Source organism: Streptomyces sp. OR43, assembly GCF_008042275.1.
Classification (GTDB): Bacteria; Actinomycetota; Actinomycetes; order Streptomycetales; family Streptomycetaceae; genus Streptomyces.
Map to the genome: position 1 here is coordinate 4562751 of NZ_RDBK01000043.1, position 56939 is coordinate 4619689.

General features: G+C 71.5%; 51 protein-coding genes and 1 pseudogene (1 of these 52 only partly in view). 26 read left to right on the forward strand and 26 right to left on the reverse strand.

The genetic code is table 11. From position 1 onward, the window contains the following. Together EAO72_RS39585 and EAO72_RS39590 are read left to right on the forward strand one after the other, a co-directional pair. A partial coding sequence (locus EAO72_RS39585; protein WP_187285360.1) for a gamma-glutamyltransferase occupies window positions 1-413 on the forward strand: 413 nt, incomplete at its 5' end. 110 nt (window positions 414-523) lie between these two features. Beyond that, window positions 524-1351: an inositol monophosphatase family protein gene (locus EAO72_RS39590; protein WP_148021813.1), complete on the forward strand. Its 828-nt coding sequence runs from the start codon at window positions 524-526 to the stop codon at window positions 1349-1351. Window positions 1352-1430: 79 nt separating this feature from the next. Here EAO72_RS39590 and EAO72_RS39595 read toward each other — a convergent pair whose 3' ends face one another. Next, entirely contained in the window at window positions 1431-2222 is a 792-nt protein-coding gene (locus EAO72_RS39595) for a nucleotidyltransferase domain-containing protein (protein ID WP_148021814.1), read from the reverse strand. A gap of 186 nt (window positions 2223-2408) precedes the next feature. Here EAO72_RS39595 and EAO72_RS39600 point away from each other — a divergent pair, with 186 nt between their 5' ends. After that, window positions 2409-3842 carry a phytoene desaturase family protein gene (locus tag EAO72_RS39600; RefSeq protein ID WP_148021815.1) on the forward strand — a complete coding sequence of 478 codons (1434 nt, stop codon included), beginning with the start codon at window positions 2409-2411 and terminating at the stop codon, window positions 3840-3842. A 56-nt stretch (window positions 3843-3898) separates the two neighbouring features. Further along, window positions 3899-4438 carry an O-acetyl-ADP-ribose deacetylase gene (locus EAO72_RS39605; RefSeq protein ID WP_148021816.1) on the forward strand — a complete coding sequence of 180 codons (540 nt, stop codon included), beginning with the start codon at window positions 3899-3901 and terminating at the stop codon, window positions 4436-4438. Between the two features lie 110 nt (window positions 4439-4548). Here the strand turns inward: EAO72_RS39605 and EAO72_RS39610 are convergent, their stop codons facing one another. Beyond that, entirely contained in the window at window positions 4549-4857 is a 309-nt protein-coding gene (locus tag EAO72_RS39610; RefSeq protein ID WP_148021817.1) for a UBP-type zinc finger domain-containing protein, read from the reverse strand. Between the two features lie 227 nt (window positions 4858-5084). Between EAO72_RS39610 and EAO72_RS39615 the strand changes: the two genes are divergently transcribed. Together EAO72_RS39615 and EAO72_RS39620 are read left to right on the forward strand one after the other, a co-directional pair. Beyond that, window positions 5085-6572 (forward strand): AlkA N-terminal domain-containing protein, encoded by a 1488-nt coding sequence (locus EAO72_RS39615; RefSeq protein ID WP_148021818.1) that lies wholly within the window; start codon window positions 5085-5087, stop codon window positions 6570-6572. A gap of 101 nt (window positions 6573-6673) precedes the next feature. After that, the gene (locus EAO72_RS39620; protein WP_261991848.1) at window positions 6674-7159 is read left to right on the forward strand and encodes a methylated-DNA--[protein]-cysteine S-methyltransferase; all 486 of its coding nucleotides are present in this window, start codon (window positions 6674-6676) and stop codon (window positions 7157-7159) included. Between the two features lie 63 nt (window positions 7160-7222). Here EAO72_RS39620 and EAO72_RS39625 read toward each other — a convergent pair whose 3' ends face one another. Further along, window positions 7223-7807, reverse strand: coding sequence for a TMEM165/GDT1 family protein (locus EAO72_RS39625; protein WP_148021820.1), 585 nt, complete (start codon window positions 7805-7807; stop codon window positions 7223-7225). Between the two features lie 236 nt (window positions 7808-8043). Further along, the gene (locus EAO72_RS39630) at window positions 8044-8964 is read right to left on the reverse strand and encodes an alpha/beta fold hydrolase (protein WP_148021821.1); all 921 of its coding nucleotides are present in this window, start codon (window positions 8962-8964) and stop codon (window positions 8044-8046) included. Window positions 8965-9050: 86 nt separating this feature from the next. Here EAO72_RS39630 and EAO72_RS39635 point away from each other — a divergent pair, with 86 nt between their 5' ends. Further along, the gene (locus EAO72_RS39635; RefSeq protein ID WP_187285361.1) at window positions 9051-9650 is read left to right on the forward strand and encodes an ABATE domain-containing protein; all 600 of its coding nucleotides are present in this window, start codon (window positions 9051-9053) and stop codon (window positions 9648-9650) included. A gap of 93 nt (window positions 9651-9743) precedes the next feature. Here the strand turns inward: EAO72_RS39635 and EAO72_RS39645 are convergent, their stop codons facing one another. Further along, window positions 9744-10478 (reverse strand): SIR2 family NAD-dependent protein deacylase, encoded by a 735-nt coding sequence (locus tag EAO72_RS39645; protein WP_148021822.1) that lies wholly within the window; start codon window positions 10476-10478, stop codon window positions 9744-9746. Between the two features lie 74 nt (window positions 10479-10552). Continuing rightward, window positions 10553-11044, reverse strand: coding sequence for an NUDIX domain-containing protein (locus EAO72_RS39650; RefSeq protein ID WP_148021823.1), 492 nt, complete (start codon window positions 11042-11044; stop codon window positions 10553-10555). A 130-nt stretch (window positions 11045-11174) separates the two neighbouring features. Between EAO72_RS39650 and EAO72_RS39655 the strand changes: the two genes are divergently transcribed. Continuing rightward, window positions 11175-12290, forward strand: a complete 1116-nt coding sequence (locus EAO72_RS39655; RefSeq protein ID WP_148021824.1) for a glycerate kinase — start codon at window positions 11175-11177, stop codon at window positions 12288-12290. 224 nt (window positions 12291-12514) lie between these two features. On the opposite strand, the pseudogene EAO72_RS39660 reads toward EAO72_RS39655, so the two are convergent. Continuing rightward, window positions 12515-14404 (reverse strand): annotated as a pseudogene (locus EAO72_RS39660) (glycosyl hydrolase family 28-related protein); the annotation flags it as partial. Window positions 14405-14874: 470 nt separating this feature from the next. Here EAO72_RS39660 and EAO72_RS39665 point away from each other — a divergent pair. After that, window positions 14875-16182, forward strand: a complete 1308-nt coding sequence (locus tag EAO72_RS39665) for a glycoside hydrolase family 5 protein (protein ID WP_261991779.1) — start codon at window positions 14875-14877, stop codon at window positions 16180-16182. A gap of 98 nt (window positions 16183-16280) precedes the next feature. Here EAO72_RS39665 and pssA read toward each other — a convergent pair whose 3' ends face one another. The 10 genes from pssA to EAO72_RS39715 form a co-directional block, all read right to left on the reverse strand. Continuing rightward, a complete protein-coding gene (gene pssA / locus EAO72_RS39670; RefSeq protein WP_187285435.1) occupies window positions 16281-17099 on the reverse strand; it encodes a CDP-diacylglycerol--serine O-phosphatidyltransferase in 819 nt (272 codons plus the stop codon). Window positions 17100-17121: 22 nt separating this feature from the next. Beyond that, on the reverse strand, window positions 17122-17769 hold the full coding sequence (locus EAO72_RS39675) for a phosphatidylserine decarboxylase (RefSeq protein WP_148021826.1): 648 nt from the start codon (window positions 17767-17769) through the stop codon (window positions 17122-17124). A 181-nt stretch (window positions 17770-17950) separates the two neighbouring features. Next, complete coding sequence (locus EAO72_RS39680; RefSeq protein ID WP_148021827.1) at window positions 17951-19156, reverse strand: acyl-CoA dehydrogenase family protein; 1206 nt, start codon at window positions 19154-19156, stop codon at window positions 17951-17953. Window positions 19157-19158: 2 nt separating this feature from the next. Then, window positions 19159-19686 carry a MaoC family dehydratase gene (locus tag EAO72_RS39685; protein WP_148021828.1) on the reverse strand — a complete coding sequence of 176 codons (528 nt, stop codon included), beginning with the start codon at window positions 19684-19686 and terminating at the stop codon, window positions 19159-19161. Window positions 19687-19688: 2 nt separating this feature from the next. Beyond that, a complete protein-coding gene (locus EAO72_RS39690) occupies window positions 19689-20714 on the reverse strand; it encodes an HpcH/HpaI aldolase/citrate lyase family protein (protein ID WP_261991780.1) in 1026 nt (341 codons plus the stop codon). Continuing rightward, the gene (locus tag EAO72_RS39695) at window positions 20711-22723 is read right to left on the reverse strand and encodes a protein meaA (protein WP_148021829.1); all 2013 of its coding nucleotides are present in this window, start codon (window positions 22721-22723) and stop codon (window positions 20711-20713) included. Before EAO72_RS39695 ends, EAO72_RS39690 begins: the two co-directional genes overlap by 4 nt. Before the next feature lies 1 nt (window position 22724). After that, window positions 22725-24062, reverse strand: coding sequence for a crotonyl-CoA carboxylase/reductase (gene ccrA, locus EAO72_RS39700; protein ID WP_148021830.1), 1338 nt, complete (start codon window positions 24060-24062; stop codon window positions 22725-22727). A 368-nt stretch (window positions 24063-24430) separates the two neighbouring features. Beyond that, entirely contained in the window at window positions 24431-25240 is an 810-nt protein-coding gene (locus EAO72_RS39705; RefSeq protein ID WP_148021831.1) for a GNAT family N-acetyltransferase, read from the reverse strand. 56 nt (window positions 25241-25296) lie between these two features. Next, a complete protein-coding gene (locus tag EAO72_RS39710; RefSeq protein ID WP_148021832.1) occupies window positions 25297-26112 on the reverse strand; it encodes a TetR family transcriptional regulator in 816 nt (271 codons plus the stop codon). A gap of 100 nt (window positions 26113-26212) precedes the next feature. Beyond that, complete coding sequence (locus EAO72_RS39715; RefSeq protein WP_148021833.1) at window positions 26213-27994, reverse strand: 3-hydroxyacyl-CoA dehydrogenase family protein; 1782 nt, start codon at window positions 27992-27994, stop codon at window positions 26213-26215. A 372-nt stretch (window positions 27995-28366) separates the two neighbouring features. On the opposite strand from EAO72_RS39715, the gene EAO72_RS39720 reads away from it, so the two are divergent. Continuing rightward, a complete protein-coding gene (locus EAO72_RS39720; RefSeq protein ID WP_148021834.1) occupies window positions 28367-28939 on the forward strand; it encodes an adenylosuccinate lyase in 573 nt (190 codons plus the stop codon). Here the strand turns inward: EAO72_RS39720 and EAO72_RS39725 are convergent. From EAO72_RS39725 to EAO72_RS39735, 3 genes are all read right to left on the reverse strand, one after another. After that, entirely contained in the window at window positions 28917-29480 is a 564-nt protein-coding gene (locus EAO72_RS39725) for a GNAT family N-acetyltransferase (RefSeq protein ID WP_261991781.1), read from the reverse strand. The genes EAO72_RS39720 and EAO72_RS39725 overlap by 23 nt on opposite strands. Window positions 29481-29526: 46 nt before the next feature. Further along, window positions 29527-31113 (reverse strand): alpha/beta hydrolase, encoded by a 1587-nt coding sequence (locus EAO72_RS39730; RefSeq protein ID WP_148021835.1) that lies wholly within the window; start codon window positions 31111-31113, stop codon window positions 29527-29529. A 129-nt stretch (window positions 31114-31242) separates the two neighbouring features. After that, window positions 31243-32292: an Rv2578c family radical SAM protein gene (locus EAO72_RS39735; RefSeq protein ID WP_148021836.1), complete on the reverse strand. Its 1050-nt coding sequence runs from the start codon at window positions 32290-32292 to the stop codon at window positions 31243-31245. Between the two features lie 148 nt (window positions 32293-32440). On the opposite strand from EAO72_RS39735, the gene EAO72_RS39740 reads away from it, so the two are divergent. The 4 genes from EAO72_RS39740 to EAO72_RS39755 all read left to right on the forward strand — a co-directional run bounded on the left by EAO72_RS39740 (window position 32441) and on the right by EAO72_RS39755 (window position 38954). After that, the gene (locus tag EAO72_RS39740; protein WP_148021837.1) at window positions 32441-32884 is read left to right on the forward strand and encodes an SRPBCC family protein; all 444 of its coding nucleotides are present in this window, start codon (window positions 32441-32443) and stop codon (window positions 32882-32884) included. A 188-nt stretch (window positions 32885-33072) separates the two neighbouring features. Further along, on the forward strand, window positions 33073-35517 hold the full coding sequence (locus tag EAO72_RS39745) for an MFS transporter (RefSeq protein WP_148021838.1): 2445 nt from the start codon (window positions 33073-33075) through the stop codon (window positions 35515-35517). Window positions 35518-35674: 157 nt separating this feature from the next. Continuing rightward, on the forward strand, window positions 35675-38122 hold the full coding sequence (locus tag EAO72_RS39750; RefSeq protein ID WP_148021839.1) for an ATP-binding SpoIIE family protein phosphatase: 2448 nt from the start codon (window positions 35675-35677) through the stop codon (window positions 38120-38122). Between the two features lie 112 nt (window positions 38123-38234). Further along, window positions 38235-38954 (forward strand): class I SAM-dependent methyltransferase, encoded by a 720-nt coding sequence (locus EAO72_RS39755; RefSeq protein WP_148021840.1) that lies wholly within the window; start codon window positions 38235-38237, stop codon window positions 38952-38954. A gap of 117 nt (window positions 38955-39071) precedes the next feature. On the opposite strand, the gene EAO72_RS39760 is transcribed toward EAO72_RS39755, so the two are convergent. Continuing rightward, complete coding sequence (locus EAO72_RS39760) at window positions 39072-39962, reverse strand: LysR family transcriptional regulator (protein ID WP_148021841.1); 891 nt, start codon at window positions 39960-39962, stop codon at window positions 39072-39074. 129 nt (window positions 39963-40091) lie between these two features. On the opposite strand from EAO72_RS39760, the gene EAO72_RS39765 reads away from it, so the two are divergent. Continuing rightward, window positions 40092-41093: an aldo/keto reductase gene (locus tag EAO72_RS39765; RefSeq protein ID WP_148021842.1), complete on the forward strand. Its 1002-nt coding sequence runs from the start codon at window positions 40092-40094 to the stop codon at window positions 41091-41093. An 80-nt stretch (window positions 41094-41173) separates the two neighbouring features. Here EAO72_RS39765 and EAO72_RS39770 read toward each other — a convergent pair whose 3' ends face one another. Further along, on the reverse strand, window positions 41174-41515 hold the full coding sequence (locus tag EAO72_RS39770; RefSeq protein ID WP_148021843.1) for an ArsR/SmtB family transcription factor: 342 nt from the start codon (window positions 41513-41515) through the stop codon (window positions 41174-41176). 104 nt (window positions 41516-41619) lie between these two features. Here EAO72_RS39770 and EAO72_RS39775 point away from each other — a divergent pair, with 104 nt between their 5' ends. The 9 genes from EAO72_RS39775 to EAO72_RS39815 all read left to right on the forward strand — a co-directional run bounded on the left by EAO72_RS39775 (window position 41620) and on the right by EAO72_RS39815 (window position 51835). Beyond that, the gene (locus EAO72_RS39775) at window positions 41620-42597 is read left to right on the forward strand and encodes a quinone oxidoreductase family protein (protein WP_148021844.1); all 978 of its coding nucleotides are present in this window, start codon (window positions 41620-41622) and stop codon (window positions 42595-42597) included. 49 nt (window positions 42598-42646) lie between these two features. Continuing rightward, window positions 42647-43573 carry a ketopantoate reductase family protein gene (locus EAO72_RS39780; protein WP_148021845.1) on the forward strand — a complete coding sequence of 309 codons (927 nt, stop codon included), beginning with the start codon at window positions 42647-42649 and terminating at the stop codon, window positions 43571-43573. Window positions 43574-43679: 106 nt separating this feature from the next. Further along, the gene (locus EAO72_RS39785; RefSeq protein ID WP_148021846.1) at window positions 43680-44513 is read left to right on the forward strand and encodes a M55 family metallopeptidase; all 834 of its coding nucleotides are present in this window, start codon (window positions 43680-43682) and stop codon (window positions 44511-44513) included. After that, window positions 44506-45849 carry a M20/M25/M40 family metallo-hydrolase gene (locus EAO72_RS39790; RefSeq protein WP_148021847.1) on the forward strand — a complete coding sequence of 448 codons (1344 nt, stop codon included), beginning with the start codon at window positions 44506-44508 and terminating at the stop codon, window positions 45847-45849. The genes EAO72_RS39785 and EAO72_RS39790 overlap by 8 nt, the downstream gene beginning before the upstream one ends. A gap of 20 nt (window positions 45850-45869) precedes the next feature. Next, window positions 45870-47858 (forward strand): prolyl oligopeptidase family serine peptidase, encoded by a 1989-nt coding sequence (locus tag EAO72_RS39795; protein WP_148021848.1) that lies wholly within the window; start codon window positions 45870-45872, stop codon window positions 47856-47858. A gap of 11 nt (window positions 47859-47869) precedes the next feature. After that, a complete protein-coding gene (locus EAO72_RS39800) occupies window positions 47870-48814 on the forward strand; it encodes a S66 peptidase family protein (protein WP_148022299.1) in 945 nt (314 codons plus the stop codon). A gap of 275 nt (window positions 48815-49089) precedes the next feature. Continuing rightward, window positions 49090-50865 carry a CocE/NonD family hydrolase gene (locus EAO72_RS39805; protein WP_148022300.1) on the forward strand — a complete coding sequence of 592 codons (1776 nt, stop codon included), beginning with the start codon at window positions 49090-49092 and terminating at the stop codon, window positions 50863-50865. A gap of 124 nt (window positions 50866-50989) precedes the next feature. Further along, window positions 50990-51229 (forward strand): LapA family protein, encoded by a 240-nt coding sequence (locus EAO72_RS39810; RefSeq protein ID WP_148021849.1) that lies wholly within the window; start codon window positions 50990-50992, stop codon window positions 51227-51229. Between the two features lie 48 nt (window positions 51230-51277). Next, entirely contained in the window at window positions 51278-51835 is a 558-nt protein-coding gene (locus EAO72_RS39815; RefSeq protein WP_148021850.1) for a GNAT family N-acetyltransferase, read from the forward strand. Between the two features lie 26 nt (window positions 51836-51861). Here the strand turns inward: EAO72_RS39815 and EAO72_RS39820 are convergent, their stop codons facing one another. Beyond that, the gene (locus EAO72_RS39820; protein WP_148021851.1) at window positions 51862-52809 is read right to left on the reverse strand and encodes a helix-turn-helix domain-containing protein; all 948 of its coding nucleotides are present in this window, start codon (window positions 52807-52809) and stop codon (window positions 51862-51864) included. A 95-nt stretch (window positions 52810-52904) separates the two neighbouring features. Between EAO72_RS39820 and EAO72_RS39825 the strand changes: the two genes are divergently transcribed. Together EAO72_RS39825 and EAO72_RS39830 are read left to right on the forward strand one after the other, a co-directional pair. Beyond that, the gene (locus tag EAO72_RS39825) at window positions 52905-54431 is read left to right on the forward strand and encodes an alpha/beta fold hydrolase (RefSeq protein ID WP_148021852.1); all 1527 of its coding nucleotides are present in this window, start codon (window positions 52905-52907) and stop codon (window positions 54429-54431) included. 124 nt (window positions 54432-54555) lie between these two features. Next, complete coding sequence (locus EAO72_RS39830) at window positions 54556-55104, forward strand: LURP-one-related/scramblase family protein (protein ID WP_148021853.1); 549 nt, start codon at window positions 54556-54558, stop codon at window positions 55102-55104. A gap of 57 nt (window positions 55105-55161) precedes the next feature. Here the strand turns inward: EAO72_RS39830 and EAO72_RS39835 are convergent, their stop codons facing one another. The 3 genes in view from EAO72_RS39835 to EAO72_RS39845 are tightly spaced (at most 31 nt apart) and all read right to left on the reverse strand, a layout consistent with a single transcriptional unit that may run on beyond the window. Next, entirely contained in the window at window positions 55162-55566 is a 405-nt protein-coding gene (locus EAO72_RS39835; RefSeq protein ID WP_148021854.1) for a RidA family protein, read from the reverse strand. Beyond that, entirely contained in the window at window positions 55563-56690 is a 1128-nt protein-coding gene (locus EAO72_RS39840) for a mandelate racemase/muconate lactonizing enzyme family protein (RefSeq protein WP_148021855.1), read from the reverse strand. The genes EAO72_RS39835 and EAO72_RS39840 overlap by 4 nt, the downstream gene beginning before the upstream one ends. A 31-nt stretch (window positions 56691-56721) precedes the next feature. Next, window positions 56722-56939, reverse strand: the final stretch of a protein-coding gene (locus EAO72_RS39845; protein WP_187285362.1) for a creatininase family protein. It continues 595 nt past the right edge of the window; the window shows 218 of its 813 coding nt (coding positions 596-813); its start codon lies off the right edge, out of view — the gene reads right to left on this strand; the stop codon is at window positions 56722-56724.

Genomic DNA, 56939 nt, shown 5'->3' on the forward strand with positions numbered 1-56939 from the left:
CCACCCTCACCCCGTCCCTCGCCCTGCGCGACGGCGTCCCGGTGATGGCCTTCGGCACCCCGGGCGGCGACCAGCAGGACCAGTGGCAGCTGCACTTCTTCCTCGCCGTCGCCCTGCGCGCCGAGGTCCGCGGCGGCCTCGACCTCCAGGGCGCCATCGACGCCCCGAACTGGCACAACGACAGCTTCCCCGGCTCCTTCTTCCCGCGCGGGATGCGCCCGGGCAGCGTCACCGTCGAGGAGGGCATGGACCCGGACGTCGTCGAGGAGCTGCGCCGGCGCGGCCATGACGTCACGGTCGGCGACCCGTGGTCCGAGGGCCGGATGTGCGCGGTCGCCCGCGATCCGGAGACCGGGGTGCTGTCCGCGGCGGCCAACCCGCGGGGCATGCAGGGGTACGCGGTCGGGCGCTGACCGGGCACCGGCGCGGTCATGACCGGGGGCCGCCCGGCCGGCACCGGCCGGCCACGTTCCCGTCATGACCGGGTCGTCGGCGTCCGGACAGCCCGTGCTTAGCTGGGGGCATGATCGATGACTTTCTCGCCGGGGACCTGACCGAGGTCGAGGCGGCGGTCCGCGCAGCGGCCGCCGCCGAGATCATGCCGCGCTACCGGCAGCTCGCCGCGCACGAGATCGTCGAGAAGAACGGTCCGCACGACCTCGTGACCACCGCGGACCGGCTCGCCGAGGAACACCTCACCGCCGCCCTGAGCCGGCTCCTGCCCGGTTCCGTCGTCGTCGGCGAGGAGGCGGTCCACGCCGACCCGGAGGTGTACGAGGCGCTGAGCGGCGAGGCCCCCGTGTGGATCGTCGACCCGGTCGACGGCACGCGCCAGTTCGTCCGCGGCGAGCCCGGGTTCTGCACCCTGGTCGCCCTGGCCCACCGCGGCGAGCTGCTGGCCTCCTGGACGTATGCGGCCGCCCTGGACGAGATGGCCGTCGCCGTCCGCGGCCGGGGTGCCACGCTCAACGGCACGGCGATACGCTCCGGCTCGCCCACGCCCGACGCCGTACTGCGGGTGGCCATGTCGCACCCCGACTACACCACCGACGCGCAGAAGAAGGCCCTGCTCGGCCTGCGCACCGAAGGCATCGACGCCCGCCCCTGCGGCTCGGCCGGCCTCGAATACCTGGCCGTCGCCCGCGGCGAGCTCGATAGCGTCGCATTCAACTGGGAGTACGCCTGGGACCACGCGGCGGGCCTCCTGCTCGTCACCGAGGCGGGCGGCACCCAGGCCACGCTGTCCGGTGTGCCGTTCCGTATCGCCGGCGGCAACGACCTGCCCTTCACGGCAGCCCGGGACCGCGCGACGGCCGACCGCGTCCTGGCCGCGCTGCGCACCGGGGCCTGAGAGAGGCGGTCCGGGGCCTGAGCGAGGCGGTCCGGGCACGGTGACCGGGCGCGTCCTTCAGCGCGACCGGTCCGCCCGGTCACCGTCGGTGGTTTCCGTCCCGCAGGACCTCGCGCACGTCCCGTACGACCGTCGCGGCCGTCTCCAGGGCCGCCGGGTCCAGCCCCGTGAGCGCCTCGCCGACCCGTGCCGCGAAGTCCGCGGGCGTGTCCGGCAGGGCCGCGGCGGCGGCCAGCGCGCCCTTCTCGTTCAGGCACCAGGTGCGGTGGTGGGCGTGCAATGACTGGGCGAGGATGCCGAACGCCCGGGACAGACAGAGCGAGACATGGAGCCGGTCACCGCCCGGTGCCGACTTGGCGGCCGCCCCGACCGAGAACTCCGCCTCCCAGGACGCCTCGGCGAGCGCCTCGCGCAGCGGCTCCGGATAGTCCGACGTCTGCTGCTGAAGCGCCGTCAACTCGCCGTGCGGATCGGCGAGTACACGGCCGAGGGCGACCTCGCCCGGATAGGCGGGGGACCAGAAGCCCAGCGGATGCCCGGGCTGGACCCCCACCTCGAAACGGCCCCGGCGGCAATCCGACCAGACCGCCTCGACCCGGTCCAGATCGCGCAGGATCCAGTCGACCGGAACACCGTCCACCCGCAGCCACGCCCCGCCGTTCACCCACGGCCCCCAGCCGCCCGGCCCGGCCACCTCGACCGGAGAGCCCTGGAACCCGGACGCCAGCGCGGTCAGCGCGGCGAGGTCCGGCGTGCCCCGGTAGTAGAGGCCCAGGTCCCAGTCCGAGTCGGGCCGATGGGTGCCGCGGGCCCGGCTGCCGCCGAGGACGACGGCGCGGACGCCCGGCACCGCGGTCAGCCGCTCCGCCATCTCTTCGATGCTCCGCCGCGGGGCGGATTCCTCCGCTTCCGGGGAGGCGACGGGAGGAGGGTTCGGGTGCGCCGGACGGGCGGGGTTCGGGGTATTCATCGGACGGGCACGGTACCCGCTCCCGGACTGTCGGTGCCTGCGAATATCCTGGGCTCTCAGACCGTCGGCTGACAAAGGAGTCCGAAGGTGCCATCGATGCTCGATGCGGTCGTCGTGGGGGCGGGCCCCAACGGACTGACCGCCGCAGCCGAACTGGCCCGCCGTGGCTTCGCCGTGGAGGTCTTCGAGGCCGGGGAGACCGTCGGCGGCGGAGCCCGTACCGAAGAACTCACGCTGCCGGGCTTCCGGCACGACCCCTGTTCGGCGGTCCACCCGCTGGCCATCGGCTCACCGGCCTTCGGCGCGATGCCCCTGGCGAAGCACGGCCTGGAGTGGCTGCAGCCGCCGCTGGCCCTGGCCCATCCGTTCCCGGACGGCTCCGCGGCCGTGCTGGCCAGTTCGGTGGGGGAGACGGCCATGGCGCTCGGACCGCGGGACGCGGGGGCCTACCGCAGACTCCTCGCGCCCTTCCTCGGCCACTGGGACACGATCGCCCAGGACTTCCTGCGCACCCCGTGGGACGGACTGCCCCGGGACCCGTACCGCTGGGCGCGCTTCGGGCTCGACGCGATCCAGCCCGCCACGCTCCTGTCCCGCCGCTTCCGCGACGACAAGGCCCGTGGCCTCTTCGCCGGACTCGCCGCCCACGCCATAGCCCCCACCAGCGGACTCGCGACCGGCGGCATCGCCCTGCTCTTCGCGCTCGCCGCGCACGAGAACGGCTGGCCTGTGCCGCGCGGCGGCTCGCAGGCCATCTCCGACGCCCTCGCCTCGTACCTGCGGGAGCAGGGCGGCACCATCCGTACAGGCACGGAGGTCAAGCGGCTGGACGAGCTGCCGCCGGCCCGCGCCTACATCTTCGACACCTCACCGACCGCGCTGGCCCGGATCGCCGGACTGGGCAACGCCTACCGGGGATATCGCTACGGAGCCTCCTGCTTCAAGATCGACTACGCACTGTCGGGCCCCGTCCCCTGGACCGCCGAGGAGGCCCGCCGGGCGGGCACGGTCCACGTCGGCCCCACGGCCGGCGAGATCGACACCGCGCTGCGTGCCGCCGTGACCGGCCGGGACCCGAGCGTGCCCTTCCTCATCAGCGCGCAGCCCAGCCTCACCGACCCGTCCCGGGCCCCCGAGGGCAAGCAGGTCTTCTGGGTGTACGGACACGTTCCGGCGGGCTGGGAGGGCGATGCCACCGATGTCATCGAACGCCAACTGGAGCGGTTCGCCCCCGGCTTCCGCGACATCGTCCTCGCCCGCGCGGTCACGGGCCCGCCCCAACTCGCGGTGCGCAACGCGAACTACGTCGACGGGGACATCGCCTGCGGCGCCTTCTCCGGGCTGCAGACCGTGATCCGCCCCCGGCTCGCCCGGGTTCCGTACGCGACCGCGCATCCGTCCGTCTACATCTGCTCGTCGGCGACCCCGCCCGGTCCGGGCGTGCACGGGATGTCCGGTCACCACGCGGCGAAGGCGGTGTGGCGGCGGTTGCGCCGATCGGGGCCGTCCGGCGGTCGTTGACGTCCGCCGCGCGCGGTCGGCCGCCACGGACCCGCGTACCACGGCATGATGGCCGGATGCGCACACCTTCCGCCGTCACCGTCACCCTCGTACGGGGCGACATCACCCGGCAGTCCGTCGACGCCGTCGTCAACGCCGCGAACTCCTCCCTGCTCGGCGGCGGCGGGGTGGACGGCGCGATCCACCGCCGGGGAGGCCCCGAAATCCTGGCAGCCTGCCGGGAGTTGCGCGCCTCGAAGTACGGCAAGGGGCTGCGCACGGGCCGTGCCGTCGCCACCACCGCCGGGAAGCTGGACGCCCGCTGGGTCGTGCACACGGTCGGCCCGGTCTGGAGCAGCGCCGAGGACCGCTCGGGCCTGCTGGAGTCCTGCTACCGCGAAGCGCTGCGCGTCGCCGCGGAGTTGGGGGCGCGCACCGTCGCCTTCCCCGCGATCTCCACGGGCATCTACGGCTGGCCGATGGACGACGGCGCCCGCATCGCCGTCCGCACCGTACTGGCGGAGGCCGCGGCACCCGTCGAGGAGGTGCGGTTCGTACTCTTCGACGCGCACGCGTACGTGGAGTTCGAGGAGGCGCTGGCGGCGGCGCGGGGCTGACAGCGGGTGGGCGAACTTCCGCCACGCCGACGGGCCGGTCCCGGACCGCCCGGTCGGCCGATCCGGGACCGGCCGGGCGGGCCCTGCTCGGACCGCCCGGCCGGCCGAGCTCAGACCGCCGCTCTGGCGGGCCCGATGCCGTCGACGTCGAAGGTCACCTGGTCCTCGTAGCACCACCACCACGTCTCGCCCGGCTCGTAGGAGCGGATCAGGGGATGGCCGGTGGCCTCCCGGTGGGCGGTGGCGTGCTTGTTGCGGGAGGAGTCGCAGCAGCCGACCTGCCCGCAGCTCTGGCATTCGCGCAGATGCACCCAGGTGTCACCCTGGGCGACGCACTGCGGGCACGAGTCGGGGCTGTCCGGAGTGACACGCCTGACCTGGTCCAGATGCGAACAGATCGGCGCGGGCGTGTCCGTCATGGCGGGCCCTCTCTCGTGTTCCGCGCTACGGGACCGGTGAGCAGGTCCCCGCAGGCCGGCGGGCAGGAGACCCGCCCATAGGTGTCAGGACTCTTTCCAGGCTCTCACCGGGACATCGGCTGTCAACTTCAGAGCCTTCTGACCGGCGGCCGGAGAAGTCCTGGCAGCTGAAGGCTGATGTCGGATTCTCGCCAGCCCGCGCCGTGCCCGTGGCCCATGCTTGAACCATGCACACCGACACCGAGCGCTGCGTGAGGGCCGTCCAGTCCAAGGACGCCCGCTTCGACGGCTGGTTCTTCACCGCGGTCCTGACCACCCGGATCTACTGCCGCCCGAGCTGCCCCGTCGTGCCGCCCAAGGTCGAGAACATGAGCTTCTACCCGAGCGCCGCCGCCTGCCAGCAGGCCGGGTTCCGGGCCTGCAAGCGCTGCCGGCCCGACACGAGCCCCGGATCGCCCGAGTGGAACGCCCGCGCCGACTCCGTGGCCCGCGCCATGCGGCTGATCCGCGACGGGGTCGTCGACCGGGAAGGCGTCCCCGGCCTGGCCACCCGGCTCGGGTACTCGGCCCGGCAGATCGAACGGCAACTGCTCGCCGAGCTGGGCGCCGGACCCCTCGCGCTGGCCCGGGCGCAGCGGGCACAGACCGCGCGGGTGCTCATCGAGACGACCGGGCTGCCCATGGCAGAGGTCGCCTTCGCAGCCGGGTTCGCCTCGATCCGCACCTTCAACGACACCGTCCGCGAGGTCTTCGCCCTCGCCCCGGGGGAGCTGCGCGGCCGCGCCTCCCGGTCGGCGCGGCCGCCGGCCACGCCCGGGGTGATAGCGCTGCGGCTTCCGTACCGCGCCCCGCTCAACCCCAGCAACCTCTTCGGGCACCTCGCCGCGACGGCCGTCCCCGGCGTCGAGGAGTGGCGCGACGGGGCCTACCGCCGCACGCTCGACCTGCCGCACGGGCACGGCATCGTCGCGCTCACCCCGCACCCCGACCACATCGCCTGCCGGCTCGCGCTCACCGACCCGCGCGATCTCACCCTGGCCATCAGCCGGTGCCGCTGGCTGCTGGACCTGGACGCCGACCCCGTGGCCGTCGACGAGCAGCTGCGCGCCGACCCCCTGCTGGCCCCGCTGGTCGACAGGGCGCCGGGCCGCCGGGTGCCGAGGACCGTCGACGGCGCGGAGTTCGCCGTCCGGGCCGTGCTGGGCCAGCAGGTGTCCACGGCTGCCGCCCGTACCCACGCGGCCCGGCTGGTCACGGCGCACGGCACGCCCGTCGACGATCCGGAGGGCGGTCTCACGCACCTTTTCCCGGCGCCCGGGGCGCTGGCCGGACTCGATCCCGAACAGCTCGCCCTGCCCCGCAGCCGCCGCCGTACCCTCACCACGCTCGTCGGCGCCCTGGCGGACGGTTCGCTGCGGCTGGGCACCGACACCGACTGGGAGAAGGCGCGGGCCGAACTGATCGCGCTGCCCGGATTCGGCCCCTGGACCGTCGAGGTCATCGCCATGCGGGCGCTCGGCGACCCGGACGCCTTCCTGCCGACGGACCTCGGCATCCGGCGGGCCGCCGAGCAGCTCGGCCTGCCCTCGACACCCGCCGCGCTCACCGCACGCGCGGCGGGCTGGCGGCCCTGGCGGGCCTACGCCGTCCAGTATCTGTGGACCGTCGACGACCACCCCATCAACCACCTTCCCGCACAAGGAAGTTCCTCGTGACCACGCCTCGCACCACCACAGCGTCCCGACAGACCCGGCAGGCCCCGCAGACCCGACAGGCCCCGCAGGACCCGCAGACCCGACAGACCCGGCAGCACACGGTGATCGACAGTCCGTACGGCCCCCTGACCCTTGTCGCCACGGACCGGGTCCTCGCCGGCCTCTACATGACCGGTCAGCGCCACCGGCCGCCCGAGGAGACCTTCGGCGAACCCGACGCGGGCCCCTTCGGCGAGGCCGTCGAGCAGCTGAACGCCTACTTCGCCGGAGAGCTGCGGGAGTTCGCGCTCCGGATGGACCTCGCCGGCACCCCGTTCCAGCGTTCCGTCTGGGCCGAGCTCCAGCGGATTCCGTACGGCGAGACCCGTACGTACGGCGAACTGGCCGAGAACCTCGGCAAGCCCGGCGCCTCGCGCGCGGTGGGGCTCGCCAACGGCAAGAACCCGGTCGGCATCATCGTGCCGTGCCACCGGGTGATCGGAGCCTCGGGGAGCCTCACCGGATACGGCGGCGGGCTCGACCGCAAGCAGCGGCTGCTGGCCTTCGAGAACGGTACGGAGGCCGGCTCGCCGACCCTTTTCCAGTGACCGTACGGCGAAGGGCCCCGCGCGGCCGGCACGCGGAGCCCTTCGCCCGTCCTTCAGGACCGGTCAGCCGGTGAAGATCTCGACGACCGTCCAGATCGCCAGCCCCAGCATGCAGATTCCACCGATGCGCTGGACGGTCTTCAGCGGTACGCGCTTGGCGATGAACCGTCCCGCGAGCAGCGCGAGCGCCGACACGGACATCAGCGCGGCGGCGGAACCGATCGCGGTGGACCAGGCGCCGTTGCTCGCGGCCAGGTTGGCCGTCGTGATCTGGGTGAGATCGCCCCACTCGCTGATGAACACCGCCATGAACGCGGTGGAGTACACCGGCCAGAAGCCGGTGACCGTCTTGGGGCCGCCGTCCTCGTCGTCGTCGCCCGCGTCGGCCCGCAGCAGCATGAACGCGCCGAAGGCGAAGAGGGAGGCGGAGACGAGCTTGACGATCCAGTCGGGCAGCAGGCCGAGCAGACCGCCCGCGCCGACCGCGATGGCGACATGGACGATGAACGCGGACGACGTGCCGAACCAGACGTAGAGCGGGCGCATGCGCGTGCCCATGGCCAGCGACGCGAACATCGTCTTGTCGGGAAGTTCCGCGAGGAAGATCAGCCCGAAAGCGGTGATGATCGCCAGGGGGTCGAGATGCATTCCGGGTGGCTTTCTGTTGGAGCCGGGCCCCGGATCTTCCGCGAAGTGCCGCTGGGCCTTTTCGGAGGACCACTCGGCCCGGCATGACGGCACCGCCCACGGGGCGTGGGCGTGTCATACCTGACCGAAGGTCTCGCCCGCCCGCAATGATCCACGAGCCCGGCCACCGGGAACCCGGAGGTTCCAGTGTGTCGACGACCGGTTTGCAGGGCTACTCCCCTTCGCAGCCGTCAACGTTACCGCACCTGGTCCTCGGCCTTCCACGTGCGGTCCAGGAAGTCCGCGACCAGCGGTGCGATCTGCGGGAGGTGGTCCTCCAGGGCGAAGTGCCCGGTCGCGAAGAGATGCAGTTCCGCGTCCGGGAGATCGCGCAGATAGGCGCGGGCGCCGGGCTCGGTGAAGAACATGTCGCCCGTGCCCCAGACGATGAGCGCCGGCGGGGTGTGGGTGCGCAGCCAGTCCTGCCACCGCGGGTAGAGCGTCACATTGGAGTGGTAGTCGAAGGCCAGGTCCAGTTGCGGCCGGGTGCGGCCCGGCAGGTCCAGGAAGTGCTGGTCCAGCGTCCAGCCGTCCGGCGCCACGAGCTCGGGGTCCGCCGTGCCGCCCTCGTACTGCCCACGGGTCGCGGGCAGGGTCAGCAGTGACCGCACGGTGTCGGCGGCGCCGGGGGTCTCCGGGCGCAGGGCGATGAAGTCGCGGGCCTGCTGCGACAGCCCTTCCTCGTACGCGTTGCCGTTCTGCACGACCAGACCGGCTATCCACTCCGGGTGGCGGGCGGCGAGCCGGAAGCCGACGGGGGCGCCGAAGTCGAACACGTACATCACGAAGCGGGACAGTCCGAGCTGCCGCACGAAGCCCTCGGTGATGTCGGCGAGCCGGTCGAAGGTGTACGTGAACGGGCCGCCGGTGGTCGAGGACGCCGGGGCGTCGCTGTGGCCGAAGCCCGGGTAGTCCGGGGCGATGAGCCGGTAGTGGGCGCCGAGCGCGTCCATCAGCCGGCGGAACTGGTGCGAGGCCGACGGGAAGCCGTGCAGCAGCAGCATCACGGGCGCGTCGTCGGCCGCATCGCCGACGGGGAGTGACTCGCGGTAGAAGACACGGACGCCGTCGACCTCGATGTGCCGGTGACGGATGTGCGGAACAGCTTGAATCGCCATGTTCACATGCCTCCTGAGTGGCCCGATGCATTAGTTTTACGCCCGAGGGTTCTAATGCGTCAAGCGGGTGAGTTAGCGTTAGTGCCATGAATGGTGATGAGCCTCTGACCGGCGAGCTGCTCGCCCTGGACCTGCTCAACACGCTGCCGCACACGGCCGAGGGCCCTCCCACCGATCACCTGGCCGACGCCGCCGGTCTGCTGGCCTGGCTGGCGTTGGAGGGCGAGCGGCTGCCCGGGGCCGCCGGGGCGACGGAGGTGACCCCGGACGATCTGGCGGCGGTGCGCGCGGTCCGGGCGCACGCGGCCGCGGCCGTCGCGGCTGCTCGTCGCGGCGAGCGCCCGCCGGAAGGGGCCCTGCGCGGACTCAACGAGGCCCAGCTCGCCGCCCCCGCCGTCCGGTACCTGGAGTGGAACGGTGAGAGAGCCGTGGCCCACGCCCGCCGCGCCGGTCCGCTCGGGATGCGGGTCGCCGCGGCCCTGGCCGAGGAGGTGGCCGAACTGCTGGCGGATCCGGCGCTCGCGAGCATCCGGGAGTGCGAGGCGCAGGACTGCACGATGCTGTTCGTGCCCGCCCACCCCCGCCGCCGCTGGTGCTCGGCCGCGCGTTGCGGCAACCGTGCGCGGGTGGCCCGCTACTACCGGCGCCACAAGGGGGAGGAGGAGGGGGCGGAGGGCTCGCGGTAGGGGCCCGGTGCGCCTACTGTGCGGGCTTGCGCGCGAGCAGGAACGCCTGCGGAGTGGCCTCCAGCGGGTCGGCCGGCCTGACCAGGGCGGCGGTCACCTCGAACCCGCCTCGTCCGCCAGCCGTTCGAGCAGTGCCGGTAGCGCCTTGCCGATCGGCTCCCGGATCGTCTCCTGCGCCAGCGCGTCGTACGGCGTCGGCTCCGCGTTGACCACGATCAGCCGCGCCCCGTGCTCCGCCGCGATCCCGGCCAGCGAGGCGGCGGGCTGCACCTGGAGCGTCGTACCGACCGCGATGAAGACCTCGCAGCCCTTCGCGACCGCCATCGCCTCGTTCAGCACCACCGGATCGAGGCGTTCACCGAACATGATCGTGGCTGACTTGAGGATTCCGCCGCACACACCGCAGGGCGGATCAGGCTCGCCCGCCTCGACTCGGGCGAGGGCCTCGGCCATCGTCGAGCGGGCGTGGCAGCGGGTGCACACCACGTGCAGTGCCGTGCCGTGGAGTTCGAAGACCTTGCGCGCCGGGAGACCGGCTGCCTGGTGCAGCCCGTCGACGTTCTGCGTGATCACCCGCACGGGCACGCCCGACCGTTCCAGGTCGGCCACCGCAACGTGGGCCGCGTTCGGCTCGGCGTTCCACGTCGCACTGGTGCGACGCATCTGCCAGGAACGGCGGCGGATCTCCGGATCGGCCATGTACAGGTCGTACGTGACGAGCTTCTCGGCCTCCGGGTCCTTGCGCCAGAGACCGTTGGGTCCGCGGTAGTCGGGGATGCCGGAGTCCGTGGAGATGCCGGCGCCGCTGAGGATCGCCACGAGTGTCATGCGGGGAGCGTACGCAGCGCCCACCCCACCCCGCGAGGCCATTTCGCGTGCGGCCGCCGGTGGCCCCGCCGGGCTCAGGCGACAGGTGTCCCGTCCTCCAGTTCCACGGTGCCCGCGCCGGACTCCAGCACGGCCAGCGCCGCCCGGACCCGGCTGTGGAGCGCGCCGAGCAGATGGTTCCCGAGCTCCGCGGGCTCGACGAGCTTCCACGACAGGAGCTCCTCCTCCTGGACCCGGACCGCCTTCAGCTGCTCCTCGTCCAGCACCCCGCCGTCGTACACGTAGGCCACGATCGGCGGCCGCGCCGTGCCGCGCGTCCAGTCCACCGCGAGCAGCCGGCCCGGCTCCAGGTCGAGGCCGATCTCCTCGGCCGACTCGCGGCGGGCCCCCTGCCGCGGGGTCTCGCCGTCCGCCGACTCGATCGTGCCGCCGGGCAGTGCCCAGCCCTTCCGGTAGTTCGGTTCGACGAGCAGCACCCGGCCCCGCGCGTCACGGAAGAGGCAGGCTGCACCGGCCAGGACCTTGGGGAGACCGGCGATGTACGCGGCGTAATCGTTGGTGGTCACGTCGGCAGCGTAGTGGCCGGGTCCAGGGCACGGACACCCATGGGCAGGGAGGGGGTGCTGCGGATAAGGTCGGGGCGGCGCGACTGCCTGTTCGAAAGCAAAGGGAATCAAGGTGACGGACGGAGCAGTGATGGAGACCGCACGCGTGCTCGTCGCGGCGGACAAGTTCAAGGGCTCGCTCACGGCCGTACAGGTCGCGGAGCGGGTGACGGCCGGGCTGCGGCGCGTCGCCCCCGGGGTACGGGTCGAGACCCTGCCCGTGGCGGACGGCGGCGACGGCACGGTGGCGGCCGCGGTGGCCGCCGGATTCGAGCGCCGAGAGGCGCGGGTGACCGGGCCGCTGGGCGACCCCGTGACCGCCGCGTACGCGGTGCGCGAGACCACCGCGGTGGTCGAGATGGCAGAGGCCTCGGGCCTCCAGCACCTGCCCGCGGGCGTGTTCGCCCCGCTCACGGCCACCACGTACGGCTCCGGTGAGCTGCTGCTCGCCGCCCTCGAAGCGGGCGCGCGGACCATCGTGTTCGGCGTCGGCGGCAGCGCGACCACGGACGGCGGGGCGGGCATGCTGGCCGCGCTCGGCGCCCGGTTCCTGGACGCGGACGGCAAGCCCGTCGGCCCCGGCGGCGGCGGCCTCGCCGATCTCGCCACGGCCGACCTGTCCCGGCTCGACCCACGCCTCGGCGAGATCGACCTGATCCTCGCGAGCGACGTCGACAACCCGCTCACCGGGCCCAAGGGCGCTCCCGAGGTGTACGGCCGCCAGAAGGGCGCGAGCGAGGACGACATCGCGGTGCTCGACGCGGCGCTCGCTCACTACGCCTCCGTGCTCGGACCGGACCACGCCCGGCTGCCCGGGGCCGGTGCGGCGGGCGGTATCGGGTACGGGGCGCTCGTCGCGCTCGGTGCGCGGTTCCGGCCCGGGATCGAGGTGATGCTCGACGTCCTCGGCTTCGCCCCCGCTCTGGCCCGGGCGACGCTGGTCATCACCGGCGAGGGCTCACTCGACGAACAGACGCTGCACGGCAAGGCCCCGGCCGGCGTCGCCGCGGCGGCCCGTGCGGCCGGTATCGAGGTCGTCGCGGTCTGCGGACGCCTGGCGCTCGCACCAGAGGCTCTGGGCGGCGCGGGCATCCGCCGCGCGTACGCGCTCACGGAGCTGGAGCCGGACCCCGCGGTCTGCATGGCCGAGGCGGGGCCGCTCCTGGAGCGGGTGGCGGAGTCCATCGCGCGGGACTTCCTGAGCTGAGGTAACGGGGCGGGACCCTTTGCGGGCCCCGCCCTCGCACCTCCCCGCCCCTTCCCGTAACCGGGGCTCCGCCCCGGACCCCGCGCCTCACACGCCGGCGAGGCTGGGATTCAGCACAGTGAGACGCCTCCGGCGATCGAGGCGCGGTGGTGCGGGGTGCGAGGGTGCGGAGGCGTCTCACTGTGCTGAATCCCAGCCTCGCCGGCGTGTGAGGGTCAAGCGGCTGGTCCTGAAGCTGCCCCCGGCGGCCGCCCGTTGGTCCACACCGGGGCCGGCCAGGTGCCGGTGCAGGCCGGCGGATCGGCGTACCAGCCGGAGTTACCGGTGCCCCGGGTGATCTGGAAGCCGCTGCCGACACAGTTGTGGATCGGGTTGGACTGCGCGATGTGCGTGGCCACGACGTTGTTGAAGGTGGCCGTGCCCGGCGACTGGATCTGCAGTGCGTAGGTGCCGGCGCCGTCGATCCTGATGTGGTCGAAGTGCAGCCCGTTCGTCGCGCCCTCGATGAGGTGGATCGCGGCGTAGGAACTGTCCAGCACCTCGGTGTCGGAGATGTTGACCGTGGCGTTGATCGGTTCGTTGAGCCCGCTGAACCAGATCGCGCCGACGCCGAACTGCCAGTTGTAGTCGTTGTTCCCGGTACGGATCAGGGTGTTGCGCGCTGCCGTGGTCGTACCGGAGACGGCTGTGCCCTGACCGGAGTTGACGCCCGGGTAGCGGTTGGCGATGTGCAGGCCGCCGCCGTTGGTGAGGGTGTCCGACATGACGTTGTCGGAGATGGTGATGTCCTTGCCGCCGTACGTGACGATGTTGTTGGCGAGGATCGGCAGGATCACGGTGTTGAACGTGAATTTGTTCTTCACGTTCGGGACGTTCTCCGCCCACATCGCCAGACCGTCGTCACCGGTGTTGCGGACGAAGGTGTTGGTGACCGTGGAGTTCGTGACGCCGTAGTGGAAGTTCACGCCGTCCGCGGTCTGGTCCAGGATGCGGCTGTTCTTGATGGTGAAGTTGTCCATCGGGCCGTCCATCCAGGCGCCGCACTTGGTGTGCTGCATCCAGACGTTGTCGACGGTCGAGTCGGACAGCGCCCCGCCGATGGCGTTGACCTGGTCGTTGTCCTCGCGCTCCCGGATGTCGCCGATGATGGCGAAGTCCTTGAGCGTGACGTTGCGGCTGCCGCCCTGCGCGGCGTACTTGCCGTAGACGCCGACGGCCTTGCTGCGGTTCGACGGGTCACGGCCGGTCAGGACCGAGTACCAGGGACCGGCGCCGCGCAGCGTCACCTGGTCCACGACGATGTGGTCGCGGACCAGGAAGGTGCCCTGCGGGATGTACACCTCCCTGCCCTGGGCCCTGCCCGCGTCGACGGCCGCCTGGATCTTGGCGGTCGAGTCGGCGGACCCGGTCGGGTCGGCGCCGAAGTCGGCAACGACGTCGAGGGCGCCCGAGGGCCTGGCGGTGGGCGCGGCCACCTGCTCGAAGTCCGCCAGGTCGATGGTGAACGACGGTGAGGCGGCGGTGGAGGAGACCTGTAGCCGGACCTTCGTGCCGGCCGCGAGGGTCGACCCGAACATGGTTCTGGTCTCGTCGTAGAAGTGGTGCGGGTTGGTGTCCCCCGGGTTGTTGTTGAACGGGTAGCCGCCGTAGTACCAGCCGTACGTCGAGGTGACCGGCACCGCCTTGGGCGAGGCGCCGTTCACCGTCACGTCGATCGAGGCGTCCCGGCCCGATCCGGCGGCGTTGTCCGGCAGCGAGTACCGGAAGGACATGGCGTTCGCGGGTGCGGTGAGCGTGAACTCCACGTACTCACCTACCGCGTCCAGCGTCACGGCCTGCCGGCCCGACGCTTCCGAGGGCAGAGTGCCGTACAGGCGGTTCGGGCCGATCAGGGTGCCGTTCGTGGCGGCGTACTCGGCTTCCTGCTCCTTGAACGGAACGGTCGCACCGCGACCGGGAACGGCCAGGGGGGAGGGGGCCGGGACTCCCGCGGCGGCGGCCGGTGGCGCACCGGCCAGCACCACGGCGGCGGCGGTGCCGAACGCGGCGATGGCCAGCGCGAGAGAGGCGGACAGGGATCGTCTGACCAACTGGCGTCGGGGTGGTGGGGTCACGTCTCAGTCGTCCTTGCGGCTCGTGGGGGCTCTTCGGACGCCCCACAGGCTAGGAGCAGTGACGCAAGGAAGTCCACGCTGCTGCGCAAGATTCTATCTTCAGTACTCAAATTTGCGACGAAGTGATGTGAGAATCTGGCGTTCTGGACGGGTTGGTCGGTCCGGCCATACCTGCGCGCCGAGGTCGTGACGCCCGGCGCCCGGTGGCGGCCGTGACGGAGAAGGTGCGTCCTGGCGGGAAAAGTCAGGATCTCGCGCCGGTCGGTCGCCATGGATGTCGCCGCGACCCATTGACAGTGCGGCGGTGTGCTGGCTTCATGCTTGGGAGCGCTCCCACACCTTCTTGCTCTCCGGTCGAAAGGCGAAAACGAATGAAGTCGTTCAGGCGCGGGCGAAAGGGAACCCTGGTGGCAGCGGGGCTGGCCGCCGTCACTCTGTTCGCCTTATCGGGTACGGCTGACGCGCAGCCGGTGCGGGCTGCCGGCCCGGTGACCGCGGGGACGGGGGAGAGGGCTCAAGCGGAACCCCGGGCGGAATCCCGTACACAGGCCACGACCGGCGCGGACTGGCTGCACACCGAGGGAAATCGGATCGTCGACGAGAACGGCCACGAGGTATGGCTGACCGGCGTCAACTGGTTCGGGTTCAATGCCACCGAGCGGGTCTTCCACGGCCTCTGGTCGGCCAATCTGGACACGCTCACACGGCAGATGGCGGAACGCGGCATCAATATCATCCGGGTGCCGATCTCCACCCAACTGCTCCTCGAATGGAAGAACGGACAGGCGACCGTACCGAGCGCGGTCAATTCCTGGGCGAATCCTGAGCTGAAGGACAAGACGAGCCTTCAGGTATTCGACGCCTTTCTCGATGTGGCGGACAAGTACGGCATCAAGGTCATGCTTGACGTGCACAGTGCCGAGGCGGACAACGCCGGGCATATCCACCCCGTCTGGTGGAAGGGTTCGATCACCACCGAGCAGTTCTACACGGCCTGGGAATGGGTGACCGACCGCTACAAGTCCGACGACACGCTGGTGGCGATGGACATCAAGAACGAGCCGCACGGCAAGCAGGGCGACAGCCCTCGGGCGAAATGGGACGGCTCCACCGACCAGGACAATTTCAAGTACGCGTGCGAGACGGCGGGAAAGCGGATTCTCGCCGTCAACCCGCATGTACTGATCCTCTGCGAGGGAATCGAGGTCTACCCGCGGGACGGAACGGACTGGTCCTCCACCGACGCGGCGGACTACGCCTCCAACTGGTGGGGCGGCAATCTGCGCGGCGCGGCGGAGCACCCCGTGGACCTCGGGGCCCAGCAGGACCAGCTCGTCTACTCCCCGCACGACTACGGGCCGCTCGTCTTCGCCCAGCCCTGGTTCCAGGGCGAGTGGAGCCGTACGACGCTGGAGCGGGACGTCTGGGACCCGAACTGGCTCTACCTCCACAAGACCGGCACGGCGCCCCTGCTGATCGGCGAGTGGGGCGGTTTCCTGGACGGCGGGCCCAACGAGAAGTGGATGACCGCCCTGCGTGACGTCATCGTCGAGAACCGCATCAGCCAGACCTTCTGGTGCCTCAACCCGAATTCCGGCGACACCGGCGGCCTGCTCGGCTACGACTGGGCGACCTGGGACGAGGCGAAGTACGCCCTGCTGAAGCCGGCCCTGTGGCAGGAGGACGGCGCCTTCGTGAGCCTGGACCACCAGACCCCACTCGGCGGCGAGGGCAGCACGACGGGCATCAGCCTCACGGACCTGTACGGCTCCGGCTGAGGCGCCGGGCACCGCGACGGCGACACCGGGACGGGCACGCACGAGGGCCCGGATGCTGGGGAGCATCCGGGCCCTCGTCACTTGCTGTGCTGTGCGGGCTACGGCAGCTGGGCCGCTCGCGCCTCGCGCCGGTTGTCCCGGAAGCTGTTCACCCGGCGGGCGGTCGCGAAGAGCGGGATGACCGCACCGAGGACCACCTGGAGCGCGCAGCCGGTCTGCAGGAGCAGCTGACCACCGGGGGCGTCGAACGCCCACGCGGCCAGGAGTCCCATCGCGGCCACGATCCAGCCGAGCATCGCCACCGCGAGAACGCCCCGCGGCTTCGGGTACTCGACCCGGCTGACCATGAGCCACGCCACTCCGACGATCGCGAGCAGCGTCGGCACGAAGGGCAGCTCCAGGAGCACGATCGAGATGACCGTGAGCGCCCCGAAGGGGCTCGGCATGCCCTGGAACATGCCGTCCTTCAGGGTCACGCAGGAGAATCTCGCAAGCCTGAGCACCACCGCCAGCAGCACCACGATCGCCGCGAGCGCGGAGACCCGCTGGTGTGCGTCGTCCGCGACCATGCCGTACACGAGGACGAAGTACGCCGGGGCGAGCCCGAAGCTGACCAGGTCCGAGAGGTTGTCCAGCTCGGCACCCATCGGCGAGGAGCGCAGCTTGCGCGCCACGAGCCCGTCGAACAGGTCGAAGATCGCCGCCATGAGCATGAGGATCACGGCGGTGGCCGCGGAGTGCCGCGCCATGCCGCTCTCGTCGCTGCCCGTGAGGTGCGGGATGAGGATCCCCGTGGTGGTGAAGTACACCGCCATGAATCCACACGTGGCGTTACCGAGAGTGAGGGTGTCCGCTATCGACAGCCGCATCGAGAGCGGCATGTCCTCGGCGTCGTCCTCCGCCTCGGCCTCCGGCACCCAGCCGGCCTGTGTGTCCGGATCAATCACGGTCAATTCGAGTCACCCCCGCGGTGGTGGCCTGTCCGACCTCGACCGCGACATCGATACCTTCCGGAAGGTAGATGTCGACCCGGGAGCCGAACCGGATCAGGCCGACGCGCTCGCCCTGCTCCACCTTCGTGCCCTGCGGGATGTACGGGACGATGCGGCGGGCGACCGCACCCGCGATCTGCACCATCTCGATGTCACCGAGCTCGGTGTCGAAGTGCCAGACAACGCGCTCGTTGTTCTCGCTCTCCTTGTTGAACGCCGGAGCGAACCCACCGGGGATGTGCTCGACCGATGTCACCGTGCCGGCCAGTGGCGCGCGGTTGACGTGCACGTTCAGCGGGCTCATGAAGATCGCAACGCGGGTGCGTCCGTCCTTCCACGGCATGATGCTCTGCACCACGCCGTCGGCCGGTGAGATGACGCGCCCCTGGGTGATCTCGCGCTCGGGGTCGCGGAAGAACCACAGCATGCCCGCCGCGAGCGCGGTGGTGGGCACGGCCACGGCCGCCCAGCGCCCGGACTTGCGGGCCCGGGTCAGGCTGAGTGCGGCGGTGGCGACGGTCGGCAGGAGCCACGGCGAAGCTCCGCGTGCAAGGCGGACCCCGCCGCGTGGTGCAGAGGTATGGCTGTCGGGCATGGATGACCTTCGTAGCGGATGATGCCGCGCTGGCAACGGGGGACGGCGGCTTTTCCGGCGATGTTATCGGTTGCTGACCGCAACTGGGCAAGCCAGCAGCCGAGTCGGACGTCTGGAAGGCACCGGATGAGGATGACAGGGTGTGATCTTCTTCGCGGCTAAATCGCCGCGAATGGGACAATCAACCCTGGAAACGGTACTCCTCGAGGAGTCGGCGCCCGATGATCATTTTCTGGATCTCGGCGGTACCTTCACCGATCAGCAGCATCGGGGCCTCACGGTAGAGGCGCTCGATCTCGTACTCCTTGGAGAAGCCGTAACCGCCGTGGATACGGAAGGCGTCCTCGACGACTTCCTTGCAGTACTCGGAGGCGAGGTACTTCGCCATCCCTGCCTCCAGGTCGTTCCGCTCCCCGGAGTCCTTTTTGCGCGCTGCATTTACCATCATCGCATGCGCGGCCTCGACCTTGGTGGCCATTTCGGCCAGCTTGAACTGGATCGCCTGGTGCTGGGCGATCGGTTTTCCGAAGGTGTGGCGCTGCTGCGCGTAGGAAACGCCCAGTTCGAATGCACGCTGCGCGACGCCGCAGCCACGCGCAGCCACATTGACGCGGCCGACCTCCACGCCGTCCATCATTTGGTAAAACCCTCGGCCGGTGGTGCCGCCCAGCACACGATTGGCCGGAATGCGCAGTCCGTCCATGATGAGCTCGGTGGTGTCGACGCCCTTGTAGCCCATCTTGTCGATCTTTCCCGGGATGGTGAGGCCGGGCCGGACCTCGCCGAATCCGGGCTCCTTCTCCACCAGGAAGGTCGTCATCGACTTGTGCGGCGGGGTGCCCTCGGGGTGGCCTTCGTCACTCCGGCACAGGACGGCGACGAGCGAGGACGTGCCGCCGTTCGTCAGCCACATCTTCTGGCCGTTGAGGACGTACTCCTCGCCGTCCTTGACGCCCTTGGAGCTGATCGCCGAGACGTCCGACCCCAGCGCCGGCTCGGACATCGAGAAGGCGCCACGGACCTCACCCAGTGCCATCCGGGGCAGGAAGGTGTCCTTCTGCTCCTGCGTGCCGTGCTGCTTGAGCATGTACGCCACGATGAAGTGCGTGTTGATGATTCCCGACACACTCATCCAGCCGCGGGCGATTTCCTCCACACACAGCGCGTATGTGAGAAGCGACTCACCCAGCCCCCCGTACTCCTCGGGAATCATCAGCCCGAACAGACCGAGTTCCTTGAGGCCCTCCACGATCTCGGTCGGGTACTCGTCGCGGTGCTCCAGCTGGGTCGCGACCGGAATGATCTCCTTGTCGACGAAATCCCGGACCGTGGAGAGGATTTCCTGCTGGATGTCGTTGAGACCGGCCGTCTGGGCGAGTCGCGTCATGGCTACTTCTCCACGTTCTTCGGCGAAGGCTGCTTCAGCTCCGGGCGGCCGGGCTGTTCTCCGCCCCGCTCCTTGATGTACGTCTCGGTGGGGACCATGACCTTGCGGCGGAACACACAGACGAGCGTGCCGTCCTGCTTGTAGCCCTTGGTCTCCACATAAACGATTCCGCGGTCGCTCTTGGACCGTGACGGGGTCTTGTCCAGGACGGTGGTCTCGCCGTAGACCGTGTCGCCGTGGAAGGTCGGCGCCACGTGCTTCAGCGACTCGACCTCCAGGTTGGCGATCGCCTTTCCGGAGACGTCCGGGACCGACATGCCCAGCAACAGTGAGTAGATGTAGTTGCCGACGACGACGTTCTTGCCGAAGTCGGTGGTCTTCTCTGCGTAGTTGCTGTCCATGTGCAGCGGGTGGTGATTCATGGTCAGCAGACAGAACAGATGGTCGTCGTATTCGGTGACGGTCTTTCCGGGCCAGTGCTTGTAGACGGCACCGACCTCGAATTCCTCGTACGTGCGTCCGAACTGCATGATCAGGCCTCCGGGGCTTCGAACTTGGAGGTGCGCTGCATGCCGGCCGCGCGGCCCTTGCCCGCGATGACCAGGGCCATCTTGCGGCTGGCCTCGTCGATCATCTCGTCGCCGAGCATCGCGGAGCCCTTCTTGCCGCCCTCCTCGGAGGTGCACCAGTCGTAGGCGTCGAGGATCAGCTCGGCGTGGTCGTAGTCCTCCTGGGAGGGCGAGAACACCTCGTTGGCCGCGTCGACCTGACCGGGGTGCAGGACCCACTTGCCGTCGAAGCCGAGCGCGGCGGCACGGCCGGCGACCTCGCGGTAGGCGTCCACGTCGCGGATCTGGAGGAACGGGCCGTCGATCGCCTGGAGATCGTGCGTACGCGCCGCCATCAGGATGCGCATCAGGATGTAGTGGTACGCGTCCGCGCCGTAGCCGGGCGGCTGCTGACCGACGACCAGCGTCTTCATGTTGATCGACGCCATGAAGTCGGCGGGGCCGAAGATCAGGGTCTCCAGGCGGGGCGAGGCCGCGGCGATGTCGTCGATGTTGACGAGGCCCTTGGCGTTCTCGATCTGCGCCTCGATGCCGATCTTCCCGACCTCGAAGCCCATGGTCTTCTCGATCTGGGTGAGCAGCAGGTCCAGCGCGACGACCTGCTGGGCGTCCTGGACCTTCGGCAGCATGATGCAGTCGAGGTTCGGGCCCGCGCCCTCGACGACCGTGATGACATCGCGGTACGTCCAGTGCGTCGTCCAGTCGTTGACCCGCACGACCCGGGTCTTGCCCGTCCAGTCGCCGTTGTTCAGCGCGTCGACGATGTGGTGGCGGGCGCCCTCCTTGGCGAGCGGCGCGCAGGCGTCCTCCAGGTCGAGGAAGACCTGGTCGGCCGGCAGGCCCTGGGCCTTCTCCAGGAACCTCGGATTGGACCCGGGCACGGCCAGACAGGAGCGGCGCGGGCGCAGCCGGTTCACGGGAGCCGAGGGGCGCGCGGCGGAGCCGCCCGAAAGCGGGGTGGTGGCGGGCGACGGGCTGGGCACGGTCATGCGGGGACCTCCAGAGGGTCGAGCTTGTTCGCTTTCCGGATCTCGTCGACGATACGGCCGATGATCTCCGTGATGCCGAAGTCCTTCGGGGTGAATACGGCGGCGACACCGGCCTTGATCAGGGCCTCGGCGTCCGCGGGGGGAATGATCCCGCCCGCGATCACCGGGATGTCGCCCGCTCCGGTGCGGCGCAGCCGGTTCAGTACGTCCGGCACCAGCTCGGCGTGCGAGCCGGACAGGATCGACAGACCGACGCAGTGCACGTCCTCGGCGACGGCGGCCGAGACGATCTGTTCGGGCGTGAGGCGGATGCCCTGGTAGACGACCTCGAATCCGGCGTCACGGGCGCGCACCGCGATCTGCTCGGCGCCGTTGGAGTGGCCGTCGAGGCCCGGCTTCCCGACGAGCAGCCGCAGCCGGCCCGCCGCCAGGTCCTCGGCGGTCCGGGCGACCTTCTCGCGTACGAGAGCCAGCGGGGTGCCCGCCTCCGCCGTCACCGCGACCGGGGCCGAGGACACCCCGGTCGGTGCGCGGAACTCGCCGAAGACGTCGCGCAGGGCCCAGGACCACTCGCCGGTCGTGACGCCCGCACGGGCGCATTCGACGGTGGCCTCCATCATGTTCTCGGTGCCCGCCGCGGCCTTCTTCAGCGCGGTCAGCGCCTCGGTGGCGCGCGGCTCGTCCCGGTTGTCGCGCCACTCGTGGAGCGCGGCCACCACCTTGGCTTCGTTCGCCGGGTCGACCGTCATGATCGCCCCGTCGAGGTCGGCGGTGAGCGGGTTGGGCTCGGTCGTCCCGTAGATGTTGACGCCGACGATCTTCTCCTCGCCGCCCTCGATCCGGGCACGCCGGGCGGCATGCGAGGAGACCAGCTCGGACTTCAGGTAGCCGGACTCGACGGCAGCCATGGCGCCGCCCATCTGCTCGATCCGGTCCATCTCGGCGAGCGAGTCGGTGACCAGCTCGTCCACCTTGGCCTCGATGACGTGCGAACCGGCGAAGATGTCCTCGTACTCCAGCAGATCGCTCTCGTGGGCGAGGACCTGCTGGATGCGCAGCGACCACTGCTGGTCCCAGGGGCGGGGGAGCCCCAGCGCCTCGTTCCAGGCGGGCAGCTGGACGGCGCGGGCGCGGGCGTCCTTGGAGAGGGTGACGGCCAGCATCTCCAGCACGATGCGCTGAACGTTGTTCTCCGGCTGCGCCTCGGTCAGCCCGAGCGAGTTGACCTGGACGCCGTAGCGGAAGCGGCGCTGCTTGGCGTCGGTGATGCCGTAGCGCTCGCGGGTGACCCGGTCCCAGATGCGGCCGAAGGCGCGCATCTTGCACATCTCCTCGATGAAGCGGACGCCCGCGTTCACGAAGAAGGAGATCCGGGCGACCACATCGCCGAACTTCTCCTCGGGCACCTGTCCGGAGTCGCGGACCGCGTCGAGCACGGCGATCGCCGTCGACATGGCGTACGCGATCTCCTGGACCGGGGTGGCCCCGGCCTCCTGCAGGTGGTAGCTGCAGATGTTGATCGGGTTCCACTTCGGGATGCGGTTGACCGTGTACGTGATCATGTCAGTGGTCAGCCGCAGCGAGGGGCCCGGCGGGAAGACGTGCGTCCCGCGCGAGAGGTACTCCTTGACGATGTCGTTCTGCGTGGTGCCCTGGAGCTTCCCGGGATCCGCGCCCTGCTCCTCGGCGACGACCTGGTAGAGCGCCAGCAGCCACATCGCGGTGGCGTTGATGGTCATCGAGGTGTTCATCTGCTCCAGGGGGATGTCCTGGAACAGCCGGCGCATGTCGCCGAGGTGCGAGACGGGCACACCGACCCGGCCGACCTCGCCGCGGGCGAGGATGTGGTCGGGGTCGTAACCGGTCTGGGTCGGCAGGTCGAAGGCGACCGACAGACCGGTCTGGCCCTTGGCGAGGTTGCGCCGGTAGAGCTCGTTGGACGCCTCGGCGGTCGAGTGACCGGCGTACGTCCGCATGAGCCACGGGCGGTCCTTCTGACGGCCGCTCATGTCAGACGTTCCTGAATCGGTTGATGGCGTCGATGTGCTGCTCGCGCAGCTCCGTGTTGCGCACGCCCAGGCCCTCGGCGGGCGCCAGCGCCAGGACGCCGACCTTGCCCTGGTGGAGGTTGCGGTGCACGTCGTACGCGGCCTGGCCGGTGTCCTCCAGGGAGTAGACCTTCGACAGCGTCGGGTGGATCTTCCCCTTGGCGACCAGGCGGTTGGCCTCCCACGCCTCGCGGTAGTTGGCGAAGTGCGAGCCCACGATCTTCTTGAGTGACATCCACAGGTAGCGGTTGTCGTACTCGTGGTTGTAGCCCGAGGTCGAGGCGCAGGTGACGATCGTGCCGCCCTTGCGGGTCACGTACACACTCGCGCCGAAGGTCTCGCGGCCCGGGTGCTCGAAGACGATGTCCACGTCCTCGCCGCCGGTCAGTTCACGGATGCGCTTGCCGAAGCGCTTCCACTCGCGCGGGTCCTGGTTGTGCTCGTCCTTCCAGAACCTGTAGCCCTCGGCGTTGCGGTCGATGATCGCCTCGGCGCCCATCTTCCGGCAGATCTCCGCCTTCTGGTCGCTGGAGACGACACAGATCGGGTTGGCGCCGCCGGCCAGGGCGAACTGCGTGGCGTACGAGCCGAGTCCGCCGCTCGCGCCCCAGATGAGGACGTTGTCGCCCTGCTTCATGCCGGCGCCGTTACGGGAGACGAGCTGGCGGTACGCGGTGGAGTTGACCAGCCCCGGAGCCGCAGCCTCCTCCCAGCTGAGGTGGTCCGGCTTCGGCATCAGCTGGTTGGACTTGACGAGTGCGATCTCTGCCAGGCCGCCGAAGTTGGTCTCGAAGCCCCAGATGCGCTGCTCGGGGTCGAGCATCGTGTCGTTGTGGCCGTCCGAGGACTCCAGCTCGACCGAGAGGCAGTGCGCGACGACCTCGTCGCCCGGCTTCCAGGCGTTGACGCCGGGGCCGGTGCGCAGGACGACGCCCGCCAGGTCGGAGCCGATGACGTGGTAGGGCAGGTCGTGGCGCTTGCTGAGGTCGCTGAGCCTGCCGTACCGCTCCAGGAAGCCGAAGGTCGAGACGGGCTCGAAGATCGACGTCCACACGGAGTTGTAGTTGACCGAGCTGGCCATGACGGCCACCAGGGCCTCGCCAGGACCGAGCTCGGGCACCGGGACGTCCTCGACGTGGAGGGACTTGCGCGGGTCCTTGTCGCGGCTGGCGACGCCGGCGAACATCTCGGCCTCGTCCTTGTGCACGGTCACCGCGCGGTACGACTCGGGGATGGACAGGGCCGCGAAGTCTGCGGGCGTGCTGTCCTGCGATTGGATCGCGTCCAGGATTTCCTTCACGGTGTGCCTCCGGTGGTGCGGCGTCTGAGGGAACGCTTGAGGGTCCTGCGGAGCAGGGGGAGCGGTGTTGCGTGGAGGTGTGCCGTCGGTTCGGCGGATGATGCTTCGGCTGCTTGCTCGGTGGAGCAGAAGGGTTTGCCTGTGACGCAGGCGTCCGGGCGCGCAAACACGTGGTTTGCGGGGACAGCCGGCGTACGTGAGGTCTCAGCACGCCGGCCGCCCGGACGACTTCAACGTATGGCACTCCGTGACAGCTGGCAAGGCACTGGGTGCCAGCAATTTCCCTCAATTGTCATCCGGGTGCCACGCATGAGCAACACGGCGGGCGATTTGCCGCCATGTGCCCTGTCTGGGTGGTGCGAGGAGGGTCAGGGGGCGGGGCGGTAGACGTACGGCGTCGTCGTGCCCAGCGCCGTGAACCCGAGGCGCTGGAGGATCGGGCGGCTGTCCTCGGTCGCGTCGACCTGGAGGTAGCGGTAGCCGCGCTCGGCCGCGATCCGGGCCCGGAAGGCGATCAGCGCCCGGTAGACGCCCCTGCCGCGCCACGCCTCGACCGTGCCGCCGCCCCAGAGCCCGGCGAAGCCCGTGCCCGGGTACAGCTCCATCCGGGCGGAGCTCACCGGCTCGTCGCCCGCCATGGCCAGCACCCCGACGAAGTGGTCCGGGTCCTCCTCCAGCCGGGCCAGCACCTGGTGCCGCAGCCGGGACCAGTCCGTGCCGAACGCCTGCCCGTGCGCCCGCGCCATCAGCTCCACATCGGCCTCGTCACGCACCGTGCGCAGCTGGACGCCCTCCGGGAGCCGCACGGTCATGGGCTGGTCCGCCACCGGCGCGACGAGGAGGGTCTCCGGCTCCTCGGGCACGAATCCGGCCGCCAGCAGCCGCGCCCCGAGGTCGGCCGGGCGGTCATGGGAGTACAGCTTCCATTCGAACTCCCCGTACCCGTGCGCGGTGCAGTGGGCGACCTGCGCCGCGATCGCCGCGTCCGCCCGTACGGCGTCCAGATCGGGCGAGGACCAGACGACCGCGTTCCAGTCGGTGTCCTTGCCCACCTGGCGTACGAAGCCGTCGCCGCGCTCGACACGGACACCGGGGCCGTCCGGTCTGGCTCCCTCGCGCATCTCGCGGTCGAAGGCGGCCAGCAACTCTTCACGGCGTGCAGTCGTTTGATCGGTCATCCGCACACCACAGCACCGGGGCGCCGCTCCGGCAACCCGGTTTCGGCGCGCCCCGCTCAGCGCTCCTTGAGGGCCTGCTGGATCGTGCGCATCACTTCGTCCAGCGGCGCGTCCGTCCGGGCCACGGCCACCAGCACCTCGCCCTCCGTGCTCACCGACGCGGCTGCCGGCTTCGCCGGCTCACTGCCGGCGGTCCGGCCCGCGCCGATCCCCGTCCCGAAGGTGTCCCGGACGATGGCGAACGCCTGGTCCAGCTGCGCCTCCACGTCACCCTGGCCGTCGGCGCGCAGCCAGCGGCGCAGCACGTGGTTGTGGGCGGTGACCACGGCGGATGCCGCGACCTCCGCCAGCAGCGGATCGTCGTTGCCCGCGAGGTGGTCGCGCTCGTCGAAGTGGCCCAGCAGATAGCGCGTGAACAGCCGCTCGTAGCGGGCCACCGACGCGATCTCGGCCTGCCGGAGCGTGGGTACTTCCCGGGTCAGCTTGTAACGGGCCACGGAGACCGCGGGCTTCGCCGCGTACATCCGCATGACTTCCTTGATGCCGCGGCAGACCGTGTCGAGCGGGTGCTCGTGCGCGGGGGCGGCGTTCAGGACCGCCTCGGCCCTCACCAGCGTGTCGTCGTGGTCCGGGAAGATGGCCTCTTCCTTGGACCGGAAATGCCGGAAGAAGGTCCGCCGGGCGACGCCCGCCGCGCCCGCGATCTCGTCGACGGTCGTCGCCTCGTACCCCTTCGTGGCGAAGAGCTCCATCGCCGCCGCGGCCAGTTCACGGCGCATTTTGAGCCGTTGGGCGGCGGCACGGGTGCCTGCGGCACTTTCCGGGACGTCGGGCGCGGCGGACACACGGGGGGACCTGGCGGGCTGGGACATGGTGTGAACGTACTGCATCGGTGCAGGAGAGCGCGCCTGTGGGGGCGGGCCGCCCGAGGGGCCGAGCAGCCCGCCCCAGCGGGCGCCCGGCCCGGACGGCTCAGCGGCGGGCATATTCGCGGAAGCCGCGCCCCGTCTTGCGGCCGAGGCAGCCCGCGGCCACCAGATGCTCCAGCAGCGGCGCCGGCGCGAGGCCCGGGTCGCGGAACTCGCCGTGCAGCACCTTCTCGATGGCGAGCGAGACGTCGAGGCCGACCACGTCCAGGAGCTCGAAGGGCCCCATCGGATAGCCGCCGCCCAGCTTCATCGCGGCGTCGATGTCGTCGAGGGTCGCGTAATGCTCCTCGACCATCTTGATCGCGTTGTTGAGGTACGGGAACAGCAGCGCGTTCACGATGAACCCGGCCCGGTCCCCGCAGTCCACCGGATGCTTGCGCACCTTCCCGCAGACCTCACGGACCGTGGCGTGCACATCGTCCGCGGTGAGCACCGTCCGGACGACCTCGACCAGCTTCATCGCGGGCGCCGGGTTGAAGAAGTGCATCCCGATGACGTCCTCGGGCCGCGAGGTGGCCCGGGCGATCGAGACGACGGGCAGCGAGGAGGTGGTGGTCGCGAGCACCGCGCCCGGCCGGCACACCTTGTCCAGCGTGGCGAACAGCTGCTGCTTGACCAGCAGGTCCTCGGCCACGGCCTCGACGGCCAGGTCGACCCCGGAGAAGGAGTCCAGCGACCCCGCCGCGGTGATCCGGGCGAGCGTCTCGTCCCGCGCCCCGGCCGTCAGCCGCCCCTTGGCGACCGACCGCTCCAGCGACTTGGCGATCCGGACCTTGGCGACGTCCGCCTTCTCCTGGCTGCGCGCGGCGAGCACCACGTCGTACCCGGCCTTCGCGAAGACCTCCGCGATCCCCGAAGCCATCGTCCCGGAGCCCGCGACGCCGACCGAACGCACCGGGCGGCCCGCGCCCGCCCCGGCGTCCTGCGCCGGAGTCAGCGCGTCAGGCACGACGGTCTCGCTGCCCGGCTCCGCGTACGTGTAGAAGCCGCGGCCCGACTTGCGGCCGGTCAGCCCCGCCGCGGCGAGCTGGCCCAGGACGGGTGCCGGGGCGTGCAGCCGGTCGTGCGAGGCGGAGTACATCGCCTCCAGGACGGTACGGGCGGTGTCGATGCCGATCAGGTCCAGCAGCGCGAGCGGGCCCATCGGCAGACCACAGCCCAGCCTCATCGCCGCGTCGATGTCCTCGCGGGAGGCGTAGTTCGCCTCGTACATGGCGGCGGCCTGGTTGAGGTAGCCGAACAGCAGGCCGTCGGCGACGAACCCCGGCCGGTCACCGACCGCGACCGGCTCCTTGCCCAGCTCCCGGGCGAGCGCGGTGACGGCCTCCACGGCCGGCGGCGCGGTCAGCACCGAGGAGACCACCTCGACCAGCTTCATCGCCGGCGCCGGATTGAAGAAGTGCAGGCCGAGGACCCGCTCCGGGTGCTGCGACTCCGCGGCGAGACGGGTCACCGACAGGGCGTTGGTGCCGGTGGCGAGGATGGCGGTGGGGGAGACGATCGCGTCGAGCTCGCGGAAGACCTGCTGCTTGATCTCGTACGTCTCCGGCACGACCTCGATGACCAGATCCGCCTCGGCCGCGGCCTGGAGGTCGGAGAAGGTACGGAACCGGGCGAGGGCGTCGCGCCGCTCCTCCTCCGTCATCCGCTCGCGCCGCACGGCGCGGGCGGTGGAGGCCTCCAGGGAGGCGACGGCCCGGCGGGCGGTCGCGTCGTCGATGTCGATGCCGATGACCTCGCGGCCGGCGCCGGCCAGGACCTCGGCGATGCCGGTGCCCATGGTGCCGAGGCCGACGACGGCAATGGTGCTGAACGGGGTGTCCATCACGGGACTCCAGGGATGAGTGACGACTGAGGGACGCACGCGGCGCGCGGCCGATGAGAGGGGCCGAAGGGCCCGACCGGCGCGGGGCGTACGGGAACTGCCTGTCGTGGTGCTCAGGTCCCGGGCGCGAACCGCACGCCGGGACCGGGAAAGGGTGACGGACTCTGTCCCGGAGTCACGTCTCACAAGCTGCCGAACCGACAAACACTCCGGGTGGCTGCGTCACCAGGCCACCGGAGCCGGCGGGGGAGTGTCCCGCTCACATGAGGTTAACCGGCGAGTAACGAGCGCGCCAGTCCTCGGTTGTTGTGGCTCGCCTCACATCAACCACCCGCTCCGACACGCTGCGTGTCCACCGATACGCTGACGGTCATGGATGAGGAGTACCGGTCGCTGACGCACCGGCTGGCGGACGAGGCGGGGGAGTCGGCGGCCTACCGCAGGCTGCTGGCCACCGATGACGACGAGGAACTGGCCCAGGTGCTCATCGAGCGCGAACGCCCGCTCTGGGCGCGCGAGATCGCCGCGTACCGGCTCGGCTGCGGCGGTGACCGCCGTGCTTTCGAGACCCTGGTGCTGCTGCTCAACCACCGCGACCCGGAACGCTGCGTCGGCGCCGCCCACGCCCTGGCCCGACTCGGCGACCCCCGCACGCCGCGCGCCGCCGCCGCTCTCGCCACCAACTCCCTGCGCACCGCCTACGCCCTGTACCCGGTCCGCCTGCTCGCCGAGCTGAGGGCCCCGGAGTCCGTGCCCGCCCTCATGAGCACCCTGTCCCGGCTGCTGGGGCCGGACGAGCCCCACTGGCGGGTGGCGCTTGCCTGCGTCGAGGGCCTCGGGCAGCTCGGCGACGTACGGGCCCGCCCGGTCCTGGAGGCCGCCGTGGCGCACCCCCGTCTCGGCGGCGCGGCCGAGGAAGCGCTCAGCCGCCTGCCGGCGGGCTGAGGGGGAGTACGTAGCGCACCTCGGGCACCGCGACACCGTCCACGTCGAAGGGCTCCTCGGCGCCGTCGGGGCGGAAGCCCGCCCGCTCGTAGAAACGCCGGGCAGGCGCGTTCCCCTTCAGTACCCAGAGCGCGACGTCGGGATGGCCGGCCGCTGCGCCGCGGGCCAGCACCTCCGCCATCAGGGCCCGGCCCACGCCGGTCCCGGTCTGCTCCGGCAGGACGTAGATCGCGTACACCTCGCCCCGGGCGAGCCGCCTGCCGTCCTCGCGGTACGGCCCGTACGCCGCCCAGCCGACGACGCCGAGGCCCGCTCGCTCGGCCACCACGTTGACGACATCGCCCGCCTCGGTGAAGAAGCCGCGGCGGCGCTCCGCGTCCGCGGCGATGTCCATCGCGTCCAGATGCGCCTGCGGCATCAGGCCGGCGTATGCGCTCTGCCAGCCACGCACCCGGACCCTGGCGACGGCTTCGCAGTCGTCGAGGGTCATGTCCCGGATCAGGACGACGGGGGCGTGCGCGGGCACGGGCCGAGAGGTCATCCGGCCATCCTCGCGCACGCCCCCGAACCGCGGCAACGTCCTTCTCTCAGCCCCGGAAGCCGAGCAGTCCGTGCAGCGTGGCGCCGCTCGCGTCCGTACGGGAGGCCGGGCGCGCGGACTTGGCGGTCGCCGGCTTCGGGTCGGGCGTCTTCGCGCACACCGCGTCCACGTCGCCGCCCTTCCCGCGCGGCACGGTGCCCTTGGCCAGATAGTCCGCCAGATACCGGTCCAGGCAGGCGTTCCCGCTCAGCGTGACGCCGTGGTTGCCGCCGCCCTCCTCGACGACGAGGCCGGAGCCCTTGAGCTTGCGGTGAAGGGTAACCCCGCCCTCGTACGGGGTGGCCGCGTCGTCCGTCGCCTGGAAGAGCAGCGCCGGGGGCAGCGCGCGGTTGGAGACCCGCACCGGGTTCAGCGGCGCCACCGGCCAGTCCGCGCACGGGGCGTTGTACCAGGTGTTGCCCCAGGTCATGAACGGGGCCTTGGCGTGGACCCGTCGGCTGTCGCTGCGCCAGACGTTCCAGTCCTGTGGCCACTGCGCGTCCCGGCACTGCACGGCCGAGTAGACCGAGTACCCGTTGTCGCCCTCCGCGTCGACCGCGGCGAAACGCTCGTACGCCTTCACCAGGGCCTGCTCGTCCTCGTCGTGGACGTAGGCGGCGAACGCCTCGGCCAGATCGGGCCAGTAGCCGTTGTAGTAGCCGCCCGGCAGGAACGTGTCGTCCAGCTCGCCGGCACCGACCTTCCTGCCCGCCGGGTGCTTCTTCACCGCGTCCCGCATCCGGTACCAGGCCGCCTCGACCTTCGCCGGATCGCTGCCGAGGCGGTACGTGGCGTCGTACTTCGCCACCCAGGCGGCGAAGGCCTTGTGGCGGGTGTCGAACGCGTAGTCCTGGCTGATGTTGTCGTCGTACCAGACCCCGTCCGGGTCCACGTTCGAGTCGAGGACCAGGCGCCGGACGCGCTCCGGGAACAGCTTGGCGTACACCGAGCCCAGGTAGGTGCCATAGGAGTAGCCGAAGTAGTTGAGCTGCCGGGAGCCGGTCGCGCGCCGGATCACGTCGAGGTCCTTGGCCGCGCTGACCGTGTCCATGAACGGGAGCAGGTCCGGGTACTTCTTCCCGCAGGCGGCGGCGAAGTCGCGGGCGCGGTTGCGGTTGTCCCGCTCGTCCCGGAACGACCGCGGTACGGGGTCGGGCCGTACCGGGTCGAAGTACTTCGGGACGCAGTCCAGTGCCGGCCGGCTCTTGCCGACGCCCCGCGGGTCGAACCCGATCACGTCGTACTGGGCGGCCACCGCCTTCGGCAGCGAGGCGGCGACGAAACCGGCCATGGACAGTCCGCTGCCGCCCGGGCCGCCCGGATTGACCAGCAGCGGCCCCTGGAACGTCTTCGCCGTGTGCGGGACCCGGGTCAGGGCGAGCGTCACCTGGCGGCCCGACGGATCGTCGTGGTCGAGCGGGGAGCGCACGGTCGCGCACTGGAGGGTCGGGGACGACTGGGTGCCGCAGTCGGTCCACTTGACCGAGGCGGCTCGCTGGGCGTCGCTGTCGGCGCTCGCCGGTGCCGGGGCGGCGGTCACCAGACCGGCGACCGTCGCCCCGACGGCGAACAGCATTCCTGAACGGTTCGTCATATGGCCTCCCGTGGTGGGGGAACACGGCTGCGCGTGGCGCAGCCCCCGCCGCATGCTCCCCGTATTCGGGGCCGGAAGGACCTGTTCCGGTCAGAGATGACCCGTTTGCCCCCGTGGGTGCGGCCCGGGTCAGAGCAGGGTCAGCTGGGTGGGCCCGGAGGCGGGCGGCGTTGTCCGCTGCTTGTCGGGCTCACGGAAGCCGCGGGGCTTTCCGCGGTGCGACGGGCCGATGCCGTACTCCGTGGCCAGCTCGTGCACGGACCGGGTGATGCGGCGCTGGTACCACGTGGGGGCGTACGCGCCGTCCGCGTACAGCCGTTCGTAGCGGCGCACCAGGTGTGGATGGTGGTGGCCGAGCCACTCCATGAACCACTCCCGGGCGCCCGGGCGCAGATGGAGGACGAGCGGGGTCACCGACGTCGCGCCGGCGGCGGCGATCGCGCGGACCGTCGCCCGCAGCTGGTCCGGCCGGTCACCGAGGTACGGGATGACGGGAGCCATCAGGACCCCGCAGCCGATGCCGTGCTCGCTGAGGGTGCGGACGACGTCCAGGCGCCGCTCGGGGGAGGGCGTGCCGGGCTCCACGGTCCGCCACAGCTCCGGGTCGGTGAAGCCGACGGAGACCGAGACGCCGACCTCGGTGACCTCGGCGGCCTGCCGCAGCAACTCCAGGTCGCGCAGGATCAGTGTGCCCTTGGTGAGGATGGAGAAGGGGTTCGCGTGGTCGCGCAGGGCGGTGAGGATGCCGGGCATCAGCCGGTAGCGCCCCTCGGCGCGCTGGTAGCAGTCGACGTTGGTGCCCATCGCGATGTGCGCGCCGTCCCAGCGGGGTGAGGCCAGCTCGCGGCGTACCAGCTCCGGGGCGTTGATCTTGACCACGATCTGCGAGTCGAAACCGAGCCCGGTGTCGAGGTCCAGATAGCTGTGCGTCTTGCGGGCGAAGCAGTAGACGCAGGCGTGGGTGCAGCCCCGGTAGGGATTGACGGTCCATTCGAACGGCATCCGGGACGCGCCGGGCACCCGGTTCACGATCGAGCGGGCCCGTATCTCGTGGAAGGTGATGCCCCGGAATTCCGGAGTGTCGAAGGTGCGGGTCGTCACCGCGTCCGCGGCAAAGAGCGCGCCGGTACCTGTTTTGGTGGTTTCGGTGGGGTTATCAGCCAGATTGTCCCAGCGCATGGACGCCTCCTCGGTAGCACTGCCCCGAGAATAGAACACTTGTTCCCTTGATCGTTTTCTCCCCTTCGTCCCGGACCGGATTTTGAGCGGGGCTGCCGAGGTGGTTGGCTCAGCACACCCCGAACAACCGAGTGCTGGAGGAACAGCCATGGCGCAGGTCGAGGCCACGACAGAGCGGATCATCGCGGCGGACGCGGAAGCGGTGTTCGACGCGCTGGCCGACTACAAGGACGTCCGCGGCAAGGTGCTGCCGGGCCACTTCAGCGAGTACGAGGTCCGGGAGGGCGGCGACGGCGAGGGCACCCTCGTCCACTGGAAGCTCCAGGCCACCAGCAAGCGGGTGCGTGACTGCCTGCTGGAGGTCACCGAGCCCACCGACGGGCAGCTCGTGGAGAAGGACCGCAACTCCTCGATGGTCACGACCTGGACCGTCACCCCGGCCGGCGAGGGCCGGTCCAAGGCTGTCGTCTCCACCGTGTGGAACGGCGCCGGTGGCATCGGCGGATTCTTCGAGAAGACCTTCGCTCCCAAGGGGCTTGGCCGCATCTACGACGAGCTGCTGCAGAACCTCGCCGCCGAGGTGGAGAAGTAGTCTCCGGCGAAGCTGCCCGGCCTCACCGGTTCGGGTGGTCTTTTCGGCGCTCTGGTTGTGCGCCGTAGTGGCTCCCACCGGGGGATAAGCCCCCTGAGTGCGCCGTCAGCGCCCCCTCGTCGCGTTTGCCCTCACTTGTCGCTCAATGCGAGAAATGGGCGGCGGCAGTGCGATGAGGGGAGCGGCACGTGGTGGGTGGGATCACGCTGGTGAAGGACGAGCCCGGCGATACGGAGAGCACCGAGACGGYGCCCGCGGTGGTCCCGCCTCCGCCGTCGGCCGTGACGGAGCCCACCGCCCCGGCCCCCGCCGGTGACGGGGCCGTGGACCCCCGGCGCATCCGGCTCGTCTTCGTCGGGCTGATGCTCACGCTCCTGCTCGCGGCGCTCGACCAGATGATCGTGGCGACGGCCCTCCCGAAGATCGTCGGTGAGCTGCACGGCCTGGAGAAGATGTCCTGGGCGGTCACCGCCTATCTGCTCGCCTCGACCATCGGTCTCCCGATCTACGGCAAGCTCGGCGACCTCTTCGGCCGCAAGAGCGTCTTCCAGTTCGCGATCGTCGTCTTCGTCGTCGGCTCAGCGCTGGCCGGCTGGTCGCGCACCATGGACGAACTGATCGCCTTCCGCGCCCTCCAGGGCGTCGGCGGCGGCGGGCTGATGATCGGCGTCCAGGCGATCATCGCCGACGTCGTACCGCCCCGGGAGCGCGGCCGGTTCATGGGGCTCATCGGTGCGGCCTTCGGACTCGCGTCCGTGGCGGGCCCGTTGCTCGGCGGCTTCTTCACCGACCACGCCTCCTGGCGCTGGTGCTTCTACATCAACGTGCCGTTCGGCCTGGTGACCTTCGTCGTCATCACCGTCGTGCTGAAGCTGCCCAAGCCCACCGTCCGGCCCCGGCTCGACATCCTCGGCGCCGTGCTGCTGGCCGCCGCGTCCACCTGCCTCGTCCTGCTGACCAGTTGGGGCGGCACGGAGTACGCCTGGGGGTCGGGCACCATTCTCGGGCTGGCCGCCGGAGCTGCCGGAACGACTCTGCTGTTCCTCGCCGTCGAGTACCGGGCGCCCGAACCGATCATCCCGCTGCGGCTGTTCCGCGACTCGATCTTCAACGTCACCGCCCTGGTCGGCGCGGTCGTCGGCGTGGCGCTGTTCGGCGCCGCCAGCTATCTGCCGACCTTCCTGCAGATGGTCGACGGCGCCACCGCCACGGAATCCGGGCTGCTCATGCTCCCGATGATGGGCGGCATCGTCGGCGCCTCCGTCGTCTCCGGCCAGCTGATCTCCCGAACCGGCCGCTACCGGGTCTACCCGATCGCGGGCAGCGCCGTCTCGGCGGTGGGCATGTGGCTGCTGTCCCGGCTCGAAACCGACACCCCGCGCCTCGAATACAGCATCGCGCAGGCGGTCCTCGGCCTCGGCATCGGGCTGATCATGCCCGTGCTGGTGCTGGCCGTGCAGAACTCCGTACGCCCCGCCGACCTCGGCACCGCCACCAGTGCCAACAACTACTTCCGGCAGATCGGCGGCAGCGTCGGAGCCGCCGTGTTCGGCACGCTCTTCGCCGGACGGCTGGCCGACGCGCTCGCCGTGCGGCTGCCCTCCGGGACCGGTCTGCCCGACCCGGAGTCGATCACCCCGCAGCTGGTCCACGCGATGGAGCCCGCGCTGCGTGACGCCTACATCCAGGCGTACGCCGACGCGATGCCCCGGATCTTCCTCTACCTCGTGCCGGTCCTCGTGCTCGGCCTGTTCTTCGCCTTCTTCCTCAAGGAGAAACCGCTGGTGTCCCACCACAGCCCCGAAACCGCAGCCGAACCCGCGACCATCCCCTCAGCCCGCACCGACCCCGCCGCGCCCACCGCCGGCTACCTCTCCGGAGTGCCGGTCTGCGGCAGCGTCCAGCATCCCGACGGTACGAAGGTCCCGCGCGCCGCCCTCACCCTCATCGACGTCCAGGGACAGCAGGTCGGCAGAGGCGCCAGTGGGGACGAGGGACGGTACGCGCTGAGCGTGCCCGGGGCCGGTTCGTACGTGCTCATCGCCGCCGCGGGCGGCCACCAGCCGCAGGCCGTCAGCGTCACGGTCGGCGAACGGCCGGTGGAACTGGACGTGGTGCTCGGCGGCGCCGGACGGCTGGCCGGGACCGTCGTGACCGCGGACGGTGTGCCCGTACGCGACGCGGCCGTCACCCTGACCGACGTACGCGGCGAGGTCGTCGCCTCCACCCGCAGCGGGCGCGAGGGCGGGTACGTGATCACGGAACTGGTCGCCGGCGAGTACACCCTCGCCGCCTCCGCACCCGCCTTCCGGCCCGCCGCGCTTCCGGTCAGCGTGCAGGCGGCCAGGGAGACCCGGCAGGACATCGAACTGGCCGGCGGCGCCGTGCTGCGCGGGATCGTCCGGGCCAGTGGCGGGCGGCCCGTCGAGGACGCCCGGGTGACGCTCCTGGACGCGGCGGGCAACGTGGTCGACACGCTGACCACCGGCCCCGACGGCTCGTTCCGCTTCGTGGACCTGTCCACGGGCGAGTACACCGTGATCGCCGCCGGCTATCCGCCGGTCGCCACCGTGCTCCAGGTCGCGGGCGGCGGGCGCACCGAACGGGACCTCCAGCTGGGACACGAGGACTGACACACGGTGTTCCGTGTGCCGTCCGGATCACGCGGGTACGCGGGGCGCACCACCCCCTCGGGGGTGATTGTGCCGATGACCCGCGACACCGGTCGCGGGGCCGTACCGTGGACGCACGCATCGCAGAACCTTGCGGTGGGGAAGGAGCCTTCCACCCATGGACCTCGGTGTGCCGCCGCAGAGGACACCACAGCCGCACGACGCCGCGGCGGGCCGTGTGCCGCTCGCCGTGGTCGTCGTCGACGCGGACGGACTGGTATCGCACTGGTCGACCGGCGCGAGAAGACTCTTCGGGGTCTCCCGAAAGGATGCCGTCGGTTGTCCCGCGGAGGAACTCCTGCCGGTGACCGGGGCGTTACGGCGGCAGGGTGACCCGCTGCCGGACCGTGCGTACGCCGACTTCGGCCCCGAACTCGACAGCTCCCTCAGCGGGAGCGTCGTCTACCCGGCGGCGGGCCGGGCCCGCGTGGACGAACCGGACCGCGGCCGCATCGACGTGCTGTGGTGGGCCTATCCGCTGGTCGGCCCGGGCCCGGAGCGGCTGCTCGTGCTCGCGGCGGACGCCGGGCCGCTGCGGGGCGGCGGGGAGGGCGAGGGGCAGGGAAGCGAGACGGTCGCCCCCGGGTTCGCCCTGCACACCGACTTCCCCGGCTACCGGGAACTCTCCTCGCGGCTGCCCGAGATCCTGCCCAGCATGAGCGTGCGGGAGGCCACCAGGATCATCTCCCAGGTACTCGAACTGGGCTATCCCGTACTGGAGTTCAGCCGGCACGACCGGATCCCGGTGACTCCCGACTGGGGTGCGCCGCAGCGGGCCGGCCGGCGTCACGCCGACGGCCTGCAGGCCCGCGCCGGGGATGCGCCCGTCCCGCACGCCGCGCCACGCCCCGAACTGGACCTCGAGTACGCTGCGGTCCGCGAGCGGCTGGAGTTCCTCAACGAGGTCAGCGGCCGCATCGGCACCTCCCTCGACCTGGAACGCACCATCCGCGAGGTCACCAGCGCCGCCGTCCCCCGCTTCACCGACTTCGCCGGTACGCATCTGCGCGCCGCGGTCCTGGCCGGCGAGGGCTTCCCCGAAGGGCCGCCCGACGTCACGACGATCTGGCACCGCGTCTGGGTCGAGCACAACGACGAACCCGGCCGCTGGGACGACACCGTGCCCGTCGGCGAATCCATCGCCTTCCCCGAACACACCCCGTTCTTCCAGTGCATGGTCACCGGCGAGCCCGTGATCGTGCCCTACGTCAGCGAGGAGTTGAGCAACCGGATCTCGGGCGAGTTCGAGAAGCGCGACCTCCGGCCCCTCATCACGCACCGCTCGCTGCTCATCGTCCCGCTCAAGGCCCGTGACGTGGTGCTCGGTTTCATGGTGCTGATGCGCCGCCCCGGCCGCGAACCCTTCGACGACATGGACCGCACCACCGGCGCCGAACTCGCCGCCCGGGCCGGGCTCGTCCTCGACAACGCCCGCATGTACACATACCAGGAGAACGTCGCCGAGACCCTCCAGGACAGCATGCTGCCGCAGATCGAACCCCGCATGGCCGGCTGCGACATCGCCACCCGCTACCTGCCCGGCGCCCGGCTGGGCAGGGTCGGCGGTGACTGGTTCGACTCGGTGAAACTGCCCGGCTCCCGGACCGCGCTCGTCGTCGGCGACGTCATGGGCCACGGACTCAACTCCGCTGCCATGATGGGTCAGTTGCGGACCGCCGTGCTGACCATGGCCACCATGGAGATGCCTCCCGCCCAACTGCTCCGCAACCTCGACGACCTGGCCCGGCGGCTCGGTGAGCAGTACCTCGCGACCTGCCTCTACGCGGTCTACGACCCGATCCGCTCCGAGCTCCAGATCGCCAACGCCGGGCACATTCCGCCCGTACTGGTGCGGGCGGAGGACGGCCGGGCGGAACTGCTCGACCTGCCGACCGGAGCCCCGGTCGGCGTCGGCGGGGTCGCGTTCGAGACCGCCACCGTGCGGGTGCGCCCCGGCGACAGGCTGGTGCTCTGCACCGACGGCCTGGTCGAGGTGCGCGGCCAGGACATCGGTGCGGGGCTGGCCGCCCTCTGTGCCTCGGCCGCCCATCCCGCCGCGTCGATGGACGACGCCTGCGACACGATCATCCGGGCCCTGAACCCCCGGGGCGGCCGCAAGGACGACGTGGCCCTGCTGATGGCCCGGCTGAACGGAATCCCGGACGGCGACGTCGCCGCATGGCAACTGGCCCTGGACCCGCGCGAGGTGGCCCGGGCCCGCCGGCTGGTCCACGGCCGGCTCCTCGACTGGGACCTGCCCGACGCGGTGGAGGCGGCCGAACTGATGGTCAGCGAGCTCGTCACCAACGCCGTCAAGTACGGCCGGACCCATCACATCGGACTCCGGCTGGTGCGCACCAACGCCCTGCTCTGCGAGGTCACCGACGACGAGCCCGCCCCGGCCACGCTGCTCGACGCGGCCGCGGACGACGAGTCCGGCCGCGGGCTGGTCCTGGTCAGCAGCCTCGCCCGGGAATGGGGCACGAGCACCACGGCGCGCGGCAAGACCGTCTGGTTCGAGCTGGCCCTGTCCCGCCTCCCGCGCCCCCGGCCGAACGCGTGGTGAAGGACGTTCACCGGGGCCGTTGATGTGGTGCGCACCCTTGCCCCGGACGTCGCGGGGCGGTAGTCCGGTGCTGAGCGAAATGGGCTCGGTACGACCGGACTTGGGAGTGCGCATGGATGTGTCACAGCGATACCGTGAGTCGTGGGAGGGGTTCTGGGCCGCCACCTCGGACGAACCCGGCGAGGCGATCTGGGACGCCGATCCCTCGCTGAGCGCCGCACCGCACAGTGAGCTGCTCCTGCCGTACGCCGACCCCGCGCTGCCCGTGGTCGACCTCGGCTGCGGAAACGGCACCCAGACCCGCTACCTGGCCACCCGGTTCGCCCGTGCCATCGGCGTGGACCTCTCGCACGCGGCGATAGGCCACGCACGGCGGGCGGACCCCGCAGGCGTCGCAGAGTTCGTCCAGCTGGACCTCGTCGACGGTGACGCGGTGCGTGCCCTGCACGAGCGGATCGGCGATACGAACGTGTACATGCGGGCGGTTATCCACCAGAGCGAGCCCGAGGCCAGGCCCGCGGTCGCGGCGGCCGTGGCGACCCTGCTGGGGAACCGGGGCCGGGCGTTCGTCGCCGAACTGACCCCGGCCTCCCAGGACGTGCTGCGGCGGGCGGCGCAGGGCCCGGACGGTCCGCCCAAGAAGCTGCGGCGGGTCTTCGACCACGGGCTGAAACCGGCGAGCGCCACCGAGGAGGAGGTGCCGCAGGTGCTGCGGGCGGCCGGGCTCGTCACCCTGGACAGCGGGGACACGGCACTGCCGCAGACCGAGTACCTGCCCGACGGAACCCGGATCGACCTGCCGGCACGGTGGTTCGTCCTGGCCGCCCGCTGACCGGGCGCGCCCCGGCCCCGGGCGGGTCATCCGTCCGGGGCCGGTGGCGTCGTTCACGGCAGCAGCGGGGGCAGGACGGGGCGTTCGCCGAGGCGCTGAGCGGCCGGCCGGCGCGCCTCAGTGCCCGGTTCCCTCCCGTACGAGCGCCATCAGCGCCCGTGCTCCCGGGCTCAGCGCCTGAGCGGCGGGCAGCACCACCACGCTCTCGTAGTACGGCTGGTCCGCCCCGTCGAGGGCCACCGCCACCAGGCACGCGGCCTCGGGCTTGCGTGAGAAGTGGTGCGGAACCACCGCGATGCCGAGTCCCTCGCGCACGAGCTCCAGCAGGGTGTGGACGTCGTTGACCTCCAGTGCCACCGTGCGGCGCACCCGGGCGGCCGCGAACGCCTCGTCGGCCGCACGGCGCGGCCCGAAGTCCGGATGGAAGTCGATGAACGCCTCGCCGGCCAGCTCATCCCATCCGGCCCGGTCCGCCGGAGCCAGCCGGTGACCGGGCGCGCACAGCAGGACCATCGGCTCACGAGCCAGCGGGACCAGCTCGCCACGCCACTCCACGGGGGAGACCGTGGCCGCGAAGGCGATGTCCAGCCGGCCGGCGGCCACCCCGTCGACCAGGTTCGTCGTCCCCTCCTGGCGGAGCCGGATCTCCATGTGCGGGTGCTCGCGGTGGAAGGCGGCGAGCAGCCGCGGCAGATTCAGCCCGGCCACGCACTGCTCCACGCCCACCGACAGGGTCCCGCGCAGCAGTCCCCGTACGGCGTCGACGGCGTCCTTCGCCGCCCGTGCGCCCGCCAGGGTGCGTTCCGCCTCCACCAGCAGGGCGCGTCCGGCCTCGGTCAGCCGCACACTGCGGGTCGTCCTGCTGAACAGCGGCGTCCGCAGCTCCTGCTCCAGGGCCCGGACGGAGGCGGACAGGCCGGACTGCGACACGGCGACGCGCTCGGCGGCCCGGGTGAAATGCTGTTCCTGGGCGACGGCGACGAAATGTTCCAGCTGGCGCAACTCCATGATTGAGAAATATAGGTGCTGAATCCCAGCGGAATCTCCTGTTGGACTGCTGGATCGTTGTGCGCGAGCCTGGACCCCGCACGTCGTACCCCGTCGTGAACCGGAACGATCTCTCCCGTGGAGCCCCGCATGTACATCCCGTCCGCCGGCCGCTACCAGGACATGCCGTACCGGCGCACCGGGCGCAGCGGTCTGAAGCTGCCCGCCCTCTCGCTCGGTCTGTGGCACAACTTCGGCGGTGACCGGACACCGGAGTCGCAGGGGCAGATCCTCCGCCGGGCGTTCGACCTCGGCATCACCCACTTCGACCTGGCCAACAACTACGGACCGCCGCCCGGCTCCGCCGAGAGTGCGATGGGCCGCTCGCTGGCGACGGACTTCGCCCGGCACCGCGACGAGATCATCGTGTCCACCAAGGCCGGCTACCTGATGTGGGACGGCCCGTACGGGGAGTGGGGCTCGCGCAAGAACCTGCTGTCCTCGCTGGACCAGAGCCTCGGCCGCCTCGGCCTCGACTACGTCGACATCTTCTACTCCCACCGGCCCGACCCCGAGACCCCGCTCGAGGAGACGATGGGGGCGCTCCACTCGGCGGTGCGGCAGGGCAAGGCGCTCTATGTCGGCATCTCCAACTACTCGGCCGAGCAGACGAGGCAGGCCGCCCGGATCCTGAAGGACCTCGGCACCCCGCTGCTCATCCACCAGCCGCGCTACTCGATGCTGGACCGCTGGGTCGAGGACGGTCTGCTCACGGCCCTGGACGAGCTGGGGGTCGGCTCCATCGCCTACTCGCCGCTGGAGCAGGGCATCCTCTCGGACCGCTACCTCCGCGGCATCCCGGAGGGCTCACGGGCGGCGGGCAGCAGCCCGTTCCTGTCGGCCGACTCGGTCACGCCCGAACTGGTCGGCCGCCTCCGCGAACTGGACCAACTGGCCTCCGCGCGCGGCCAGTCGCTGGCCCAGATGGCACTGGCCTGGGTGCTGCGCGGCGGCCGGGTCACCTCCGCGGTGGTCGGCGCGAGCAGCGTCGCGCAGCTGGAGAACAGCGTCGAGGCGATCCGCAACCTGGAGTTCGGCGACAAGGAACTCGCCAGGATCGAGAAGCTGTTGAAGGGCGCGAAGCGCCGCTGAACCACGAAAGGGGCCGGCACCTCCGCCTTGCGGGGTGCCGGCCCTTTGCGTGCTGCTGCTGCCCCGTGCGGGCGGCCGTGTCAGGCGTCGTCCGCACGGAGCAGCAGGTGCAGGAGGCCCGGGAAGCGGGCCTCGAACTCCTCGCGGCGCAGGCGGTTGACCCGTTTGGCGCCCATGTCGCGCTGTTCCACCAGGCCCGCCCCGCGCAGCACCGAGAAGTGATGGCTGAGTGCGGCCTTGCCGACCGGCACGTCGAAGCTGCCGCAGCTGCGCGTCCAGTCCTCGGAGCCCGCCAGTTCCCGGACCAGCTGGAGACGGACGGGGTCGGCCACCGCGGACAGGGCGTCGAGGACCGAGACCTCCGCGGGGTCCGTGTGCACCGGCGCCGCGCGATGTCCGCTGCCCGCGGGCTGGTTGGGCATGTTCCGCTCCTCGCGTCCGTGACCCTTGCAGAGTGTTCGATGAATATCTTACACTCCGAGTGTTCGCTTTTCGTTGAACACATCTCTCCAGGGGCGGTTCTGTCATGCGTGCGATCGAGTTCAAGGAGTACGGCGGCCCCGAGGTACTGACCCTCGTCGAGAGGATCGCCCCCGAGCCCGGCCCCGGTCAGGTCACCATCGACGTCGCCTACGCGGGCGTCAACTTCGCCGATCTCAAAGCCAGATCCGTGGGATACCGGGTGCCCGAACTTCCCTTCGTGCCGGGCCTGGAGGTCTCGGGCCGGGTGCGGGCGCTCGGCGAGGGGGTCGAGGGCCTGACCCCCGGGCAGGAGATCGCCGCGTTCCTCGACGGCGGCGGGTACGCGGACGTGGTGGCGGCCCCGGCCGACACCGTCTTCCCGCTCCCCGCCGGTGTGAACCTGCGCACGGGGGCCACCCTCCCCACCGTGCTGCCGACCGCGCACGCCCTGCTGCACGAGGTCGGGCGGCTGCGGGCCGGCGAGAGCGTGCTGGTGCAGGGCGCGGCCGGCGGAGTCGGCACCGTGGCCGGGCAACTGGCCAGATCCGCGGGGGCCGGAGCCGTGTACGGCGTGGTGTCCTCGGCCGCCAAGGCCGCGTACGCCCTCGACCACGGCTACGACGAGGTGTTCCTCGGCGACACCTTCCCGGACGAGGTACGCCGCGCCACCGGCGGCAGGGGCGTCGACCTGGTGCTCGACCCGGTCGGCGGGGACACGCTGCGCCGCGGCGTCGACGCGCTCGCCGTCTTCGGGCGCCTGGTCTCCTTCGGCAACGCGAGCGGCGCACAGCCCTGGAGCGTCGGGCAGGGCGAGCTCTACCCGGGCAGCAGGTCGGTGGCCGGCTTCTCGATCCTGGAGCTGGCCGCGAGCGACCCCGCCACTCTGCGTACCGTCGCGGAACGTGCCTTCCGTGCCGTCACCGACGGGCACGTCGACCTCCCCGTGACGGCCGAGTTCACCCTGGCCGAGGCAGCCGAAGCGCACCTGCTGATGGAGGGCCGCACATCGACCGGCAAGCTGGTCCTGCGTATCGGCGGCTGAGCGGTCCCGTTCCGCGCCCCTGATCACGGACCCCGGAAGGTGCACGCAGATGAAGATTCTGGTCGTAGGAGCAGGAGCCACCGGTGGCTACTTCGGAGCCCGGCTCGCACAGGCGGGCAGGGACGTCACCTTCCTGGTCCGTCCGCGCCGCGCCGCGGTCCTCCGCGAGCGGGGCCTGCGCCTCACCGGGCTGGGGGAGGAGGAGACGCTCACGCCCCGGCTCGTCACCGCGGACGAACTCGCCGGCCCCTACGACCTGGTGCTGCTCTCGGTCAAGGCCACGGCCCTGGACCGGGCCCTCGACGACATCGCGCCGGCCGTCGGACCGGAGACCGCCATCGTGCCGCTGCTCAACGGCATGGCCCACCTGGCGCGGCTGGGCGACCGGTTCGGTGAGAAGGCGGTGCTGGGCGGCGTCGCCAGGGTCATCACCACGCTGAACGCCGAGGGCGACATCGTGCGGCTCGCGCCGGTCGCCGGGCTGACGATCGGCGAGCAGCGGGGCGGCACCTCGGAGCGGGCCGAGGCGATCACCGCCGTCCTCGGCGTCGAGGGCATCGACGCGCGCCGGACCAGCGACGTCGTCGGGGCGATGTGGGGCAAGTGGGTGTTCATCAGCACCCTGGCCGGTCTGACCTGCCTGATGCGCGGCACCGTGGGCGATGTCCGCGCCGTCCCCGGCGGGCCGGGTTTCGTCACCGCCCTCCTGGCCGAGTGCGCCGCTGTCGCGGCCGCCGCGGGCCACCCGGTGCGGGAGACGGAACTCGACGCCGTGGCCGCGATGCTCACCGCGGAGGGATCGCCCCTCACGGCGTCGCTGTACCGCGACGTGACCCTGGGCGCACCGACCGAGGCCGAGCAGGTTTTCGGCGACCTCGTGGACCGGGCCCGGCGCCTGTCCGTCGACACGCCGCTGCTCGGTCTCGTCACGCTGAACCTGCGCGTCCACGAGCACCGCACCCGTTCCGCCGTCTGAGAATCCAGGGCCCGCACACCAGGTCGCGCGGCCGTCAATGGTGTGGACCTCTGGAGAGGAGGGCCGCTCTGGCCTGCACGTTCTGTGGCGCGTACCGTGTGGCAGCATGAAGATCCTCGTCAGCGCCGACATGGAAGGCGCCACCGGTGTGACCTGGCCGGCCGATGTGCTGCCCGGTACACCCCAGTGGGAGCGCTGCCGCTCCCTGTTCACCTCCGACGTCAACGCCGCCGCGCTCGGCTTCTACGACGGGGGCGCCGACGAGGTGCTCGTCAACGAGGCTCACTGGACCATGCGCAACCTGCTCCTCGAGCAGCTCGACGACCGGGTCCAGATGATCACCGGCCGGCACAAGTCGCTCAGCATGGTGGAGGGCATCCAGCACGGTGACGTCGACGCCGTGGCCTTCATCGGCTACCACACGGGCGCCGGCACGGAGGGCGTCCTGGCCCACACCTTCCTGGCCAACTCCATCACCGGCGTGTGGGTGAACGGGGTCAGGGCCAGCGAAGGACTCCTGAACGCCCATGTGGCCGCGGAGTACGGCGTTCCCGTCGTCCTCGTCACCGGCGACGACCTGACCTGCGTGGACGCGGAGCTGTACGCCCCCGACGCCCGGACGGTCGCCGTCAAGGACTATGTGTCGCGCTACGCCGCGGTCTGCCGCACTCCCGCCCGTACCGCCGCCGACATCCGTGCGGCGGCCAAGGAGGCGGCGGGGCTCGCCGGGCGGTACACACCGGTGGACGGCGGCCCGTTCACCGTGGAGCTGGAGTTCGACGCCGAACACCTGGCCGCGGCGGCCACGGTCGTACCCGGCACGGCGCCCTCCGGCGAGAGGCGTGTCGCCTACACCAGCGCGACGATGTACGAAGGTATCCGCACGTTCAAGGCGGTGACGACCATCGTGTCGTCCGCCGTGGAGGAACAGTATGGCTGAGGCGAGCATCCCCCAGGACAGTGTCGACGAGCTCGCGCTCGACGAATCGGTGACGTTCACCTCCGAACTGATCCGCATCGACACCACGAACAGGGGCGGCGGCGACTGCCGCGAACGCCCCGCCGCCGAGTACGTCGCCGAGCGGCTGGCCGCCGCCGGGCTCGAACCGGCGATGCTGGAGCGCACGCCCGGCCGCACCAACGTCGTCGCCCGGATCCCGGGCACCGACCCGTCGGCCGAAGCGCTCCTGGTCCACGGCCACCTGGACGTCGTGCCGGCCGAGGCCGACGACTGGACCGTGCACCCCTTCTCCGGCGAAGTGCGCGACGGGGTCGTCTGGGGCCGCGGCGCCATCGACATGAAGAACATGGACGCGATGGTTCTCGCCGTCGTCCGGTACTGGGCCAGGGCCGGCATCCGCCCCCGCCGCGACATCGTCATCGCGTACACCGCGGACGAGGAGGCCAGCGCCGACGACGGCTCCGGCTTCCTCGCCGATCAGCACGCCGCACTCTTCGAAGGGTGCACGGAAGGCATCAGCGAGTCGGGCGCCTTCACCTTCCACGCCGGACCGAACATGCCGCTCTACCCCATCGCCGCGGGCGAACGCGGCACCGGATGGCTCAAGCTCACCGCCCACGGCAAGGCGGGGCACGGCTCCAAGGTCAACCGCGCGAACGCGGTCAGCGCGCTCGCCGCGGCCGTCGCCCGGATCGGCGACCACGAATGGCCGGTGCGCCTGACCCCCACGGTCCGCGCCGCGATCACCGAGATCGCCGCCCTGCACGGCATCCACCCCGACCTCGACGCCCCCGGCTTCGACGTGGACGAACTGCTCGGCAAGATCGGACCGGCCGCCGACCTCGTCGCGCCCACCGTCCGCAACAGCTCCAACCCGACGATGCTGGACGCCGGTTACAAGGTCAACGTCATTCCCGGCCACGCCACCGCCTACGTCGACGGCCGGATGGTCCCGGGCGGCGAGGACGAGTTCCACGCCACGCTGGACCGGCTGACCGGCCCCTCGGTCGACTGGGAGTTCCACCACCGTGAGGTGCCTCTCCAGGCACCGGTCGACTCGCCCACGTTCGCCAAGCTCCGCTCCGCCGTCGAACGGTTCGACCCCGACGGCCACGTCGTGCCGTACTGCATGTCCGGCGGCACCGACGCCAAGCAGTTCTCCCGGCTCGGCATCACCGGCTACGGCTTCTCGCCGCTGAAGCTGCCCGTCGGCTTCGACTACCAGGCCCTCTTCCACGGCGTGGACGAACGCGTCCCCGTCGAGGCGCTGCACTTCGGCGTCCGGGTCCTGGACCACTACCTGCGCACCGCCTGAACCACTCGGGGGAACCGACCATGACATCCACTGAGGCCTACGGAAGCTGGCCGTCACCGATCGACGCCGCGCTGGCCGCCTCCCGCGACGGCCGGCCCGAGTACGTCGGAGCGGTCGGCGACGAGCTGTGGTGGACGGAGCCGCGTCCGGCCGAGGCCGGCCGGCGCGCCCTGATCCGCCGCGCGGCGGACGGCACCACCACGGAGCTGCCCGCGCCGTGGAACGTCCGCAGCCGCGTCATCGAGTACGGCGGGCGGCCATGGGCCGGCACCGTACGCGCCGAGGGCGGCCCGCTGATCGTCTTCGTCCACTTCGACGACCAGCGGCTGTACGCCTACGCCCCCGACGGCCCCCGCGAGCCCTGGCCGCTGACGCCCGTCTCCGCGACCGGCGGCGGACTGCGCTGGGCCGACCCGAGGCTGCACCCGGACCGGGGACCGGCGGGCGAGGTCTGGTGCGTCCTGGAGGAGTTCACCGGCGAGGCGCCCACGGACGTGCGCCGGGTCATCGCCGCCGTGCCGCTGGACGGATCGGCGGCCGGTGACCGGTCGGCGGTACGCGAACTCTCCGACGACCGGCACCGGTTCGTCACGGGCGCCGAGGTCTCGCCCGACGGGCGGCGCGCGGCCTGGATCGCCTGGGACCACCCGCGGATGCCGTGGGACGGCACCGAGGTGATGCTCGCCGACATCGGCGAGGACGGCACCTTCCACCACGCCCGGAGTTTCGTGGGCGGCCCGGAGGAATCCGTACCGCAGGTCCGCTGGGCCACCGACGGACAGCTGCTGTTCGCCAGTGACCGCAGCGGGTGGTGGAACCTCTACCGCGCCGACCCCGACAGCGGCACCGTGGCCGCACTCTGCGCCCGCGAGGAGGAGTTCGCGGGTCCGTTGTGGAAGATCGGGCTCAACTGGTTCTGCGCCCTGGACAACGGGATGATCGCCGCACTCCACGGCAAGGGATCCACCACCCTCGGCATCCTCGACCCGGAGACGGGCGAGATCGTCGACATCGCCGGGCCCTGGACCGAATGGGCCGAGACCCTCGCCGTGCAGGACACCCGCGTCATCGGCATCGCGGCGAGCCCGCGCAGCGCGTACGAGATCGTGGAGCTCGACACCGCGACCGGGCACACCCGGATCATCGGCGCGCCGCACGAGGACGCGGTCGACCCGTCGTACTACCCGGAACCCGCCGTCCGTACCTTCACCGGCCCCGGCGGCCGGGAGATCCACGCCCAGGTGTACCCGCCGCACAGCCCCGACCGGACCGGTCCGGACGGCGAGCTGCCGCCCTTCGTGGTGTGGGCCCACGGCGGTCCGACCGGCCATGCCGCGCTCGTGCTCGACCTGGAGATCGCCTACTTCACCTCGCGCGGCATCGGCGTCGCCGAGGTCAACTACGGGGGCTCCACCGGCTACGGCCGGGCCTACCGCAACCGGCTGCGCGGGCAGTGGGGCGTCGTCGACGTCGAGGACTGTGCCGCCGTCGCCGGGGCGCTGGCCGCCGAGGGCGCCGCCGACCCGCAGCGGCTCGCCGTCCGCGGTGGGAGCGCAGGGGGCTGGACGAGCGCGGCCTCGCTGACGGGGACGGACGTCTACGCCTGCGGCACGATCATCTACCCCATCCTGGACCTGACCGGCTGGGGCACCGACGAGACCCACGACTTCGAGTCGCAGTACCTGGAGTCGCTGGTCGGCCCGCTCGCCGAGGTCCCCGACCGCTACCGGGACAGGTCCCCGATCAACCGCACCGACCGGCTTACCACCCCCTTCCTGATCCTCCAGGGGGAGGACGACCCGATCTGCCCGCCCGTGCAGTGCGAGCGGTTCCTGGCCGAGGTGGAGGGGCGCGGCATTCCGCACGCCTATCTCACGTACCCGGGCGAGGGCCACGGATTCCGGCGCGCGGAGACCATGATCAGCGCGCTGGAGGCCGAACTCTCCCTGTACGCGCAGACGTTCGGCATCGACCGTGGCGACGTGCCGCGGCTGGAGCTGAAGAAGTGACCGCCGACGGTGTGGCCCTGGCGCCCCTGGTCCGTCCCGCCCGACTGCGCCCGGGCGCCCGGGTCGCCGTCGTTTCCCCGAGCGGACCGGTGCCCGCCGAACGGCTGGAGGCGGGCCTCGACCTCCTGCGCGGCTGGGGACTCGAGCCGCTCGTGATGCCGCATGTGCTCGACGTGCACCGCGAGTTGGAGTACCTGGCCGGCGCGGACGAGGCGCGGGCCCGGGACCTCCAGGACGCCTGGTGCGATCCGTCCGTCGACGCGGTGATCTGTGCCCGCGGCGGTTACGGAGCACACCGGATGGTGGATCTGGTGGACTGGACGGCGATGCGGGCCGCCGGGCCGAAGGTGTTCGTCGGCTACAGCGACATCACCGTGCTCCATGAGGCGTTCGCCCTGCGGACCGGGCTCGCCACGCTGCACGGCCCGATGGTGGGTACCGAGACCTTCCTGAAGGACCCGCGGACCCAGGACGCGCTGCGGTCCACCCTGTTCGAGCCCGAGACGGTCATGACCCTGGGACTCGACGACGCGAGGGCCCTGGTGCCGGGGCGGGCCAGGGGCATCACGTACGGCGGCTGCGTCAGTCTGCTCGCCGCCGACCTCGCCACCCCGCACGGCCGTACCTCGGCCCGCGGCGGACTGCTGGTCATCGAGGACACCACCGAGGATCCGTACAGCATCGACCGCATCCTCACCCAGCTGCTGCGGGCCGGGGCGCTCGACGGCGTGGCCGGGGTGGTCTGCGGTTCCTGGGCGGGCTGCGGGCCGTACGAGCGGGTCCGCGCGGTGCTCGCCGACCGGCTCGGCCCGCTGGGTGTGCCCGTCGTCGAGGAACTCGGATTCGGACACGGCCCCACCGGGCTGACCATTCCGCTCGGGGTGCCCGCCGTGCTGGACGCGCCGGCGGACGGCGGCCGGGCCACCCTCACGGTCGAGGTGCCGGCGCTGGCCTGAGCGAACGGAACACGGCGAAGGCCCCGGCAGCGCGCCGGGGCCTTCGCCATGTCCGGACTCCGTACCCCGGGCGCCCCGAACGGGGCCGGGATGCGAAGAAGCTGAACAACCTTCAGGAAACGCTGTCCTGGACGTTGACACGGCTATGACCTGTGTCACAGCATGAGCGCGGCCCAGTACTTACCGGTCGGTAAGGTGTCCTCGGTGTGGAGGTCCTCGTGTCGCGTGCTGTCCCCGGTTCCCTCTTCCGGTCCCGGTCGAAGTCGTCGAAGTCGCTGTCCCGCAAACCACTCGCCCTCGTCGCCGGGGCCGTGCTCGCCGCACCCCTCGCGCTCGCCGGCACCGCCCAGGCCACCACGGCCGCCGCTTCCGCATACACCGTCACCCCGCTGAAGTTCACCGTCTCCGCGGGCGGCCGCTCCTGCACCGTGGACGCCGACCTCTACCGCCCCGCCGGAGCCGACGCCCTGCATCCGGTGCCCGCCGTCCTCGCCACCAACGGCTTCGGCGGCAGCAAGTCGGACGGCTCGACCGACGGCATCGGCAAGGCGTTCGCCTCGCGCGGCTACGCCGGACTCGTCTACTCCGGGCTGGGCTTCGGCAAGTCTGGCTGCCTCATCACGCTCGACGACCCGGAGACGGACGGCAGGGCGGCAGCCGCCCTCGTCGACTTCCTCGGCGGGACACGCGCCGCCGACGACGGCACCAAGGCCGACTTCGTCACCCAGGACGGCCCCGGAGACCCCACGGTCGGCATGATCGGCGGCTCGTACGGCGGAGCCATCCAGATGGCCACCGCGGCCGTCGACCCCCGAGTCGACGCCCTCGTCCCGCTCATCACCTGGAACGACCTCGGCTACGCGCTCGCCCCCAACAACACCGGCGCGACGCATGGGGTCTCCTCCGACACCGCCGGCGTCTTCAAGTGGCAGTGGACCAACGGCTTCTACCTGATGGGGGAGGGGCAGACGATCCTCGCGCCCAGCCTCGACCCGTCCCGCTTCGGCAGCCTGAACTGCCTCCACTTCGCCGCGCAGGCCTGCGACACCATCCGGCTGCTCAACTCCGGCCGCTACCCGGACGACAAGGCCGCGGCGATGCTCGCCTACGCGCGCAGCGTCTCGCCCGTCTCGTACCTGAACCGCGTCAAGGCGCCCACCCTGCTGATCCAGGGGCAGGCCGACAGCCTGTTCAACCTGAACGAGGCCACGGCCACGTACCGGGCGCTCAAGGCGCAGGGCACCACGGCCAAGATGATCTGGCAGGCCTGGGGGCACAGCGGCGGCCAGGCGGAGGGCGAACTCGACCTGGGCCAGGGCAATCTGGAGAGCAGCTACGTCGGTGGGCGCATCCTCGCCTGGTTCGACCGCTACCTCCGCCACGAGACGGCGACGGACACCGGACCGGAGTTCGCGTACTACCGCGACTGGCAGAGCGGCTACGGCACCGCGGGCGCCGTCCCCGGCCTGACGCGCACGATGTACCTCTCCGGCGACGGCAAACTCGTCGACAACCGCGCCAAGGTCGCACGCGGCAGCCGCCAGTACACCAACTGGCTGATCCCCACCAGCCACTCGGAGAGCTCGCTCGCCGGGCTCATCGGACTGCCCGACCCGAAGCCGTACGACACCAAGGGCACCTACCTCGGCTGGACCAGCGCCCCGCTCGGCTCGGCCGTCGATGTCGTCGGAGCGCCGAAGGCCACGCTGAAGGTCGTCTCGCCGAAGACGGAGCGGGTGCAGAACAGCGGCGACGCCGCCGACAAGCTCGTCCTGTTCGCCAAGGTGTACGACGTCGCGCCGGACGGCGGCAGGACACTGGTGAACCGGCTCGTCTCACCGGTCCGGGTGCCGGACGTGACCCGGCCCTTCACCGTCCAGCTGCCCGGCGTCGTCCACCGGTACGAGGCGGGGCACCGGCTGGAATTCGTGATCGCCGCCAGCGACAGCGCGTACTTCGGCAACCGCGGCATCAAGCCTGTCACGGTCGTCAGCGCGCCCGGGGACACCGGAGTGCTGGAGCTGCCGGTGGTGGGCGGTACGGGGGACTGACGCGGTAGTACGGGTCACGGCCGTCACCCGAATGGCCGTACAGCACCGCCCCCGGGCACCCGGACGGAGTCATCCTGGTGCTCCGGGGGCGGTGGCGCATCAGACCCAGGGAAGGGGCTGCTTCATGAGCCCGAAGGATGTGTCGAGCGGCAGCAAGAGTGGCACGGGTGCGTTCACACCCGCCCGCATTCTCGTCATCATCATCGCGGTCCTGTCCATCGTGTTCATCGCGGAGAACACCGAAGAGGTCGAGGTCCGCCTCATCGTCCCGCTGGTGACCATGCCGCTGTACGTGTGGCTGATCGTGATGTTCCTGGCCGGTATGGCCTGTGGGGCGTACGTCTTCCGCAGGCGCACCAAGTAGCGCCGCCCGCCCCGATCATTCCGGGCGGCGACGATCTAGGCTGGCCCGATGTCCGACACGACCTACCTGGCCCAGGGGCCGCGCGCGGCGATCCGCCCCTTCACCCACGGCGATGCGGGCGAGTTCACCGCCCGGGTCCGGGAGAGCCGTGAACTGCACCACCCCTGGCTCTTCCCGCCCGCCTCTTCCGATACGTACGCGGCCTACGCGGGGGCGCTCATCGAGGACCCGGCCAGGGCCGGGTTCCTGGTGTGCGAGCGCAACGGCACGGCCGGGAGTCCGGACGGCGGCGCGATCGCCGGGTTCATCAACATCAACAACATCGTCATGGGCGGATTCCGCTGCGGCGCCCTCGGCTACGGCGGCTTCGCCCACGCGGCCGGTCGCGGCCTGATGAGCGAAGGGCTCGGCCTGGTCATCGGGCACGCCTTCGGACCGCTCGGTCTGCACCGCCTGGAGGCCAACATCCAGCCCGGCAACGCGGGTTCGATCGCCCTGGTGCGCAGGGCGGGATTCCGGCTGGAGGGCTTCTCGCCCGACTTCCTGTTCATCGACGGGGCCTGGCGCGACCACGAGCGCTGGGCGGTCACGGCGGACATGCGCTGACGCGGATGCCGTGGGCGCCGCGCGCCTCAGCCGGCCGCCGCGGTCTGCGCGTCGAGCGCGGCGAACAGCCAGTCGTGCGCGGTCCCGGGGGTCGGCTCGGGCGGACCGCCGGGCGCGGAGATCACGTCGGCCGTCAGCTCCCAGTACCGGTCGATCCGTGGGTCGGCGGCGAGCTGACCGGTGAGCAGGCGACGGAAGGCCGGGGTGTCCCGGCTGCCGTACGCGCTCGCGTACGCGTCCACGAAGCTGTCCAGCTCCTCGCCGGGGCGCGGCCCCGCCCCCCGGCGCAGCTGGGTGCCGGCCAGCTCGTACGCCTGCGCGAGGCCCGCGTACAGGACGGCCGGAGCACGGGAACCCGTGGCCCTGTGGGCCTCGGGCTGGGGCTGCCCGGCGCCCGGGCAGGGACGGGTCACAAGGGCGTGCAGCCGGGCGAAGGCGAGCACCTGGGCCGGCTCGGGGGCGTCGGGCGGCTGGGGCACTGCCACCTCCAGGAACGCGGCCGTCGCCCGGGCCGGCATCCGCGGCGGCAGCCAGGCACGCCAGAACCGGGCCAGCGAGGCCGTGCTCGGCGGTGTCGTCACCGCCCCGATCAGACGCAGCCGGTCGGCCCGCTCCCCGGGCGGGCACTCCAGCACCAGCCGCATCCCCGCCTCCCGCCAGCGCAGGGCGGTGAGCTGCGAGCCGAGTGCGCGCAAGTGCCCGGCGACGGCGTCCTCCAGCACACCGTCCGCCCCGTCCCCATCCTCGTCGAGGACGCGGCGTACCTCGCGCACCGGCAGACCGAGGGTGCGCAGGGAGCGGAGCAGCCGCAGCCGGCCGAGCGCTTCGGGACCGTAGCGGCGATGTCCGCCCGCGCTGCGGGAGGCCTCCGGCAGCAAGCCGTTGTCGGAGTAGAAGCGGACGGCCTTGACGGTGACGCCCGCGCGCTCGGCGAGTTCGCCGATGCCGCACAGGCCGTCGTGCGAGGTGAACACTTGAACCTCCCTCTGAGGGAGCTTCTACGGTACCGGCGAGGGCGGCCGGGACAGGGGGCCCGGACCGCCGACGACGCATCGCCAAGGAGTGGACCATGACCGAATTCATCCTGGTGCCCGGCATGTTCACCGGCGCACACGTGTGGGAGGAGACCGCCGCGCACCTGGTCTCGGCGGGCGCCGGGGTCCACACGGTGGCCCTGGCCGGGCTCGGCGGCCCGCGCGGCGGCGCGGCGGACGCCATCGACCTGGACACGCACATCGAGGACGTCCTCGCGGTGATCGACTCGGTCGCCGCCGGAACCGGCCACGGGGACGGGATCGTCCTGGTGGCCCACGGCTACGGCACCTACCCGGCGCTGGGCGCCGCCGACCGGCGTGCGGAGCGCATCGGCCGGATCGTCTGCCTGGACACGGGCCCGGGGCAGGACGGAGCGCCGGCCCTGGCCACCGTGCCGGACCCGGCACTGCGCGAGGAGCTGGCCGGCCGGGCCGGTGCGGAAGGGACCGGCGAGGACCTCGCTCCTCCGGCCCGCGACGCGTGGCGGTACTGGGGCAGTACCGCGGGCATCCCCGAAGCGGCGCTGGACCGGCTCACGGCCCTCGCCTCGCCGCAGCCCCTGGGCACCCTGCTCCAGCCGCTGCGGCTGACCGGGGCGGCCGGTGCGCTGCCCGTCACCGGTGTGCTGTGCGACGCGAACGGTTCGAGTATCGCGATGGTCCAGCAACGGGTGGACTTCGGTGACCCGGCTCTTCTGCCGCTGGCCGGTCCTCAGGTCTCGTTCTTCGAACTGCCCACCGGACACTGGCCGATGCTGTCCCTCCCGGCCGAACTGGCCGACGTCCTGCTGCGCGCGGCCGCAGGCGAAGGACACCACCTCGTTCCGCCGGGATCCGGCGAACCCCCGGCGCACCTGCGGCCGTTCGTGGTGGACGTGCCGGAACACCCGCGCGAACGGAACGGGAACGTCGACCTGTACCTGCCGGACGCCGAGGGTCCCCGGCCGGCGATGGTGTTCGTGCACGGCGGCCCGGTTCCCGAAGGAGCCGACCCGACCCCGCGGGACTGGCCGCTCCTGCGGGGGTACGCGCGGTACGCGGCCGCGACGGGCCTGGTCGGCGCGACACTCGACCACCGGCTGCACGACATGGCCGGCTACCCGCGCGCCTCCGCGGACGTGGCGGCGGCGGTGGAGCTGGTCCGGGCCGATCCCCGGGTGGACGCGGACCGGATCGCGCTCTGGTTCTTCTCGGGCGGCGGCCTGCTCTCGGCCCCCTGGCTGAGCCGGCCCCCGGCCTGGCTGCGCTGCCTCGCGGCCTCCTACCCGGTCCTGGCCCCGATTCCCGCCTGGGGGCCGGTGGACAGCGCGTTCCGTCCGGCGGACGCGGTGGCGGGAGCGGGCACCCTGCCCCTCGTCATCACCCGGGTGGGGCGGGAGATGCCGGGGATCGCCTCCACGGTCGAGGAGTTCCTGACCGCGGCCACGGAGTACGGGGCGGACACCGAGGTGATCGACGTACCGAACGGCCGCCACACCTTCGACGCACTCGACCGGACGGAGGAGTCGCGCGAGGCGGTGCACCGCGCGATGAGCTCGGTGCGGGGACACCTGTCCGCCTGAGGCGCCCGTCCGCCTCAGGCGCCTCCCAAAAGGTGCGGGTCCGCCGCGAGCGGGATAGGAAAGGTGGGACTGCCGTCACGGAGCCCGGTCCGATTTCCTCGACAGACGGCGGAAAGGACGCGCGATGTTCCAGGAGCGCAAGGACCGCCGTCACGCCAACCGCGCGTTCGACCACGGCGAGGGCGTGACCCGTTTCCGGATGCGGCAGAAGATGATCTCCATCGGCGACGACTACTGGATCGACGACGAGTCCGGCGACCATCAGTACAAGGTCAACGGCAAGGCACTGCGCGCCCGCCGGACCTACCACATCGAGGACCGCGACGGCCGGCGCGTCGCCACCGTGCAGAGCCGGCCGCTGCGGATCAAGGACTCGATGGCGATCGAGGACGCCGACGGCCGGCGCGTGGCCATCGTCAAGAAGGCCGTCATCGGACCGCTGCGCGACCGGTGGCGGATCAAGCAGGAGGACGGCGAGGACCTGCGCGTGGTCGGCAACATCCTCGACCACGAGTACACGATCGAGCGGGACGGCTACAAGGTGGCCGAGGTGTCGAAGAAGTGGTTCCGCGTCCGCGACACCTACGGCCTCGACGTCGGGCCCGACGCCGACCCCGCCACCGTCCTGGCGGCGGCGGTGGCCATCGACGCGATGGCCCACCCCGGGGACTGACGGACGCTGCGGGCCGGACCGTCCGACGACGGTCCGGCCCGCATGCCCGTAGCCGGATCAGGGATTCCGGCGCAGTGCCACCACGTCGATCTCCACGAGGATGCCCATCAGTTCGGAGCCGACCGTGGTGCGTACCGGACGCGGGTCGCCGAAGTGCTCCCGGTAGACCCGGTCGAAGCCCGCGAAGTCACGGTGCACGTCCTGGAGATGGACCGTCGCCTTGACCACGTCGTCGAGCGTCAGCCCGTCCGTGGCGAGGAGGGCGCCCACGTTCGCGAGGACCTGGCGGGTCTGTTCCTCGATGGTGTCGCCGAGCGCGCCCGTGACCGGGTCCTGCGGGCCGAATCCGGAGGTGAACAGGTACGGGCCCGCCGCGATGCCCTGGCTGTACCCGCCGATCGGGGCGGGCGCACCGGCCGTGGTGACGGCGCGGCGTCCGGTGCGAAGACGGTCGGCCGTCACTTGGTCAGGTCTCCCTCGCGTGCGTTGACCTCGGCGTAGTGGCGGAGCTTCGCCTCGTCGACGGTGACGCCGAGGCCCGGACCGTCCGGCACCCGCAGGCTGCCGTTGGTCAGCGTGAGCGGCTCGATGATGTCGTCCGCGTGCAGGTAGTACATGGAGTCGATGGCGCGCGACAGCACCGGGGTGCTGGCCACGACCGCGAGATGCGCGGCCGTCGCGATGCCCAGCTCGCCGCCGCTGTGCAGGTTCATGCCGAGGCCGAACGTCTCGCAGTGCGCGGCCAGTGCCTTCGTCGGCGCGATGCCGCCCCACTTGTAGACGTCACCGTGGATCACGTCGACCGCGTTGAGGCGCATCGCGGGCGCGAAGTCCTCGAAGCGGACCACGCACATGTTGGTGCACAGCGGGATGCGCACCTTCTGGCGGACCTGGCTCATTCCCTCGATCCCGACGCACGGGTCCTCCAGGTACTCCAGGTCCAGCTCCTCCAGCGCGATGCCGGCCCGGATCGAGTCCGGCACGGACCAGGCGGCGTTCGGGTCGACGCGCAGGTTCACCTCGGGCAGCGCGGCCCGCACCGCCCGCAGGATCGCGACATCGCCCTGGACGTCCTTGGTGCCCTTGAGCTTCACGGCGGTGAACCCGCCCTCGGCCACCACCCGCTCCGTGTGCTCGGCCAGGGCCCGCGGCAGGTCGCCCGCGGCTGCGCCGGGTGCGTCGGCCCGGGTGATCAGCGCGGTCAGCGGCACCTCGTCGCGGACCGGTCCGCCCAGCAGGTCGGTCACCGACTGCCCGGTGGCCTTGCCCATGGCGTCCCAGCAGGCCACGTCGATCGCGGCCAGCGCGGCGTAACCCAGGTAGCCGTAGAAGAACGGCACCATGTGGTGGCGGCGGTGGAAGGACTCCAGGGCGAACGGGCTGGTGCCGATCAGGTCCTCGGCGAGGTCGCGGACGATCGCGGCGACCGGGCGGCCCCACATCGTCTCGCCCCAGCCCTCCACGCCGGTGTCCGTCCTGATGCGCACGACGGTGCGCGTCTCTCCGGTCTTCGTCTCGAACGAGCTGGTGAACGGGTTGACCAGCGGGAGATTGACGACGTGGACGTCGACCTCGGTGATCTTCATGAACGGTTCCTTACGTGTGAGGGATGGCAGGTCAGGCGAGAGGGCGCGACGCGGCGTCGAAGGCGAGGACCGCGCGGGCCAGGCCGCGGGCGCGCCGGTCGAGCAGCCGCTCACCGCGCGTGGCGTCGGCGCCGGCCGCGTCGTCGGTGGCGCCGCCCACCCGCTCCCACTCGCCGTGCCGCTCCACGGTCAGCCCGGGATAGGGCGGCCTGTCGAACAGGGGAGGCGGCTCGACCGGCGCGGGCCGGG

Bases quoted from the DNA above. Each gene is read 5' to 3' on its own strand.
- EAO72_RS39625 (WP_148021820.1), bottom strand. From the start codon at position 7,807: ATGCATCTCGACCCCCTGGCGATCATCACCGCTTTCGGGCTGATCTTC.
- EAO72_RS39825 (WP_148021852.1), top strand. From the start codon at position 52,905: ATGACCGAATTCATCCTGGTGCCCGGCATGTTCACCGGCGCACACGTG.
- EAO72_RS39760 (WP_148021841.1), bottom strand. From the start codon at position 39,962: ATGGAGTTGCGCCAGCTGGAACATTTCGTCGCCGTCGCCCAGGAACAG.
- EAO72_RS39740 (WP_148021837.1), top strand. From the start codon at position 32,441: ATGGCGCAGGTCGAGGCCACGACAGAGCGGATCATCGCGGCGGACGCG.
- EAO72_RS39810 (WP_148021849.1), top strand. From the start codon at position 50,990: ATGAGCCCGAAGGATGTGTCGAGCGGCAGCAAGAGTGGCACGGGTGCG.
- EAO72_RS39595 (WP_148021814.1), bottom strand. From the start codon at position 2,222: ATGGCGGAGCGGCTGACCGCGGTGCCGGGCGTCCGCGCCGTCGTCCTC.
- EAO72_RS39645 (WP_148021822.1), bottom strand. From the start codon at position 10,478: ATGACACTCGTGGCGATCCTCAGCGGCGCCGGCATCTCCACGGACTCC.
- EAO72_RS39730 (WP_148021835.1), bottom strand. From the start codon at position 31,113: ATGACGAACCGTTCAGGAATGCTGTTCGCCGTCGGGGCGACGGTCGCC.
- EAO72_RS39780 (WP_148021845.1), top strand. From the start codon at position 42,647: ATGAAGATTCTGGTCGTAGGAGCAGGAGCCACCGGTGGCTACTTCGGA.
- EAO72_RS39690 (WP_261991780.1), bottom strand. From the start codon at position 20,714: ATGACCGTGCCCAGCCCGTCGCCCGCCACCACCCCGCTTTCGGGCGGC.
- EAO72_RS39655 (WP_148021824.1), top strand. From the start codon at position 11,175: ATGGAGACCGCACGCGTGCTCGTCGCGGCGGACAAGTTCAAGGGCTCG.
- EAO72_RS39710 (WP_148021832.1), bottom strand. From the start codon at position 26,112: ATGTCCCAGCCCGCCAGGTCCCCCCGTGTGTCCGCCGCGCCCGACGTC.
- EAO72_RS39590 (WP_148021813.1), top strand. From the start codon at position 524: ATGATCGATGACTTTCTCGCCGGGGACCTGACCGAGGTCGAGGCGGCG.
- EAO72_RS39610 (WP_148021817.1), bottom strand. From the start codon at position 4,857: ATGACGGACACGCCCGCGCCGATCTGTTCGCATCTGGACCAGGTCAGG.
- EAO72_RS39765 (WP_148021842.1), top strand. From the start codon at position 40,092: ATGTACATCCCGTCCGCCGGCCGCTACCAGGACATGCCGTACCGGCGC.
- EAO72_RS39775 (WP_148021844.1), top strand. From the start codon at position 41,620: ATGCGTGCGATCGAGTTCAAGGAGTACGGCGGCCCCGAGGTACTGACC.
- EAO72_RS39840 (WP_148021855.1), bottom strand. From the start codon at position 56,690: ATGAAGATCACCGAGGTCGACGTCCACGTCGTCAATCTCCCGCTGGTC.
- EAO72_RS39725 (WP_261991781.1), bottom strand. From the start codon at position 29,480: ATGACCTCTCGGCCCGTGCCCGCGCACGCCCCCGTCGTCCTGATCCGG.
- EAO72_RS39635 (WP_187285361.1), top strand. From the start codon at position 9,051: ATGAATGGTGATGAGCCTCTGACCGGCGAGCTGCTCGCCCTGGACCTG.
- EAO72_RS39615 (WP_148021818.1), top strand. From the start codon at position 5,085: ATGCACACCGACACCGAGCGCTGCGTGAGGGCCGTCCAGTCCAAGGAC.
- EAO72_RS39770 (WP_148021843.1), bottom strand. From the start codon at position 41,515: ATGCCCAACCAGCCCGCGGGCAGCGGACATCGCGCGGCGCCGGTGCAC.
- EAO72_RS39685 (WP_148021828.1), bottom strand. From the start codon at position 19,686: ATGCAGTTCGGACGCACGTACGAGGAATTCGAGGTCGGTGCCGTCTAC.
- EAO72_RS39795 (WP_148021848.1), top strand. From the start codon at position 45,870: ATGACATCCACTGAGGCCTACGGAAGCTGGCCGTCACCGATCGACGCC.
- EAO72_RS39735 (WP_148021836.1), bottom strand. From the start codon at position 32,292: ATGCGCTGGGACAATCTGGCTGATAACCCCACCGAAACCACCAAAACA.
- EAO72_RS39605 (WP_148021816.1), top strand. From the start codon at position 3,899: ATGCGCACACCTTCCGCCGTCACCGTCACCCTCGTACGGGGCGACATC.
- EAO72_RS39715 (WP_148021833.1), bottom strand. From the start codon at position 27,994: ATGGACACCCCGTTCAGCACCATTGCCGTCGTCGGCCTCGGCACCATG.
- EAO72_RS39750 (WP_148021839.1), top strand. From the start codon at position 35,675: ATGGACCTCGGTGTGCCGCCGCAGAGGACACCACAGCCGCACGACGCC.
- EAO72_RS39675 (WP_148021826.1), bottom strand. From the start codon at position 17,769: ATGCCCGACAGCCATACCTCTGCACCACGCGGCGGGGTCCGCCTTGCA.
- EAO72_RS39695 (WP_148021829.1), bottom strand. From the start codon at position 22,723: ATGAGCGGCCGTCAGAAGGACCGCCCGTGGCTCATGCGGACGTACGCC.
- EAO72_RS39720 (WP_148021834.1), top strand. From the start codon at position 28,367: ATGGATGAGGAGTACCGGTCGCTGACGCACCGGCTGGCGGACGAGGCG.
- EAO72_RS39830 (WP_148021853.1), top strand. From the start codon at position 54,556: ATGTTCCAGGAGCGCAAGGACCGCCGTCACGCCAACCGCGCGTTCGAC.
- EAO72_RS39815 (WP_148021850.1), top strand. From the start codon at position 51,278: ATGTCCGACACGACCTACCTGGCCCAGGGGCCGCGCGCGGCGATCCGC.
- EAO72_RS39680 (WP_148021827.1), bottom strand. From the start codon at position 19,156: ATGACGCGACTCGCCCAGACGGCCGGTCTCAACGACATCCAGCAGGAA.
- EAO72_RS39755 (WP_148021840.1), top strand. From the start codon at position 38,235: ATGGATGTGTCACAGCGATACCGTGAGTCGTGGGAGGGGTTCTGGGCC.
- EAO72_RS39630 (WP_148021821.1), bottom strand. From the start codon at position 8,964: ATGGCGATTCAAGCTGTTCCGCACATCCGTCACCGGCACATCGAGGTC.
- EAO72_RS39705 (WP_148021831.1), bottom strand. From the start codon at position 25,240: ATGACCGATCAAACGACTGCACGCCGTGAAGAGTTGCTGGCCGCCTTC.
- EAO72_RS39785 (WP_148021846.1), top strand. From the start codon at position 43,680: ATGAAGATCCTCGTCAGCGCCGACATGGAAGGCGCCACCGGTGTGACC.
- EAO72_RS39790 (WP_148021847.1), top strand. From the start codon at position 44,506: ATGGCTGAGGCGAGCATCCCCCAGGACAGTGTCGACGAGCTCGCGCTC.